The sequence below is a fragment of the Streptomyces sp. NPDC017095 genome (assembly GCF_044332325.1).
Taxonomy (GTDB): Bacteria; Actinomycetota; Actinomycetes; order Streptomycetales; family Streptomycetaceae; genus Streptomyces.
On sequence record NZ_JBIROU010000008.1, the window covers coordinates 230,687 to 288,357 of the forward strand.

At 71.2% G+C, this 57,671-nt stretch carries 48 protein-coding genes and 3 pseudogenes (2 of these 51 running past the window's edge); 22 read left to right on the forward strand and 29 right to left on the reverse strand.

The window, feature by feature from the left end:
• Together ACH4OA_RS18090 and ACH4OA_RS18095 are read right to left on the reverse strand one after the other, a co-directional pair.
• Window positions 1-839 carry the start of a GH32 C-terminal domain-containing protein gene (locus tag ACH4OA_RS18090; protein WP_397969740.1) on the reverse strand. It extends 2,047 nt beyond the left edge of the window, so only the first 839 of its 2,886 coding nucleotides appear in the window; it begins with the start codon at window positions 837-839; its stop codon lies beyond the left edge, outside the window.
• 106 nt (window positions 840-945) lie between these two features.
• Complete coding sequence (locus ACH4OA_RS18095) at window positions 946-3,879, reverse strand: GH32 C-terminal domain-containing protein (protein WP_397969742.1); 2,934 nt, start codon at window positions 3,877-3,879, stop codon at window positions 946-948.
• Window positions 3,880-4,148: 269 nt separating this feature from the next.
• On the opposite strand from ACH4OA_RS18095, the gene ACH4OA_RS18100 reads away from it, so the two are divergent.
• The 8 genes from ACH4OA_RS18100 to ACH4OA_RS18135 all read left to right on the forward strand — a co-directional run bounded on the left by ACH4OA_RS18100 (window position 4,149) and on the right by ACH4OA_RS18135 (window position 13,002).
• A complete protein-coding gene (locus ACH4OA_RS18100) occupies window positions 4,149-5,183 on the forward strand; it encodes a LacI family DNA-binding transcriptional regulator (RefSeq protein WP_397969743.1) in 1,035 nt (344 codons plus the stop codon).
• A gap of 146 nt (window positions 5,184-5,329) precedes the next feature.
• The gene (locus tag ACH4OA_RS18105) at window positions 5,330-6,634 is read left to right on the forward strand and encodes an ABC transporter substrate-binding protein (protein WP_397969745.1); all 1,305 of its coding nucleotides are present in this window, start codon (window positions 5,330-5,332) and stop codon (window positions 6,632-6,634) included.
• A 65-nt stretch (window positions 6,635-6,699) separates the two neighbouring features.
• Window positions 6,700-7,635: a carbohydrate ABC transporter permease gene (locus tag ACH4OA_RS18110; protein ID WP_397969747.1), complete on the forward strand. Its 936-nt coding sequence runs from the start codon at window positions 6,700-6,702 to the stop codon at window positions 7,633-7,635.
• Window position 7,636: 1 nt separating this feature from the next.
• Complete coding sequence (locus tag ACH4OA_RS18115) at window positions 7,637-8,509, forward strand: carbohydrate ABC transporter permease (RefSeq protein ID WP_397946267.1); 873 nt, start codon at window positions 7,637-7,639, stop codon at window positions 8,507-8,509.
• A 77-nt stretch (window positions 8,510-8,586) separates the two neighbouring features.
• Complete coding sequence (locus ACH4OA_RS18120) at window positions 8,587-10,053, forward strand: glycoside hydrolase family 32 protein (RefSeq protein ID WP_397939009.1); 1,467 nt, start codon at window positions 8,587-8,589, stop codon at window positions 10,051-10,053.
• A 205-nt stretch (window positions 10,054-10,258) separates the two neighbouring features.
• Window positions 10,259-11,305 (forward strand): carbohydrate kinase, encoded by a 1,047-nt coding sequence (locus ACH4OA_RS18125; protein WP_397969748.1) that lies wholly within the window; start codon window positions 10,259-10,261, stop codon window positions 11,303-11,305.
• 620 nt (window positions 11,306-11,925) lie between these two features.
• A complete protein-coding gene (locus ACH4OA_RS18130; protein WP_397969750.1) occupies window positions 11,926-12,474 on the forward strand; it encodes a GNAT family N-acetyltransferase in 549 nt (182 codons plus the stop codon).
• 363 nt (window positions 12,475-12,837) lie between these two features.
• The gene (locus ACH4OA_RS18135) at window positions 12,838-13,002 is read left to right on the forward strand and encodes a hypothetical protein (protein WP_397946265.1); all 165 of its coding nucleotides are present in this window, start codon (window positions 12,838-12,840) and stop codon (window positions 13,000-13,002) included.
• A 265-nt stretch (window positions 13,003-13,267) separates the two neighbouring features.
• Here ACH4OA_RS18135 and ACH4OA_RS18140 read toward each other — a convergent pair whose 3' ends face one another.
• From ACH4OA_RS18140 to ACH4OA_RS18150, 3 genes are all read right to left on the reverse strand, one after another.
• Complete coding sequence (locus tag ACH4OA_RS18140; RefSeq protein WP_397969752.1) at window positions 13,268-13,843, reverse strand: TetR/AcrR family transcriptional regulator; 576 nt, start codon at window positions 13,841-13,843, stop codon at window positions 13,268-13,270.
• 129 nt (window positions 13,844-13,972) lie between these two features.
• On the reverse strand, window positions 13,973-15,364 hold the full coding sequence (locus ACH4OA_RS18145; RefSeq protein ID WP_397969754.1) for an amidase: 1,392 nt from the start codon (window positions 15,362-15,364) through the stop codon (window positions 13,973-13,975).
• On the reverse strand, window positions 15,351-15,584 hold the full coding sequence (locus ACH4OA_RS18150) for a hypothetical protein (RefSeq protein WP_397969756.1): 234 nt from the start codon (window positions 15,582-15,584) through the stop codon (window positions 15,351-15,353). The genes ACH4OA_RS18145 and ACH4OA_RS18150 overlap by 14 nt, the downstream gene beginning before the upstream one ends.
• A gap of 126 nt (window positions 15,585-15,710) precedes the next feature.
• On the opposite strand from ACH4OA_RS18150, the gene ACH4OA_RS18155 reads away from it, so the two are divergent.
• The 3 genes from ACH4OA_RS18155 (at window position 15,711) to ACH4OA_RS18165 (ending at window position 18,807) form a co-directional block, all read left to right on the forward strand.
• A complete protein-coding gene (locus ACH4OA_RS18155; RefSeq protein WP_397969758.1) occupies window positions 15,711-16,982 on the forward strand; it encodes an MFS transporter in 1,272 nt (423 codons plus the stop codon).
• Between the two features lie 22 nt (window positions 16,983-17,004).
• Window positions 17,005-17,904, forward strand: a complete 900-nt coding sequence (locus tag ACH4OA_RS18160) for an MBL fold metallo-hydrolase (protein ID WP_397969760.1) — start codon at window positions 17,005-17,007, stop codon at window positions 17,902-17,904.
• Between the two features lie 462 nt (window positions 17,905-18,366).
• The gene (locus ACH4OA_RS18165; protein WP_397969761.1) at window positions 18,367-18,807 is read left to right on the forward strand and encodes a transposase; all 441 of its coding nucleotides are present in this window, start codon (window positions 18,367-18,369) and stop codon (window positions 18,805-18,807) included.
• Between the two features lie 382 nt (window positions 18,808-19,189).
• On the opposite strand, the gene ACH4OA_RS18170 is transcribed toward ACH4OA_RS18165, so the two are convergent.
• The 5 genes from ACH4OA_RS18170 to ACH4OA_RS18190 all read right to left on the reverse strand — a co-directional run bounded on the left by ACH4OA_RS18170 (window position 19,190) and on the right by ACH4OA_RS18190 (window position 23,255).
• Complete coding sequence (locus tag ACH4OA_RS18170; protein WP_397969763.1) at window positions 19,190-20,533, reverse strand: LGFP repeat-containing protein; 1,344 nt, start codon at window positions 20,531-20,533, stop codon at window positions 19,190-19,192.
• Between the two features lie 651 nt (window positions 20,534-21,184).
• The gene (locus ACH4OA_RS18175) at window positions 21,185-21,418 is read right to left on the reverse strand and encodes a hypothetical protein (RefSeq protein WP_397938993.1); all 234 of its coding nucleotides are present in this window, start codon (window positions 21,416-21,418) and stop codon (window positions 21,185-21,187) included.
• The gene (locus ACH4OA_RS18180) at window positions 21,418-22,641 is read right to left on the reverse strand and encodes a hypothetical protein (protein ID WP_397938991.1); all 1,224 of its coding nucleotides are present in this window, start codon (window positions 22,639-22,641) and stop codon (window positions 21,418-21,420) included. Before ACH4OA_RS18180 ends, ACH4OA_RS18175 begins: the two co-directional genes overlap by 1 nt.
• 19 nt (window positions 22,642-22,660) lie before the next feature.
• Window positions 22,661-22,957, reverse strand: coding sequence for a WXG100 family type VII secretion target (locus ACH4OA_RS18185; protein ID WP_397938989.1), 297 nt, complete (start codon window positions 22,955-22,957; stop codon window positions 22,661-22,663).
• Between the two features lie 10 nt (window positions 22,958-22,967).
• Window positions 22,968-23,255 carry a hypothetical protein gene (locus ACH4OA_RS18190; RefSeq protein ID WP_397969765.1) on the reverse strand — a complete coding sequence of 96 codons (288 nt, stop codon included), beginning with the start codon at window positions 23,253-23,255 and terminating at the stop codon, window positions 22,968-22,970.
• Between the two features lie 110 nt (window positions 23,256-23,365).
• Between ACH4OA_RS18190 and ACH4OA_RS18195 the strand changes: the two genes are divergently transcribed.
• The 4 genes and pseudogenes from ACH4OA_RS18195 (at window position 23,366) to ACH4OA_RS18210 (ending at window position 32,073) form a co-directional block, all read left to right on the forward strand.
• Entirely contained in the window at window positions 23,366-26,080 is a 2,715-nt protein-coding gene (locus tag ACH4OA_RS18195) for a protein kinase (RefSeq protein WP_397938986.1), read from the forward strand.
• Between the two features lie 92 nt (window positions 26,081-26,172).
• Entirely contained in the window at window positions 26,173-27,678 is a 1,506-nt protein-coding gene (locus ACH4OA_RS18200; protein ID WP_397969767.1) for a serine/threonine-protein kinase, read from the forward strand.
• A gap of 297 nt (window positions 27,679-27,975) precedes the next feature.
• Window positions 27,976-28,308, forward strand: a pseudogene (locus tag ACH4OA_RS18205) (FHA domain-containing protein); the annotation flags it as partial.
• Window positions 28,309-28,440: 132 nt separating this feature from the next.
• Window positions 28,441-32,073 (forward strand): FtsK/SpoIIIE domain-containing protein, encoded by a 3,633-nt coding sequence (locus tag ACH4OA_RS18210; protein ID WP_397969837.1) that lies wholly within the window; start codon window positions 28,441-28,443, stop codon window positions 32,071-32,073.
• 63 nt (window positions 32,074-32,136) lie between these two features.
• Here ACH4OA_RS18210 and ACH4OA_RS18215 read toward each other — a convergent pair.
• From ACH4OA_RS18215 to ACH4OA_RS18225, 3 genes and pseudogenes are all read right to left on the reverse strand, one after another.
• Window positions 32,137-32,468: pseudogene (locus ACH4OA_RS18215) on the reverse strand (DUF3043 domain-containing protein); the annotation flags it as partial.
• A 666-nt stretch (window positions 32,469-33,134) separates the two neighbouring features.
• Window positions 33,135-34,463, reverse strand: a complete 1,329-nt coding sequence (locus ACH4OA_RS18220; RefSeq protein ID WP_397938982.1) for a class I SAM-dependent RNA methyltransferase — start codon at window positions 34,461-34,463, stop codon at window positions 33,135-33,137.
• Between the two features lie 117 nt (window positions 34,464-34,580).
• Entirely contained in the window at window positions 34,581-36,629 is a 2,049-nt protein-coding gene (locus ACH4OA_RS18225) for an APC family permease (protein ID WP_397969769.1), read from the reverse strand.
• A gap of 371 nt (window positions 36,630-37,000) precedes the next feature.
• Between ACH4OA_RS18225 and ACH4OA_RS18230 the strand changes: the two genes are divergently transcribed.
• Both ACH4OA_RS18230 and ACH4OA_RS18235 read left to right on the forward strand, forming a co-directional pair.
• Complete coding sequence (locus ACH4OA_RS18230) at window positions 37,001-37,672, forward strand: TrkA family potassium uptake protein (RefSeq protein ID WP_365871390.1); 672 nt, start codon at window positions 37,001-37,003, stop codon at window positions 37,670-37,672.
• Complete coding sequence (locus tag ACH4OA_RS18235) at window positions 37,672-38,340, forward strand: TrkA family potassium uptake protein (protein WP_365871392.1); 669 nt, start codon at window positions 37,672-37,674, stop codon at window positions 38,338-38,340. The genes ACH4OA_RS18230 and ACH4OA_RS18235 overlap by 1 nt, the downstream gene beginning before the upstream one ends.
• Before the next feature lie 218 nt (window positions 38,341-38,558).
• On the opposite strand, the gene ACH4OA_RS18240 is transcribed toward ACH4OA_RS18235, so the two are convergent.
• The 8 genes and pseudogenes from ACH4OA_RS18240 to ACH4OA_RS18275 form a co-directional block, all read right to left on the reverse strand.
• Entirely contained in the window at window positions 38,559-39,347 is a 789-nt protein-coding gene (locus tag ACH4OA_RS18240; protein WP_397946254.1) for a DUF3159 domain-containing protein, read from the reverse strand.
• Window positions 39,348-39,350: 3 nt separating this feature from the next.
• Entirely contained in the window at window positions 39,351-39,749 is a 399-nt protein-coding gene (locus tag ACH4OA_RS18245; protein WP_078629620.1) for an OB-fold nucleic acid binding domain-containing protein, read from the reverse strand.
• A 71-nt stretch (window positions 39,750-39,820) separates the two neighbouring features.
• Window positions 39,821-40,510, reverse strand: coding sequence for a response regulator (locus ACH4OA_RS18250; RefSeq protein WP_397938977.1), 690 nt, complete (start codon window positions 40,508-40,510; stop codon window positions 39,821-39,823).
• Window positions 40,507-43,062 (reverse strand): ATP-binding protein, encoded by a 2,556-nt coding sequence (locus tag ACH4OA_RS18255; RefSeq protein ID WP_397938975.1) that lies wholly within the window; start codon window positions 43,060-43,062, stop codon window positions 40,507-40,509. The genes ACH4OA_RS18250 and ACH4OA_RS18255 overlap by 4 nt, the downstream gene beginning before the upstream one ends.
• 142 nt (window positions 43,063-43,204) lie before the next feature.
• Window positions 43,205-43,719 (reverse strand): annotated as a pseudogene (locus ACH4OA_RS18260) (ABC transporter ATP-binding protein); the annotation flags it as partial.
• 228 nt (window positions 43,720-43,947) lie between these two features.
• Window positions 43,948-44,712: a DUF3710 domain-containing protein gene (locus tag ACH4OA_RS18265; RefSeq protein WP_365871400.1), complete on the reverse strand. Its 765-nt coding sequence runs from the start codon at window positions 44,710-44,712 to the stop codon at window positions 43,948-43,950.
• Between the two features lies 1 nt (window position 44,713).
• The gene (gene dut, locus ACH4OA_RS18270; RefSeq protein WP_365871402.1) at window positions 44,714-45,265 is read right to left on the reverse strand and encodes a dUTP diphosphatase; all 552 of its coding nucleotides are present in this window, start codon (window positions 45,263-45,265) and stop codon (window positions 44,714-44,716) included.
• Window positions 45,262-45,846, reverse strand: coding sequence for a PaaI family thioesterase (locus ACH4OA_RS18275; protein ID WP_397938974.1), 585 nt, complete (start codon window positions 45,844-45,846; stop codon window positions 45,262-45,264). The genes dut and ACH4OA_RS18275 overlap by 4 nt, the downstream gene beginning before the upstream one ends.
• A gap of 166 nt (window positions 45,847-46,012) precedes the next feature.
• Here ACH4OA_RS18275 and ACH4OA_RS18280 point away from each other — a divergent pair, with 166 nt between their 5' ends.
• On the forward strand, window positions 46,013-46,477 hold the full coding sequence (locus ACH4OA_RS18280) for a DUF3093 domain-containing protein (RefSeq protein WP_365871406.1): 465 nt from the start codon (window positions 46,013-46,015) through the stop codon (window positions 46,475-46,477).
• Here ACH4OA_RS18280 and ACH4OA_RS18285 read toward each other — a convergent pair.
• From ACH4OA_RS18285 to ACH4OA_RS18300, 4 genes are all read right to left on the reverse strand, one after another.
• Window positions 46,474-47,397 (reverse strand): hypothetical protein, encoded by a 924-nt coding sequence (locus ACH4OA_RS18285; RefSeq protein ID WP_397946252.1) that lies wholly within the window; start codon window positions 47,395-47,397, stop codon window positions 46,474-46,476. The two genes, ACH4OA_RS18280 and ACH4OA_RS18285, sit on opposite strands and share 4 nt — an antisense overlap.
• Before the next feature lie 13 nt (window positions 47,398-47,410).
• Window positions 47,411-47,707: a DUF4193 domain-containing protein gene (locus tag ACH4OA_RS18290; protein WP_003997302.1), complete on the reverse strand. Its 297-nt coding sequence runs from the start codon at window positions 47,705-47,707 to the stop codon at window positions 47,411-47,413.
• Between the two features lie 394 nt (window positions 47,708-48,101).
• Entirely contained in the window at window positions 48,102-49,358 is a 1,257-nt protein-coding gene (locus tag ACH4OA_RS18295; protein WP_397969771.1) for a sensor histidine kinase, read from the reverse strand.
• A gap of 5 nt (window positions 49,359-49,363) precedes the next feature.
• Window positions 49,364-50,017 (reverse strand): response regulator transcription factor, encoded by a 654-nt coding sequence (locus ACH4OA_RS18300; protein WP_007387794.1) that lies wholly within the window; start codon window positions 50,015-50,017, stop codon window positions 49,364-49,366.
• 414 nt (window positions 50,018-50,431) lie between these two features.
• Here ACH4OA_RS18300 and ACH4OA_RS18305 point away from each other — a divergent pair, with 414 nt between their 5' ends.
• On the forward strand, window positions 50,432-50,605 hold the full coding sequence (locus ACH4OA_RS18305; protein ID WP_365871412.1) for a hypothetical protein: 174 nt from the start codon (window positions 50,432-50,434) through the stop codon (window positions 50,603-50,605).
• A gap of 85 nt (window positions 50,606-50,690) precedes the next feature.
• On the opposite strand, the gene ACH4OA_RS18310 is transcribed toward ACH4OA_RS18305, so the two are convergent.
• Both ACH4OA_RS18310 and ACH4OA_RS18315 read right to left on the reverse strand, forming a co-directional pair.
• Entirely contained in the window at window positions 50,691-51,506 is an 816-nt protein-coding gene (locus ACH4OA_RS18310) for an inositol monophosphatase family protein (RefSeq protein ID WP_397938967.1), read from the reverse strand.
• An 8-nt stretch (window positions 51,507-51,514) separates the two neighbouring features.
• Entirely contained in the window at window positions 51,515-52,642 is a 1,128-nt protein-coding gene (locus ACH4OA_RS18315) for a ferrochelatase (RefSeq protein WP_365871416.1), read from the reverse strand.
• A 129-nt stretch (window positions 52,643-52,771) separates the two neighbouring features.
• Between ACH4OA_RS18315 and ACH4OA_RS18320 the strand changes: the two genes are divergently transcribed.
• Together ACH4OA_RS18320 and ACH4OA_RS18325 are read left to right on the forward strand one after the other, a co-directional pair.
• Window positions 52,772-54,010 carry an MFS transporter gene (locus tag ACH4OA_RS18320; RefSeq protein ID WP_397969773.1) on the forward strand — a complete coding sequence of 413 codons (1,239 nt, stop codon included), beginning with the start codon at window positions 52,772-52,774 and terminating at the stop codon, window positions 54,008-54,010.
• A complete protein-coding gene (locus tag ACH4OA_RS18325) occupies window positions 53,970-55,289 on the forward strand; it encodes a D-arabinono-1,4-lactone oxidase (protein ID WP_397969775.1) in 1,320 nt (439 codons plus the stop codon). The genes ACH4OA_RS18320 and ACH4OA_RS18325 overlap by 41 nt, the downstream gene beginning before the upstream one ends.
• Here the strand turns inward: ACH4OA_RS18325 and ACH4OA_RS18330 are convergent.
• Complete coding sequence (locus tag ACH4OA_RS18330) at window positions 55,213-55,977, reverse strand: hypothetical protein (protein WP_397938960.1); 765 nt, start codon at window positions 55,975-55,977, stop codon at window positions 55,213-55,215. The genes ACH4OA_RS18325 and ACH4OA_RS18330 overlap by 77 nt on opposite strands.
• A 480-nt stretch (window positions 55,978-56,457) precedes the next feature.
• Between ACH4OA_RS18330 and sepH the strand changes: the two genes are divergently transcribed.
• Window positions 56,458-57,498: a septation protein SepH gene (gene sepH, locus ACH4OA_RS18335; RefSeq protein ID WP_365871424.1), complete on the forward strand. Its 1,041-nt coding sequence runs from the start codon at window positions 56,458-56,460 to the stop codon at window positions 57,496-57,498.
• 86 nt (window positions 57,499-57,584) lie between these two features.
• On the opposite strand, the gene ACH4OA_RS18340 is transcribed toward sepH, so the two are convergent.
• Window positions 57,585-57,671 carry the final stretch of a sulfurtransferase gene (locus ACH4OA_RS18340; protein ID WP_397969777.1) on the reverse strand. The gene runs 765 nt beyond the window's last position, so the window shows 87 of its 852 coding nt (coding positions 766-852); the start codon falls outside the window, past its right edge; it ends in the stop codon at window positions 57,585-57,587.

Genomic DNA, 57,671 nt, shown 5'->3' on the forward strand with positions numbered 1-57,671 from the left:
AGGCCGTCCGTGGGCAGTTGCGTCTGTGACGCGGCGCGGGTGACCCAGGTGGAGTAGCCGTCGAACAGCAGGGCGCCGGAGAGCACGCCGTCGGCCTCGTCCTTCGGGCGCCAGAGCGGGTCGCTGTCGGGCTTGTACTGCGCGTCGTTGAAGACGTAGCTGATGGGATCGGCGGCCTGGCTGACCTTTTCCCTGGTCGTGGTGCCCTTGCCCTCACTGAAGTCCCAGTGGGCGGCGAGTCCCCGCTGGGAGGCATCGGGTGCGGGGTCGGTGCCGACGTGGACGTCGTCGAGGTTGATGTGGCCCCAGCCGCCGGTGGCCTTGTCCACGACGGTGACGCGCAGCTGCTCGCCGAGGTGCTCGCGGGCGTCCCAGGTGACGCGCCGGTACGCCTCGTCATCGGTGCCGGTCGCCTTCTGCAGGACCGTTCCGTCGAGGGTGGTCAGGGCGGCGTAGAGGTCGCTCTCGTTGCGCCCGCCGGAGACCAGGACGCTGACCATGCCGCTACCGGTCAGGGTGAACGGCTCGGACGTCACCGTGCCGGTGGCGGCGTCGCCGCCCGCGGCGAATCCCCACAGGTGGTAGGAGCCCGCCTGGTTGAAGCAGCAGCCCCAGCCCCAGCCGGTCTTGTCCGTGACGGCCCCGGTGAAGGCGGTGCCGGTGGTGGTCCAGCCGCTGAGATCGCCGGACTCGAAGCCGGGGTTCGACAGCGCGGTTCCCGTCGCCCTGGCGGTATGCGCCATCAGGGGCGACGTCAGGCCGAGACATACGGCGAGCGCGAGCAGCAGCCGCAGCAGACTGCTTCTGGCAGCTGGTCTCGATGGTGCACGGGTTCGCATACGAACCTCCGTCGGTGTGGGATCGGTTGCTCGGGCGGAGCGGTACGCCGTCCCCGGGGCGCGGCACGGCCCGGGGACGGCGCGTGCGTGGGGCGGGGCCAGGGGTTCAGGAGCGCCGGACGGGGACGTTGACGTCGGCGACGTTGAGGTGGCCCCAGCCCCCGTCGGCCCGGTCGGCGACCTCGATGTGGATGCGGTCGCCGATGTGGGCGGAGAGGTCGAAGACGACACGGCGGTACTGCTCCGTGTTGCGGCCGGTGGCCTTGGCCAGCACCTTGCCGTCGTCGGCGCGGACGGCGGCCACGTAGAGCCGGTCGAGGTCGTCGCCGCCGGACACGAGCAGGTCGACCACGCCGTCTCCGCCGAGGACCACGGTGGTGGAGCGCAGGACGCCGGTGGCGAAGTCGCCGCCTCCGGAAGGGCTGAAGCCCCACAGATGGTGGCCGGCCGGGTCGTCTTCGGTCTCGGCCTGGTAGAAGGGACCGCCCCAGCCCCAGTCGGTGCGGGTGGTGACGCCGGCGTCGCTGAAGGTCGTGCCGGAGACGACGGTCCATCCGGTGAGGTCACCGGTGGCGAAGTCGTGGTTGGGCAGCCCGTCGACGTTCGTCGGCCGCGGCGGGTCGTACGCGGCGGGCGCGACCGGTGCGTCGTAGGCGCCGTTCATCCGCCAGACGTCCAGGGACACGACGTGGGCCGATCCGCCCTCGCTGGTCAGGCGCAGGCCGGTGGCGTCCTCGCGGGTGGGATAGACGCGGCTGGTGATGCTGTGGGTGCCGTTGACGTACGCCTCCAGCATCGAGCGGTCGAGCAGGACCCTCAGGGTGAGGAGACCGCCGTCGAGTTCCACGCTGCCGCCGTGGACTCCCTTGCGGACGTCCGGGTCGAGGCTGGAGCGGCCGCGGTCGATCAGGAAGCGGTGTTCGTCCGTGTCGTAGGTCAGCAGGGTCTGTTCGGTGCCGTCGGCGCAGGCCCGGACCGCCAGGGTGATGGTCCGGGCGCCCCGGGGCTCGATGACGGCCTGGATGTCCAGCAGGTCGCCGCAGACCCCGGCGAGCCGCCGGTTCGCTTCCGCCGCCGAGGTCTGCCGGATGCGGGCCAGCCGAGGGCCCCGCAGACCGGTGGCCTCGGCGATGGGCTCGACCCCGAGGGTGCCGTCCTGGCGCAGCGAGAGGGACACGGGCATGCCGGCGTTGTGGGCCCAGCCGGACTGGGCGTGCTGCTGCTCGGTGCGGCGGTCCTGGGTGATGCTGAAGACCACGGAGCGGCCGTCGGGGGTGACGAAGCCGGACGGGCCGGTGAAGTGCTCGCCGAAGTCGAACTCACGGGGCTTGTGGTGGTCGGGCACGAAGCGGTGCTCGCGCTTGTCGAAGGTGCCGATCCAGTAGTACGTGTGCTTGACGGCGTTCGGGTTGAACCCCTCCCACCACGGACAGATCAGCAGGATGTGCTTGCCGGTGCGCCGGCCGCGGGGGCCGGGGAGCGGGAGGAGCACCGGCAGCTCCCACACCTCACCGGGCTCGGGCAGGGTGGCGAGGTCGTTCCAGTGCAGCGGTCCCTTGCAGGTCCACGGGCCCTCGGGCCGGCGGGCGGTGTGGAGGAGAGCGGTTCCGCCGTGCTTGCGGGTGACCCGCGTGCCGTCGTAGTCGACGATGCCGCTGCCGACGAGCTGGTACCAGACGCCGTCCTCCTCCCAGACGAACGGGTCGCGGAAGTTCTCCGCCCAGGCGGTGCCCGGGCCGGCCGGCAGACCGGCCGGTGCTTCGGTGACCGGCTCGGAGCGCATCGTCCAGGTGGGCAGGTCGGTGTCGCCGTCCGCCTGGTAGGTGGACACGGCGAGCCCGGTGCGCTGGCGGTAGGGCAGCCGGTCGTCGCCGCCGGTGAAGAACAGGACCGGTCCGCGGTCGCCGTCGACACAGGCGGAGCCCGACCAGATGCCGTCCGGGCCGGCCGAGTCCGCGGCGGGGGCGAGGGCGAGGGGGAGGTCGCGCCAGTGGACCATGTCGGTGCTGACGGCGTGGCCCCAGTGGATCTGGCCCCAGAACGGTCCGAGCGGGTCGTGCTGGTAGAAGATGTGGTACTTGCCCTTGAAGTACACCGGCGCGTGCGGCTCGTTCATCCAGTGCCAGGGCGACAGCATGTGGAACTGCGGGCGGTGCCGGTCGCCGTCGTAACGGGACCGGTGGGGGGCCAGGTCGGGGCGGGGCACGCGGTGACCGGGCAGCGCGGCGACCTTCTCGGCGTGCTCGCGCCGGGCCGTCGCGTCGTCCAGGGTGCCCGGGCGGATCACGAGGCTGTCCATCAGGCCCATGTACATGTTGGCGTGGAACTCGCCGTTGAGCAGGGTCGGGCGGTTGTGCTTCCCGATGAGGAGGGGTTCGCCGGGCGCCGGTTCGGGAGCCGTGTCCGGGGTGGTGGCGGTGCCGATCAGACGGCCGTCGCGGTACAGGCGCAGTTGATGGGCGGCGGGGTCGTAGGTGGCCGCGACGTGGCTCCACCTGCCCTTCGCGGCCGGCCGGCCCGCATCCCCCTTGAGCTCGATCAGGTCGGTGCCGAAGCCCAGTTGGAAGACGATCTGCCCGAAGCGGCGCAGTCCGAGCAGGAAGCCCGTCCTGGCTCCCGGGTCATGCTGATTGACCAGGGCCTGGGGCTTGCCGTCGATGCCGTGCTCGTAGGCGTAGGGGGCGATCCACACGTCGATCGTCATGCCGTCGGCGAGGTCCAGCCCGCCTGGCCCTTCGGCGGTGACGTAGGTGGAGTAGCCGTCGAAGTACAGGGCCCGGCCGCGTACGCCACGGCGGCGTACGGGGTCGCTGTCGGGCTTGTAGCGGGCGTTGCCGAAGACGTAGCCGACGGGGGTGGCGGAGCCGGAGACCGCCTCGCGGGCGACCGTGCCGGTGCGCTCGTCGAAGTCCCAGCGGGCGGTCGGCTGTCGGGGTCCGGTCCGACTGCCCGCGGTGGCGAAAGCGGGGGCGAACGAGAGCGGCACGACGGCGCCGCCGACTGCGGCGGATACGACCCCGAGGGCGGTTCTTCTCCTCATGCTGGCTCCTGGGCTGCGTGACGGACGGCGACCTGGCGGCCTGCCAATTCGATTTAGGTGATGGATCGGCATGCTTCGGGCGCCGTCGCCGCTAAAGCAAGAGCTAACGCAGGCGAATCTCAACTCCGCCTTGTATAGCCAGGTGTAAATCACCACATACAGAGGCCGTTACGCAGGCGAGATGTCCGAGGTGTTGACAGCGCATGACGAGTGACGCACTCTCATCGCATCCTGCTAATCCGATTTAGCCGAGCGGAGTTGATCCCCCGATGTCCGAACGCCGCGTGACCATGGCCGACGTCGCCCGCGAGGCGGGCGTATCGCCGACGACCGCGTCGTTCGCCCTGTCCGGCCGCACCGACATGCGTATCTCCGACGCCTCCCGGGACCGGGTCCTGGAGGCTGCCAGGCGGCTGGGCTACCGTCCGAACGTCACCGCACGCAGCCTCCGGACGAAGTCGACGCAGACCATCGGACTCGTCTCGGACCGGATCACCACCACGCCGTTCGCCGGCGACGTCATCCGCGGCGCCATGGAGGCCGCCCGCGAGCGGGACCACCTGCTGTTCATCACGGAGGCCGACGGCGACCGCGCCGCCGAGTCGTCCCTGGTCCACGCACTGCTGGACCGCCAGGTCGACGCGGTGATCTACGCGGCCATGTTCACCCGGTACGTCACTCCCCCCAAGGAACTGTTCGGCCGCCGCGTGGTCCTGCTGAACTGCCTGGCCCCGGGGTTCGACGCCCCCTCCGTCGTCCCGGACGAGCTGGAGGCCGGCCGGGACGCGGCCCGCGCCCTGCTCGCGGCCGGCCACACCCGGGGCATCTGGGCGATCGGCGGCCACCAGGCCGTCCCGGCCACGCCCGAGGGCATCATCGCCGGCAACGAGCGCATGCGCGGCCTGGAGGAGGTGCTCCGCGAGGGCGGCGCCCACCTGGACGGCGTCATCGAATGCGACTGGGACACGCTGGACGGCTACCGGGAGGTGACCGCCCTGCTGGCGGCGGGGACCCGGCCCCGGGCCTTGGTGTGCCTGGCCGACCGGGTGTCCTTCGGCGCCTACCAGGCGCTCGGTGAGGCGGGGCTCTCGGTGCCCGGCGACGTGTCGGTGATCTCGTTCGACGACCAGGACATCGCCTCCGTGCTGCGGCCGGCGCTCACCACGCTGAAGCTGCCGCATTACCAGCTCGGACGCCTCGCCGTGGAGCTGATCCTGCGCGGCGGGCCGCTCGAACCGGTCGTCCACCGTGTGCCGATGCCGCTGCGGGAGCGCGCCTCCTTGAGCGCGCCGGCCGGGAAGTGACACCGGTCGCCCGAAGACAGTCGTCCCGCCGCCCGGACGGTGACACCGGTGCGGGCGGCGGGACGACCACCAAGAACAGCGACCGACGCAACCGGTCGCCATGGGCGGGTCCGGCAAGACCCGCCTCCGTGAGATGGAGGAACCTCGTGGTGTTCAGAACAAGGCGCCTCGCGCTGGCGAGTGTAGCCGCCGTGGCGGCGACCGCGCTCGTCGCCGGGTGCGCGTCCGGCACTGGCGGCAGCTCGTCCGGGGCCGACGGCGACACGCTGACCCTGTGGACGCACAACGCCGGCAACTCGGCCGAACTGGACGTCGTCAAGAAGATCATCAAGGATTTCAACGACTCCCAGAGCAAGTACAAGGTCGAGCTGCAGTCGTTCCCGCAGACCGACTACAACAACTCCGTCGTGGCCGCCGCCTCGGCCCGCAGACTGCCCTGCCTGCTCGACGTCGACGGACCCAACGTGGCGAACTGGGCCTGGGGCGGCTACCTGGCCCCCATCGACGTCACCGGCAGCGAGGTGCCGGTGAAAGACCAGCTCGCCAGCACCGTCGGACACTACAAGGACCAGCTCTACTCCTTCGGCTTCTACGACGTCTCCCTGGCCTTCTTCGCCCGCAAGTCCGTCCTGAACAAGCACGGCATCCGCATCCCCACCATGGCCGAGCCCTGGACCAAGGACGAGTTCGACGCCGCGCTGGCCAAGCTGAAGAAGAGCGGCGAGTTCGCCTACCCACTGGAGATGGGCACCGGCGGCAGCGGCGAGTGGTGGCCGTACGCCTACTCCCCCCAACTGCAGAGCTTCGGCGGCGACCTGATCGACCGCAACGGCTACAAGACCGCCTCGGGCGTCCTGGACGGCAAGGGCTCCGTGGAGTGGGGCGGCTGGTTCCGCTCGCTGGTGGCCAAGGGGTACATGGCGAAGAAGTCCGGGGCCGACCCCAACAAGGACTTCCTGGCCGGCAAGAGCGCCATCCAGTGGGACGGCAGCTGGAACGCGGCCAAGAACGCCCGGAAACTCGGTGACGACCTGGCGGTCATCCCGCCGGCCGACTTCGGCAAGGGGCCGAAGATCGGCGGCGCCTCCTGGCAGTGGGCCATGAGCTCCACCTGCTCCAACAAGACCGGCGCGCAGGAGTGGCTGAGGTTCTCCCGCCAGACCAAGTACTTCGTCGACTACGCCAAGGCCACCAGCACCATCCCCGCCACCGACGCAGCCGCGCAGCAGATCGTGGACTACCGGCCGGGCGGCAGGTTCGAGGTGCTCGTGCGGTTCGCGCGCACGTACGCCACGGTGCGCCCGGTCACCCCGGCCTACCCGTACATCTCCACCGAGTTCCAGAAGGCGGCCCAGGACATCCTGGCCGGCGCCGACCCCGCGGACGCCCTCGGTCAGGCCGCGAAGAACATCGACAACAACCTGAAGACGAACAACGACTACGCAGGCTGACCCGCCCCGGTCCGGTGCGGCCCCCGACCGCGCCGCCCGAACCGGACCGGCTCCCTGGAGATACCGTGACCACCAAGACCGCAGCCGCCAAGCGGCTGCACCCGGTCCGGCGAACCCCGACGACCCACGCCCGTCGCCGTGAGAGCCTCACCGCCCTCGGCATGGCCACCCCGGCCGTCGTGCTGCTGATCGTCTTTCTCGTCGTACCGGTCGCCCTCGCCTTCGCCCTGGCCTTCACCGACGCGAGGCTCATCTCGCCCACCCCGGCCCGCTTCGTGGGCCTGCGCAACTTCACCCAGCTCTTCGAAGACCCCGTCTTCTACAAGTCCCTGCGCAACACGGCGTACTTCGCCGCCGTCGTCGTCCCGCTCCAGGCCGGCCTCGCCCTGGTCCTGGCCCTGCTGGTCAACGCGAAAGTACGGGGCGTCCACTTCTTCCGCACCGTCTACTTCCTGCCGGTCGTCACCTCGATGGTCGTGGTGTCCCTGCTGTGGACCTTCCTCTACCGCAAGGACGGCCTGGTCAACCACGTCATCTCGACGCTGACCCTCGGCCACTTCCAGGGCCCGGACTGGCTGGGCGACCCCGCCACCGCGATGCCCGCCATCATCCTGATGTCGGTGTGGCAGGGCGTCGGCTTCCACGTGATCATCTGGCTCGCGGGCCTGCAGACCATCCCCGCCGAGCTGTACGAGGCCGCCGCACTCGACGGAGCCACCACCTGGCACCGCTTCTGGCACGTCACCTGGCCAGGACTGCGGAGCACCCGCACCTTCGTGCTCGTCACCATCACGATCGCGGCGTTCAGCCTCTTCACCCAGATCAGGGTGATGACACAAGGCGGCCCGCTCGACTCCACCACCACCGTCGTCTACCAGGCGGTGCGCACCGGCTACGACCAGCAGCAGACCGCCTACGCGGCGGCCATCTCGCTGGTCTTCTTCGTACTCGTCCTGACCGTGTCGCTCGTCCAGCGCTTCCTGACCCGGGAGAAGGACTGACATGACCTCCCTCCTCAAACGGCTCGGCGGTCACGCGGCCCGCGTCCTCCTCGCCCTGGTCTTCGCGCTGCCGCTCCTCTTCATGCTGGTCTCGTCCTTCAAGACGGACGACCAGATCTTCGGCGACCTCGGCTCGCCACGCGCCTTCCTGCCCGTCGGCGCCCTGTCGCCGGACAACTACACCGACATGTTCGAACGTGTCCCCGCGGCCCGGTTCCTGCTGAACTCCCTGCTGATCTCGTCGGTCACCGTGGTGCTCGGCCTCATCGTCAACAGCCTGGCCGCCTTCGCGCTGTCACGGATGCGGTGGCCCGGCCGCAAGCTGGTCCTGACCGTGGTCATCGCCACCCTCATCGTGCCGTTCGAGACCTTCGCGCTACCGCTGGTGTGGTGGGTCAACCAGCTGCCGCTGCTCCGCGTGAACGGCTTCCGCCTGGAGTGGACCACCGGCTGGATGGACACCTACCAGGTGCAGATCCTGCCGTTCGTCGCCAACGCCTTCTCGGTCTTCTTCTTCCACCAGTTCTTCCAGAGCATCCCCAGGGAACTGGACGAAGCGGCGATCATGGACGGCGCCGGCTGGCTCACCATCTACCGCCGCATCGTGATGCCCCTGTCCGGTCCCGCCGTCGCCACCGTCGCCATCCTCACCTTCCTGCCCGCCTGGAACTCCTACCTGTGGCCGCTGATGGTCGTCCAGAGCGAGGACCTGCGACCGGTGATGGTCGGCATCTCCTACTTCTTCCAGCTGAACGTGGGCTGGGGCCAGATCATGGCCTACTCCTCCATGATCACCGTGCCGATCCTCGCCCTGTTCGTGGCGTTCCAGCGGTCGTTCGTCAACAGCATCGCCTCCACCGGCGTCAAGGGCTGACCCTCCGCCCCGCGCCGACGGCTCCGCCGCGCCCTCACGACTTCCGTGTGCTCCGCACGCCCTGAGAAAGGCCCCGTGTGTCCACCTCGCCCGCCGACCCCCACCTGCCCGCCGTCCACCTGCGCCCGCCCCGCAACTGGATCAACGACCCCAACGGCCTGGTCTTCCACGACGGCCACTACCACGTCTTCTTCCAGTTCAACCCGCACGGCCCCCAGCACGCGACCATGCACTGGGGTCACTACCGCAGCCCCGACCTGCTCACCTGGGAACCCCTCCCCGTCGCCCTCGCCCCCACGCCCGGCGGCCACGACGCCGACGGCTGCTACTCGGGCAACGCCGTCTCCGTCGACGGCCGCATGGTGGCCTTCTACTCCGCACACCGCCAGGACCGCTGGTGGCAGCCGGTCACCACCGCCGAGTCGTACGACAACGGCCGCACCTGGACCAAACGCCCCCGGCTGCTCATCCCCGAGCCGCCCGCCGGCACCACCATGTACCGGGACCCCTACGTCTGGCGGCAGGACGGACGCTGGCGGATGCTGGTCGGCTCCGCCCTCGACGACGGCCGCGCAGCGGCACAGCTGTACGAGTCCGACGACCTGGAGGACTGGACGTACCGCGGTCCCTTCCACACCAGCGACGCCGCTGCCGATACGGGCCCGACCGGCTGGGAGTGTCCCCAGTACGCCACCTTCGGCGACCGCGGTGTCCTGATCCTCAGCGACTGGACCCCTCAGGGCGGCCCCAGCCACACCACCGTCCTCAGCGGCCGGGAGACGAACGGACGCTTCGCGGCGGCCACGGGCCCCGTGCCGCTGGACCACGGCCCCGACTTCTACGCCCCCGCCCTGCTGAAGGCCCCCGGAGAAGACCGCTGGCTGATGTGGGGCTGGGCCTGGGAAGCCCGGGACGACGCCTGGGCACACGAGGCGGGCTGGGCAGGCGTCCTCACCCTCCCCCGCGAGGTGACCCTCGACGCCGACGGCACGGTCGCCCAGCGCCCCGCACGCGAACTGCTGGCCCTGCGCGGCCCACGCGTCCTGCACGGCACCGGACACGTCACACGGACCGAGCCGGCCGAACTCGGCCGGCTCGGCCACACCTTCGACCTCACCGCCACCCTCGTCCCGGACACCACCGGGACCAGCGGGCTGCGCCTGATCACCTCCGCCGACGGCTCCGAGCACCTCGACATCACCCTCGACCCCACGACAGGCCGCCTCGTCGTCGACCGCACCCACGCCTCACAGGACGCACGGGCACGGGGAGGGACGTACACCGCGCCGTGCCCGGCCGCGGCACGCCCCGAGGCCCCCGTCGAACTCCGGGTGATCGTGGACCGTTCGATAGCCGAGGTCTACCTGGCCGACGAGCAGGTCCTCACCCTGAGGTTCTACCCGTCCACCGACGGACCGTGGCGGCTCCAGGTCCGTACGGCAGGAGCAGGGCGCAGCGAGTTCGCCGTCGCGGCCTGGAACCTGACCGCGAAAGACCTCCCCCGGGAAGCCCAACTGGCGGGCCGGGGAACACAGGGCGCCTGACTCCCGGGCGCACGGACTCTGAAGACCGGCCCCCCGCGCACGGCCAGGCGATGCGCCCACCGCACCATGCGCGGCGGACACGTCCACCACACCGTGTGCGGCAGCCACGTCCACCGCAGCACCCCACGCCCTCACGGCGTCCTCGGCTGCGTTCCGCGGCGCGGGGCGACAGCCCCGCGCCCTACCTGAGAGGCAGACGGACACCATGGCCCGACCCGGGTCCCCCGGCGGCGTCGACGTCCTCGGCGAGTGCGGCGCCGACATCTTCGAGGACCGCGACCGGTCCGATGCCGGCGGACTGGCCCTGCGGGCGCTGGCCGGTGGAGGCCCGGCCAACACCGCTGTCGCCCTCGCCCGGCTCGGCACCCCCACCCGCTTCCTCGGGCGTCTCTCCCACGACGCCTTCGGCACCCTTTTCCGCGCCCGTCTCAGCGCCTCCGGGGTCGACCTGACCGGCGGCGTGACCACCTCCGAGCCCAGCACGCTCGCCGTCGCCGACCCCGACGCGACCGGCCAGGCCGCCTACACCTTCCACGCCGACGGCGCCGCCGACTGGCAGTGGACCGACAGCGAACTCGCCGCGACACGGAACGACGACGCGATCTGCCTGCACACCGGCTCCCTCGCGCTGATCCGCCGGCCCGGCGGCAGCCGCATCGAGGAACACCTCGCTCAGGTCCGCGAGCGCGCCACCCTGTCCATCGACCCCAACGTCCGCCCCCTGCTCGTACCGCCCTCCGCCTACCGCGAACGGCTGCCCCACTGGTGCGCCGTCGCCGACATCCTCCGCCTCAGCGAAGACGACTGTGCCCTGCTCGCCCCGGAGGCCGGGCTCGACGAGGCGTGCGACACCTGGCACGCGGCCGGCGCCCGCCTCGTCGTCATCACCCTCGGCGGCGACGGCGCCCTCGCGTCACTCGACGGCGTGCGCGTCGCCGTCACGGCTCCCCCTGTCACCGTGGTCGACACCGTCGGCGCCGGGGACTCCTTCACCGCCGGCCTCCTCCACCGCCTCGCCACCCTCGGGCACCTGGGCGGCCGACTCGACACACTGACTCTCGACGCCGTCACGGACGCCTGCGCGTTCGCCGCCCACGTCGCCGCCCTGACATGCTCCGTCCCCGGCGCGAACCCACCCTGGGCACAGACGTTTCGGTGCGACCGCGGCTCGGTCGGTGCGGCATACACGCCGGCAGCCGCGAGAAGGCGGGCCGTGGGAGAAATACGGATCCCGAAGTCACCGCGGAGGTAGCCACTGCTGTCGAGGCGCTCATGGTGTGTGCGGCGGCGGGTGCCGACGGAGCGAGCGTGGGCACGCGCTCCAGCACTCGCCGGCTCCGGTACGCGGGCATCCACACCCGCTCCGTGTCAGCGATGCTCAACGGCCCGGGCCGGCCCCACACATCGGCGGGGACCTCGGCCCGCCCCCGGTCGTGCGGCCGAGCCGCGCAACGTAGCCCGGTGGCGATGGCAGGCCGTAGTTCTGAGAAACCTGCGACAACGCCGTCGGAGGCTGGCTGACGGTCAGCCGTGTCAACGATCCCGCGCTCAGCACACCTGGCACCCACGGCTCCCCCATCCCTACCGCTCCGGCCGCCTCCTCACGGCGCGGCGACCCGGTGGCCCGCCCCGGACCGCACACCGGAAGGAAGGCCGACTGAGCGAGGCGCCCGCGCCGTTGGACGACCGGTCAGCCGCGGAGCGTACTCGGTTGAACCGCTCCGGTCTGCGGCGCCCTGGCGGGAGCCGCGGTCGTCTGCCTCAACCTCAGCCTCTTCCTGCCGTGACCAGCGGCTCCCCGCGCGAACCGGGGCCGCGGGCCGGGCGACAGTACGCTGTATGCCCGTCGGCGACAGAACGAAGCGAGAACCCATGCGTACCGGACCCGCGACCGGGACATACAGGCCCACCGACAGGACGCGGCTGCGCCCCGCGACCGCGGCGGACGCCGGCTTCCTGGCGGAGGTGCTCCTGGAGGCGTTCAACTGGTCCCAGCCGCGGTTCACCCTGGAGGAGATCCTGCGGACGCCGAGCATCGCGCACTACGTCACCGGCTGGCCCCGGCCGGGCGACTTTGGCGTGGTGGCCGAGGACGGCGCGGGCCGCCCGGTCGGTGCCGCATGGGCACGGACCTTCCCCGCCGACGATCCCGGCTACGGCCATGTCGACCCGCGGGTACCGGAACTGACGCTCGGTGTCCTCCCCGGGTACCGCGGTCGTGGCATAGGCGGCGCCCTGCTCGACGCGCTGGTGGCGCGGGCGGCCCAGGCCCGCGTCGACCTGAGCCTCAGCGTGGAGGACGGCAATCCGGCCGTCCGCCTCTACGCCGCCCGCGGCTTCGTGACCGTCGGCCGCGAGGGGGAGTCGGACACGATGCTGCTCCGGCTCACCGGCACGCCCGCGGACAGCCCCCGGGCCTGACCGGCACCGCGCGAGTGCCACGGGCCCAGGCCGACCGGGCGCTGCGGATCATGCACGCTCTTCCGACCGAGGGGGAACGCCGCGGTGATCAGGTGGAGACCCTCACCGTCCACCGCCGCGGGGCCGTCCAGGAGATGGCCGTCGTCATCCGCGACCACGCGCTTCCGCTGGCCATCAGGGAGCGGACGACCAAGGTGCCGCACGAGCCGAGCCGGCCGCAAAGTGACGGCCGGTGGCGCTCACGGAACCTCCCTGAGTGCGCGAACGCCTCCGTCCTGTCCTTGAAGGGACAGTGCGCAGGAGTGTTTACGCGGCGATGACGAGTGGGGAGTCCAGGCGCTGCCACGCCCCGAGGACGGCCTTGTGGGCGTCGGGCCGGAGGTGGGCGAGATCCCGGCGATCGTGCGGGAGGCGGACGGCCCGGTGCGGGTCAGGGCGGTCGGCGAGCGGCTGGGGCTGGACGCCTCGGTACGCGGCAGGCTGGGACCTTCGCGGGCGAGGATGACCAGGCTCGCCGACCGGGGCTGACTGCACCTGCCCCGCTGCCTCGACCAAGACCTGCTCCTCCGGCTGTGGCCGGTGCTGCGCACTCTCGTCGGCCGCACCGTGCACACCGTATGGGAAGACGCCTTCCCTCAGCTCGCCTCCCGCACCCGGCAGCCGCGTGACGGACATGCCGGGGCTGCACACGCGGCTCCTGGCGGAATCGATCACGTCCGGATGAGGCTCGCGGTGAGACTGCGGGGCTTGGGTGCTGCAATCGCTTTCGCGGGCGACGGAGACAGTCGCCCGGTCACTGGTCGCCCTTCCCGCGTATGCCGAAGAGCATGGTCACCAGCCGGCGGGCGTACGCGGCGTCGAGCCCGGCCGGGCGGAAGAGGATGCGGTACATCATGGGGGCGACGATGCGGTCCATGACCGTCTCGACGTCGGGAGTGTTCTCCTCGCGGCCGGTCGCTCGGGCGAGAATGACGTTGATCTGTTCCGCCGCGTAGGCCGAGCACTGACCGGCGTTGCCGCCGTCCGGGTCGCCGAGCAGGGCGTCGCGGATATAGGCGCGGCCCGAGGGGGACGTCATTTCGTCGAGGAACTGTTCGGCCCATGCCGTGAGGTCGGACCGCAGGTCACCGTGGTCCTCCGGTTCGGTGTCGGGTCGCAGCCGCTCCACCGCGACGTCCGACAGCAGTTCCTGAAGGGTGCCCCAGCGCCGGTAGATGGTCGACGGGGTGACTCCGGCGCGCTGGGCGACCAGGGGAACGGTCAGTGCCTCGCGGCCCGTTTCCGCCAGGAGTTTCCGTACAGCGGTGTGCACCGACGCCTGGACGCGCGCGCTGCGCCCGCCGGGGCGGGCCCTCTGCTTGCTGCTCATCGCACCAGCCTAAAGCACATTACTTGCGTTTAACGGGACCGATATCCGGGCTCACCAAAGCTGATCCCGACGGAGCCGAGTGGCGTGTGGACCGGGCCGGGACTTTCCGGTCCGGTCCACACACCGCTCTCAGGCGAGGGGTGCGAGCGACCGGGCGGACTGCGTCCGCTCGTATGCGTGGCCCACCAGCAGCAGCGTCCGCTCGCCGAAGGGCCGCCCGAGCAACTGCATGCCGACAGGCATACCTGCCGTGTCCTGGCCGACCGGGACGGAGAGAGCGGGCACTCCTGTGATGTTGGCCGGGGAGGAGAGGCGCACATAGGCGTCCGAGACGCCCTCGACCGTGCCGTCGGGCCAGGTGACCGTCTCCTGGCCCGACGGGACCGCGGCCATCGGGACCGCGGGGGCGGCGATCACGTCAACTCCCTCCATGACGCGGGCCCATTCGTCGCGCATCAGCGTCCGGGCGCGCTGCGCCCGCAGGTAGTCGCCCGCACCCATCAGCTCGCCGGCCTCCAGGAGGATCCGGACGTCCGCCTGATACAGCTCGGGGACGGTACGCAGGGTGCTCTCGTGGTACGCGGTGGCTTCCGGCACCATCAGGCCCCACTGGACGGCCTGGATGTAGCGGGTCATCGGTATGTCGATCTCGATGAGCCGGGCGCCGAGCGCCTCCAGCTGCGCGATGGCGCGGCGGACGGCGGCCTCGACTGCGGCGTCGACGTGTGCGAAGTAGTAGTTGCGCGGCACGCCGACGCGCACTCCCGTCAGGTCCGGGTCAGGGCGCGGCCGGTAGTCGACACCGGGGACGGCCACCGAGGCGGTTTCTCCGGGGTCGTGCCCGGCGATGACCGTCAGAACCAGGGCCGCGTCGTCGACGGTGCGGGTGATCGGGCCGACGTGGTCGAGCGACCAGGACAGCGACGTGACGCCGCGACGGGGCACGAGTCCATACGTCGGCTTGAGCCCGACCACCCCGTTCAGGGCGGCGGGCACCCGGATTGAACCGCCGGTGTCGGTGCCGAGGGCGAATGTCACCGCACCGGAGGCCACGGCGACGGCGGAGCCGCCGCTGGAGCCACCGGCGACCCTGCCGCGATCCCAGGCGTTGTTGGTCTGCGGGGTGGTCAGACCGTAGGCGAACTCGTGGGTGTGCGTCTTGCCGATCAGAATCGCGCCGGCCGCCCGCAGACTCGCGGCGACCGCGCTGTCGGAGGCCGCACGGTGACCGGCCCGGGTCCTGGAGCTTGCCGTGGTGGACACGCCGGCGACATCGATCAAGTCCTTGAGCCCTACCGGGATCCCGTGCAGAGGGCCTCGGTAGGAGCCCTGTGCGGCCTCGCGCTCGGCCTCGCGGGCGGTCCGGCGGGCCTGATCAGCGTAAACCGCGACATAGGCCGCAAGGTGCGGCTCCACCTGCTCGATGCGGTCGAGGACCGAGTCGACCAGCTCGACGGGGGACAGCCGTCGCTCCCGGATCTCCTGCGCGGCGGCGGCGAGGGACAACTCATACGGCTGCATCGTGCTTCTCCTTTCCCGCACGGAAGGCACCGGCGGGTTCCGCACGGAAGGCACCGGCGGGCGGGGTGTCACCGAAGTTCAGCTCGCGCAGGACCGCGACGACGGAGTGGATGTGGTTGGCGGTGGCGGCAACCACGGAGTGGCGGTCATCGGGCAGCGGAAGCCCGCCACGGGCGGCCCAGCGGGCGGCCTCGGGCGGCGTGAGTCCGGCGGAGGACATGGATTCTCCCCTGGTCGGGTCTGAAGCGACGAGGCACCCCAGACCAAAAGCTATTGGTTTGCTTTAGCTCGACCGTAGGACCTATCGTCCCTTAAGGCAAACGCGTTGCTTTTAGGGAGGAGTCTCATGCCCGACGCCGTGTCCGGCGCACTCGCGCACTGCCCTGTCGGGGGCAGTCGCGCCCGCGGGAGAACCCGCGCCGCCTCGTTCGGCCTGGACGCGTCCATACTCGTGGCCCTCCTGGCGGCATCCAGCGCCCCGACACCGCTGTACCCGCTTTACCAGGACCGGTGGGGCCTTTCAGCGCTCGCCGTCACGGTGGTCTTCAGCGCATACTCCCTGGCGCTCCTGTCGGCCCTTCTCACCACCGGAGCGCTCTCCGACCACCTGGGACGGCGTCCCGTCCTGGCAAGCGCCCTGGGCGCGCAGGCCGTCGCCATGGTTCTCCTCGCCTCAGCGGACGGCGCAGACTCCCTGACAGCGGCCCGCCTCCTGCAAGGAGCGGCCACCGGCGTGGCCACGAGCGCCGCAGGCGCGGCTCTCCTCGACCTGGAAAACCCGCGGCATCCCGGTCGGTCCGCCCTGACCAACACCACCGCCCCGGTCGTCGGCATGGCCGCGGGCGTTCTCCTCTCCACCCTCCTCGCCCGCTTCGCCCCGGCCCCCACGGTCACCGTCTACGCACTGATGGCAGCGCTCTTCGCCGCCCAGGCGATCGCCGTCCCCTTCACCACGGAGACAGTCAACCGCCGGTCCGGCGCGCTCCGATCGCTGCGCCCGCAGCTCGGTGTACCGCCCGCTGTGCGGTCCACCCTGCTGACCACCGGCACCGCGATCGTCGCGATCTGGGCACTGGGCGGCTTCTACTCCTCCCTCGGGCCGGCCCTCGTGCGCCTGGTGGCCCCCCACGCCCCGCAGGCGGCCCTCGGCATGGTCTTCTTCGCCCTCAGCGCCGCAGCCGCACTCACCGTGTGGGTTCTGCGCCGCACCGATCCCCTCACCACCGCGATCGGCGGATGCCTCTCCGTCCTGCCCGCCGCGGTCCTGACCCTGAGCGGTCTGCACGGCCTCGGACTGCCGGCCGTCTACGGCGGCGCGGCCCTGGCCGGAGTAGCCTTCGGCGCCGTCTCCCAAGGGGTACTCCGCGTGCTCCTCGCCTCGCTCGACGAGCAGTACCGCGCCGCGACGCTGGCCGCCTACTACGTTCTGAGCTACCTCTCCATGAGCCTGCCCGCCATCGCCGCGGGGGCCGCAACCCAGTACTACGGGCTCAGGACCACCTCGCACGCCTACGCCGTCATCGCCGCACTCCTCGCTGCGGCGGCCCTCACGGCGCTCGCCGTGTCACGAACCCGGACAAGGCCCGACAGCAGGACGCGCAACCGCCCACTCCGCTGAAGAGCAAAGGAAACGACAGATCATGCAGACTCCCTCGGACACCCCCATCCCGTCCTGGGCCGTGGGCGACATCACCGTCCACCGCATCGACGAGATACCGCTGCCGCCCGCGACCGGACCCTGGCTGCTGCCCGACGCCACGCCTCAGGTAGTAGCCGGCCAGGACTGGCTGCGCCCCCACTTCGCCGGCGATGACGGCATCCTCCACATCGACAGCCACAGTTTCGCGTTCGCCGTGGACGGGCTGCGCGTACTCGTCGACACCGGCATCGGCAACGGCAAGGAACGGGCCAACCCGGCCTGGCACAACTTGCGCACCGGCTTCCCCGAGCGCCTGACCGCCGCCGGCTTCCCGCCCGACTCCGTGGACCTGGTGGTCCTCACCCACCTGCACGCCGACCACGTCGGCTGGAACACCCGAAAGGTGGACGACGAGTGGGTCCCGATGTTCCCCCGGGCGCGATACCTCACCGCACGCGCCGAAAGGGAGTTCTGGGCCGCGTACGACATGGAGGAGGCGCGCCGCCAGATGTTCCGCGACTCGGTGATCCCGGTCGAGCGGGCCGGTCTGCTCGACCTGGTCGACGTCCCGGCCGACGGCGTGCGGATCACCCCGGGCCTGCGCCTGGTCCCCACCCCCGGCCACACCCCCGGCCATGTCGCGGTCGAACTGAACAGTCAGGGTGAAACGGCGCTGATCACCGGTGACTGCGTTCACCACCCGGTCCAACTCGCCCACCCCGCCATCGGCGCCTGCGTGGACATCGACCCACAGCAGTCCGCGACCACCCGCGGTGAATTGCTCGCCTCCCTCGCCGGCACGGACACCCTCCTCCTCGGTACCCACTTCGCCCCGCCCACAGCCGGCCGTGTCGTCGCGCACGGAGGCGCCTACCGGCTGCGGCCCGTCCCGGCGACCTGACCTGCAAGCCAACCGCGCCACCGGGACCGGCAGGCTCGGCGACGCCGCAGGCCGACACCCTCGGCCGCTCCCTCACGCGCCGGCCCGAGTACGACCACGAGTTCGACGGCCGCCTCGCTCTCGGCGCGCCCTCCGGCGGTCGCGGCGGACGAGGCGGACTGGCTGCGCGACCGCTGCTGCCGGGCCAGGAGTTGACGCGGTCGGCGACGACGAACAGGTCGGCGCGGACGGCACGGACGGTGTCGCCGTCTGTGAGGCGTACGCTCCCCTGCTCGCCGACGGTCTCGTAGCCGGTGACCGTACGGCCGAAGCGCACTACGCCGCGCAGGCCGGTCAGCAGGATTTGGTGCCGCCGAGTGAGTCCTGGTTGGCCTGTCTCGTGCGGTCCTCGATTCAGCCCACGTGAGGGCTAGGAAAGGGGGGGCGAACTTGCAGGTCCGAGCCCCGTGGACCGGGTAGAGCGTGTCTCTTTGGCACGGCGGCAAGAAGGTCAACGGCCGCAAGCGGCACATCGTGGTGGACACCCTCGGACTGCTGCTGACCGTCATGGTGACGGCGGCCTCGGTCAGCGACCGGGACGCGGGACAGACACTTCTGGTCCGGCTGCGTGAGCGGCACTGGCGCGTGACACGCGTATGGGCCGACGGAGGCTATACCGGGCGCCTGGTCGACCTCTCCCGCGAACTCCTGCGCGTCGCGCTGACGGTGGTCAAACGCAGCGACGGCACCAGCGGCTTCACCGTGCTGCCGAAGAGATGGCTGGTGGAGCGCACGTTCGCCTGGCTGATGCGCTCACGCCGCCTGGCCCGCGACTACGAGACGCGCACCGGCACCTCGGAAGCGGTGATCCGGTGGTCGATGAGCATGGTCATGAGCCGCCGACTCGTGCGCCGGGCACGCTGAACAGCCCCGCACGTTCCTCCGCCAGCCAGCCCCGCGCGACCACCATGCCCTCGACCGCCGGCCCCGGGGCCTCCTAGGCCAGGCCCTCACCTGATCGCGCGGCTGGCGGCCACAAGCGCGGACGGTGGGGGCGAGGTCCTGGCGCTGGAGTGCGAGACCCGCCACGTCGGATCGGGCGAGCTCTGCGTCACCAAGAACGGCTGGACCTCCGAGCGGCCTCCCACGAAGCGGCTGCGGACGGCGGACGCCGACGTCGATGCCCGCCTGGGCTACCTGGAGTTCAGCCGGGATACGCGTCAAAGGGGCAAACAGTGGATCCTGCTGACGAAAGCCCCTCGCTGGCCTGGAGGCTGACGCGGGGCTTCGTCGTGCCGCTACAGGCTCAGCCGGTGCACGCCATGGTGGCGTCCTGGGAATCCGGATCGTTCCGGGTACAGGTGTGCTGGGGGGATTTCAGGTCACGGACGTGGGTCTGCCAGACGGAGCCCTGCCATTTGGCCTGGGGGGCGCCGGCGTTGTCGAGGCGACTGGGGTAGCGCAGGACTTCCCACGAGGGGAATTGGTCCTTCGTCGTCGTGATGTCGAAGCCGGTGAAGGACTTGTTCTTGTCGTCGTACCCGTGCGGCGTCAGGTACCACGTCGCGTTGATCCGGCCGAGGTCTCCGAACTGGTAGCCCGGGACGCCTACGAAGGAGTTGACCGCCGAGATCGATACCTTGATGCCCCCGCCGGTGGTGGGCTCGACCCAGTATTCATTCTGGGGGACCGGGTCATCCTGGACGGCTTCGGCGTGCGAGGTGCGGACGAGGGGCTTGGCGTCACGGCATCCGTTCAGCGTGGAGCTGGGGTCATGGACGCAGGAGTGTTCGACGTAGACGCCGACGCGACCCGTTTCGGTGTCCCACGCGACGGTCACCTTGGATTCGGCGGCCGGGTCGGTGCTCCACTGGCGGTGGTTGCCGATGATGTCGTTCACTGGGTTGTTGTCGGTGGCGATGTAGCCGCGTACGACGACGATTCCCCGGTCTCCTCCCAGGGGCAGCAGGTGCGCGGCCTCTTGCAGACCCCCGTCACGTTTACTGCTGCTGGGGGTCAGGTAAAGGTCGCGTGCCTGTGCGTACTGCGGGTTGGAAGTCTCCTCGGGAGACCATGCGATGGGGCCGTGCTCGAACATCTGGCTGACGCCCTTGACGCCCGGAACCTGGACTTCGTCGCTGATGGGGTAGCCGTAGCGGCCGGACTCCCACTGGGCCATCCCCCAGCGTTCGCCGATGCGGCCCCAGACAGGGTGTGCACCGGTGTCGGGGGACCAGTAGACCGAGCCGCCCTGGAAGACCTGGCGTACGCCCTTGCCGTCGGGGAGCCGGATTTCGTCGCTGGTGGGGTAACCGAGACTGCCGGCTTCCCAGCCGAGCTGTCCCCACTTGTCGCCGATGAGGCCCCAGATCGCGTGGGCCCCGCTGTTGGGGCTCCAGTAGATCGAGCCATGCTCGAAAACCTGGCGGGCGCCCCCGTCCTTGGGGACCGGGATTTCGTCGGACTTCGGACAGCCCAGGGACTCCTGTACGCCCGGCGTCTGCGTGTACTCGGTCCAGATGGCCCCGTCGACCGAGTGGCCCTCGTCGCAGAAAATCTGAGCCGATGCGGGAGTAGCCTGAACGCCCAGCAGGAGCAGGGCACTTGAGGCTGTGAGGGCGAGGAGCTGGGATGCTCTTGCTCTGATCATGTCGGACAGTCTCTACAGCTGCAGGCAGTCCGGACAGAGAAACAACGAGACGAAGAGACCAAGCACCCGAATGGGTGACGGGCCGGGCACTCAGGGCTTCAAGATCATCTCATTGCCCCTTTGGCGCCTTCCTCGCTTACACCCCTACCCGGAGGTAACCCCCGCGACTGCCGTAGAGGCCCTGGCGTTCCGCGATGTACCGGCCTGCGGTCCTGCCCTCGGGCAGGACCGCAGGCATGAGAATCCTCGAGATATCGCCCGTAACGCCCATAGCGCACATCATGCGCACCCACCGGCACCGCAGGTCAGGAGCCCTTCCCGGCAGGCTCCAGAATCGCCACGCACTCCACATGATGCGTCATCGGAAAGATGTCGGCCTAAGTGAGTCTCGGAGAGGGCCAGGTCACCGCCCGTTTTTCGGCTCGCGGTTCCGCGCGCTGGCGCCAGAGCGTCAAACGAGCGTCATAGCCAACAGTTCATCCTTGCTCTTCGGGGCGGAACAGGCTGCCGCGACAAGCCCCCCAGCACGAGTCCGCCTACGCTCACTCAGGGCGCCGGCTCGCACATCATGACCCACCACCTCTCCGGCCGCCCTACCGGTGCAGAGCCGCGTCCACAAGTCGGGTATCACGCCGACCATGAGCGAGGCTTTCAGCTGGCACTCATGCCCCGTTCCGGCCACTGGCTCCGCTCCTCGAACAGAGAGTTGATCTTCCGAGACGCCTTGAGGAACGTGTAGTCGACGTTGCCATCGTCGGCCGTCGAGTTACGGCTGGCCGTATCCATGGTGAGGGTACGGACCATTTCGTCAGGGTTCTCCCCGAATGAATAGCGAATGGAGTCCGGCTGCTCGGACAGCTTCTTAAAGTAGACCAGGGATGCCATTACCACTCGCTCTCGAAGTCTTCCCGCTTGTTGAGCGGAACCATGCTCTGCCAATTGTAGCTTTGGTTAGCGACCCGGTGCGCTTCCTGGTAGGTCGCACCTGGGTGCGTGTGCAGGTAGTTGAGCTCCGCGAGTTCGTGTTCGAGCAGCACGTGGTCCTCGGGCAGAGCATTACCAGAACGGAGGCGAATCCAGGCATCGGCGATCTCGGCGTCCGCGTCGAACTTGCGGGTGACGATCTTGCCGGTTTCGTAGTCCTCGATAGGGTGCTCGGTATCGAAGATGTGCTTCTTGATGGTGGCGATCTCCTCTTTGGTGAAACCCGTCGTTCCATTGGCACGGGACACATTCTCGGTGTTGCGGCTGATGGCGGCGATGTCGCGGGAGTCCTGACGGAAGTCGTCGTATGCGGCCTCCGCCCACTTCGTCTGCGCGGGATCGTCGAGCAGGTCACGCGGACGGCGCCGGGCACCGGTGAGCCACTCGTCGCCGCTCCGTATCCCCGTAAGGGAGGCCGTGACCTCTTCCGGCATATTGGCCAGGAGCCGGCGAGAGTCCGCGACAGCCAACATGTCACTGCCGAGGGGACTGCGCCAGCCGACACTCGAACCGGGCGCGGGTATAGCGGCGCGTATGGCCTGCGCACACCGTATCTCCGCTTCGGCCGCGACCCGGGCCGCCTGTCGCGCCGTCGTGGCGGCGGCCTGCCGTTCGCGTTCGGCCTGGGCGGCATAGGCGCCGATCCGCGCCGCGGCGGCGCGGACCTCGGGGCGTTGGTACTGAGTGCACCTGAGCGCGAACGACTCGTCGAGCTCGCGCCAGTTGCCGGTGTACGAGAACCCCGGGACCAGCGTGCAGAACTGCTGTAACGCGGCCTTGTACTGGGCGTCCGCTTGCATGCCCCGGCTCAGCGCGGCGCGGGACTGGATCTTGGCCTGCTCAAGGGTCTGCATATACGCGACGAGCGCCCTGCCGCAGCTCTCGTGAGCCGGACCCAGACCGGCGGCCTGCTGCGGGAGGCGCGCAAGCCGCTGCTGGAACAGCGGAGCGTAGTCTCCCTGCATGCGCAGGTCCGCGCTGTTGGCGGCGACCTGGCGCAGGCGGCTGGCGTGCTGCTCCGCGTACTCCGCCTCCCGCAGCAGTCGCGCCGCGAGGGTCTGGATGCGGGCGGGGTCGCCCGGGACCGGGTCCCGCGCCAGGTCGAGAACGCTCCAGTCCTCCATGGTCAGGCGCCCCGGCCGGTCAGCTGCCGGCGCCGCCCGCCAGTCGTGCGTCGAGTTCCTGGTGGCTGCGTACGACGTCGTTGAGGAACGCCGCCATCCCTTCGAGCCCCTGAATCATGTTGTGGGTGCCCGTCGTCCACTGTTGGTACGACTGCTGGAACTTGGACGACGCCATCTGGGTGCGGAACTCGCTGGCCACCAGCTGGTCGATCATGCCCTTGAGGGCCTGGAGCTTTTCGCTTATCTCGGTCTGCCCGCTGACCAGCCGTGACGCCGCCTGCTGCACACCGTCGTAGCCGACACTGACATCCGCCATCGGTCTCTCCTCACATCTCCAGGGCTTGGTCGGCGAGGACCTGGTCGAGATCGAGCGTGCCTTCCACCAGGCCCGCGAAGAGCCCTGCGGCCGTATCGACCGACGCTACGAGGCCGGTCCGGGCTGTGGTGACGGCGTCGAGGAATGCACCGAGTGCTTCCGCGACCGGGCCGGCCACCGTGCTCACGGCATCCGCCAAGGGCTGTGGTGCCGAGAGCCGGAGGCCGGAGCGCATGCGGGTCAACTCCCGCGCGACTAAGTCCGCTTCCTGCAGATCGCAGACGAATCTTTGAGCCATCGTCTCGGATCTCCCCCGTGAGACCTCAACTGCGCGTCAAGAGTGGCTAATCTGCTGTCAGGTTAGCGTACGGGGCGCCGACCGGTAAGCGATCCGACAGGAGCGCGGTGGTGGCAGGAACGGACTCCTCTCAGGGGCCGAGATTGGTCGCGGGGCGCTACCGGCTGACGGAGGTGCTCGGGCGGGGCGGCATGGGCATCGTCTGGCGGGCCACCGACGAACGGATCGGCCGCACCGTCGCGGTCAAGGAACTCCGCGTCCCGCGGGGGCTGCCCGCCCGGGAGCAGGCGGCGTTCGGTGAGCGGGCACTGCGCGAGGCCCGGACCGCCGGGCGGGTCAGACATCCCGGAGTCATCGCCATCCACGACCTCGTCCCGGGCGCGGCGCAGGACGACGCGGTCTACGTGGTCATGGAGTTGGTGGAAGCACCCTCCCTCGCGACCGTCCTGGAGGAGCAGGGCGCCCTGCCCGAGTCGCGCGTGGCCCGCTTGGGACTCCGATTACTGGAAGCGCTGGACGCCGCACACGCCATCGGCCTGGTGCACCGGGACGTCAAGCCCAGCAACATCCTGGTCCTGCCCGACGACAAGGTGAAACTGGTCGACTTCGGCATCGCCCACGCCGTGGACGACACCCGTCTCACCGGCACCGGCGTCGCCGGCTCCACCGACTACATCGCACCCGAACTGTTCGAGGGTCACTCCCCCACCCCCGCGGCCGACCTGTGGTCCCTCGGTGTCACGCTCCACCACGCGGCCACCGGCCGCAGCCCCTTCGAACGCGGCACCACCGCGGCCACCATCCGCGCCATCCTCCACGACGACCCTCCACCCCTGGACCGCCACCCCGCGCTCGCACGCGTGATCGAGAGCCTCCTCGTCCGTGAGCCGAGCGGGCGCATGGACGGCCGGGAAGGGGCGGTGCGTCTTCGCGCTGTGATCGCCGCGGCCCGGGACACGGCCGTCCCACCGGTGCGACAGAACACCCCGCCCGACGAGCCTGCCGGCCGACCGGTCACGGGGCAGAACCGGCCCATCGGTGCACACGCTCGAGCAACGGGCGCCGGCAGGCCGTCAGCTGCGACGGATACGACGGGACGGGCGCCCGCCTCGGACCGGGATGCGGCCACCGGATCCCCGGGGCAGCCCAGCCCTGATGCCGTCCTCCGTCGTCCGCAGGGACAGCCAGACGGCGGTGGCAGCCGGCCGGTGTCGTGGGACGAGCGGCCCACCTCTGTCCGGAACACGGCATCCTCGAGCAGGTCCACGGCACGGTCACGCCCGGCTGTACAGACCTCGACCACCGCGACGGATGACGGCCCCGAGCGCTACTTGGTCTTTCCTGCGAAGACCGCGGGACGGCTCAACCATTGGACGTCCTACGTCCTGTTCGGGCTCGTCGTGTGGCTCGGGTGGAGGCTCGGGCAACTCCTGGATCCGGTGCTGCTCGTTCTCGTGCTGTGCACGAGTGCGTCGGCGGTGTCGATCGTCGCGTTGGTCACCCTGTCCCCTCGGTGGTCCTTCAGCATCGGTGCCGAGGGCATCGGACTCTTCAGGGTCGGACGCGGTACGTCATCGAACCCCCACGTTGCCTTGGCATGGGAGCACATCGACGAAGTCCTCCTCATGTCCCGGCGCCCCACCAGCCGGACTGCCATCACATTGCACATGGCCGCGACCACACCGGCCGATGTCAGGAGCAGACCTCCCCTGCGCGGCGTCGTTCGCACCGGCGGCAGCGGTCTCACCTGGAGGATGGGCCAAGCCGACCAGCCGGTCGCAGACTTGTGTGCGGCGTTCCGCGCCACCGCGCCTCTCCACGTCACCATCAGCACGCCGACCGAGTCGGACGCGGTGGACCTGAGGTATCACGGAACCGGTCGTATCTGGCCGACGCTGACAGCTCTGACACTTGTGGCCATCCTCGTGGCGACATATGCCTTCACCCCCCACGACAGCGAGCCGGTTCGGCTCACGACAGCCGGAAGCGCAAGCGCTGTGGAGTTCGCTCCAAGTGGTAAGACATTCGCAAGTAGCACCGACCGTTCCATCGAGCTATGGGATGTGGCCACCCGCAAGAAGACCACCACCCTTTCCGGTATCAAGGGCCCGATCTCGGCGATGCGGTTCACTCCCGACGGAAGTCTGTTGGCCGCTGCCGACGATGACGACGACATCGACGACCACACCATCAGGGTGTGGGACGTCACTGACGGAAAAGAGCGCAGGACCCTGCGTCTGGACGAGGGCGACACGGTCGTGTCCCTGGCATTCCGTCCGGACAACCACACCCTCGCCGGCGTGATGGACGACGGCACCATCGTGATATGGGATGTCCGGTCGGGCCGGACAACCTCAATACAGGAAAATCGGTCTAGCGCCTTCCCGGTCGAATTCAGCGCGAACGGCCGGTTCCTCTACGGCGTCGACGCCGAGACCGTGCGACACCGGTGGGACGTGGCCAGCGGCCGCCCGGTGCCCACGAAAGAAAACGACGAAAACACGGCCATTGTCTACAGTCGCATGCCTGAGACCGCTTTGGTACTCGACGGTTCCGGACATACCAAAAGCTCGCTGGTCGGCCACACGGACAGGATCACCGACATTGACTGGGCAGGGGCGTCTTCCACGCTGCTGGCCACCAACAGCTTGGACGGCACCATACGCATCTGGCACACCGATACCGGCGAGACCGCACGGAAGCTGGTACTGGACGCCGACCACGGCTCCTCGGCCGACGGCATCGCCCTCAGCCCGGACGGAACGACTCTCGTCTATACGAGCGGCCGGGACTTGTGGATATGGGAGACGGGGATCGAAGCCTAGTTATTCGCTTGCCGGACGACACCAACGGATATCCCAGGTTTCACGGTGTCAGTTCGATGGCAGGCGCACTACGAGTGAGGGGGCGCTCGCGAATGACGGAGCGGCTGGTGGCAGGCCGGTATCGGCTGGCGAATGTGCTGGGGCGTGGCGGCATGGGGGTGGTGTGGCAGGCGACGGACGAGCTGATCGGCCGCCCGGTGGCGGTCAAGGAGTTACGTGTTCCGCCGGGGTTGTCGGACCGGGAGCGGGCGATGTTCAGCGAGCGGGCGTTGCGCGAGGCCCGCACGGCGGGCCGGCTCAACCACCCGGGCATCGTCGCGATCCACGACCTGGTGCCGGCGACCGCGCAGGACAATGCGGTCTACATCGTCATGGAGCTCGTGGAGGCGCCTTCGCTGGCGGAGGTACTCCAGCGTCACGGCTCCTTGCCCGAGGAACGCCTGACCGCCATAGCCGCGCAGTTGCTCGCCGCGTTGCAGGCCGCCCACTCCATCGGTCTGATCCACCGGGACGTCAAACCCAGCAACATCATGGTGCTGCCCGGCGACGAGGTGAAACTCCTCGACTTCGGCATCGCCCACGCCGTGGACGACACCCGACTGACCCGCCACGGCGTCGCCGGCTCCACCGGCTACATGGCACCGGAACTGTTCGAGGGAGCGGATCCGACAGCCGCCGCCGATGCGTGGGCCCTTGGTGCCACCCTCTTCCGTGCCACCGAGGGGCGCGATCCCTTCTCCCGCGCCACAACGGCCGCGACTCTTCGCGCGATCCTCTACGAGGACTTGCCGAGCCTCAACTGCAGCCCCCCGCTCTCCACGCTGATCACCGCGCTTCTCGTCCGTGACCCCGCCGAGCGGATCAGCGTGGAGCAAGCCGGCGCTCTCCTCCGCACGGTCTCCGCCACTCGGACACCCGCACAGGCACCCGCGCCACCCGACCGTTCGGCCCGCACATCCGCGCAGGACCGATCCATCAACGCAGGACCGACGACCCCGCCGGCGACCGATACGCAGCCGACGGTGGCACCGGCCGGCCAATCCGACTGGGAAGAGCAGCCCACCGCCATCCGGCAGGACACCGTGGAAGTGTGCTGCGAGATACAGGCGCTGGCACGGAAGGACGGCGTGACCGCCCTTGTCTGCGGCCTTGCGATGGGCCTGGTACTCGTTCTCCTCAGGCCGGCGGATGCGTTCACGGCGGCGCCCCTCGGAGGGGCCGCGCTGCTCTTCTCGTCCTTGGGGGCGTACCTGTTGTGGGTACGACGCGAAAGCGTCGTCAGGGCCAGCCAGGAGGGTCTGATGTTTCAGTTCCGCGGGAGGCCGTGGAGCGCGGACTGGGATCAAATAAAGCGCATGACCGTCAGACCCGGACGTGCTCGCCCTCGACACATGATGTGGATCGTCATCGCCGAACTCCGCGAAGGGGCGGCACCGACGGTACCCAAGCCGTTCCGGGTGAGCGGAGGAGCCGCCACCTTTCTGCTGTTCGCGACCCACGACGAAGCCCGCACCGAATTAGCCTCTCTGGACAACTTTCTGCGGTATCAGGCACCCGTCGCTTATCAGCGGCACGGTGACTTGGCGGCACTGCTGTGACTCGGGGATCGCCCGTGAGCCGGTGCCCGATCGGTGTAGGGGGTCGGCTGCGAGTCGGCGGTCCAAAATCGGACCTGCCCTGCATGCCGAAGCCACGCAGGGAGGTGGAGCGTGATTCTCCGGTTGACCGTTGAGGACGCCGACTCAGCCACGCGCCAGGACGTCGAGATGGTCGCCGGTCCCGACAGCAGCGTAGTTTCACTGCTGGCGGCCTTACCGGTGCCCGTGGGCGGCCGGCAGTGCTTCGTCGGAACCGTCCCGCTCGATCCCGAGGCCAGCCTGGCCGACAGCCCCTTGATGCCGGGAGCGGTCATCTGCGTGGGGGCGCCGGGGCCGGCTCACCGCTACCCCTCGGGGGATGGGGCCGGCGTACTGCGGGTGACGGCCGGTCCGGACGTCGGGCTGATGGTGCCGTTGGCACCAGGGAGCCATACCGTGGCCAGGAGCTCGGTGGCAGCGGTCTGTCTGCGGGATCCGGACGTCTCCCGGCGCGAGCACGCCCGGCTGGAGGTCTCGACGGACGGCCGGATCTTCGTCGTGGACCGGGGCTCCACTAATGGGACGTACGTCAACGGCCGCAGGGTCACCGGACGTACCGCGCTCGCTCCCGGCGGGACCCTCCAGGTGGGCGCCGACGAGTTGGAGTGGACACCTGCGCCTACGGGAACCCAACGAGTCAGGCGCAGTGCGGACGGGCGACTGGACTTCGACCGTGCGTTCAGCCCGGCTCCGGCAGTCCCTCGTACGGAAGTGACCTTGCCGGTGCGGCAAGACACGACGAGCACGTCGAGTCTCACGGGATGGGCGACGGCCCTCCCCATACTCGGCGCCCTCGTCCTGGCCGTGGTGATGGACCGGCCGGTGATGCTGTTCCTCGGTCTGCTGGGCGTCGTCGGCTTCATGGTGATGGACAAAGACCAGGAAAAGCAGCTTCAGCGGCGCGAAGCTGCCCACGCGGCGGCGGTGAAGGTCGCCCAGGAGAAGATCGACGCCCACGTCACCGAAGAACTGCGCGTGCATCTGCTCCGGGCACCTGACCCCGGGGAGATCGCCGACATGGCCACAGGCGCCCGCCCGGACCTCTGGTCCCGCAGAGCCGACTCGCCACACGGCCTGGTGCTGCGCGTGGGAACCGCCGATCAGCCGGCGTCCGTGGACCTGCGGGGCGAACCGTGGGAGGGCTTCGAGCCGCCGGTGCTGCGCGAGGCGCCGGTCACACTGGACCTGCGATCCACCGGCGTGCTGGGAGTGATCGGTGCTCGTCGGCAGGTGCAGGCGCTGACGGGCTGGCTGGTGATGCAGCTGGCCGCCCTGCGCGGACCGGACGATCTGCGCATCGTGGTGATCGCAGCCGACGGGCACGAGGGACTGGCCTGGACCCGGTGGCTGCCGCACGTGGACGCCGGGCCGGCGGCCGATGTTCCGTGCGCCATCGGCAACACCGGCGCGACGCGCGCCGCGCGCGTGAAGGAGTTGCGGCAGCTCGTCGGCGCGCGCCGCGAGCGGCGCACCCGTGACGCCCGTACGCCGTTCGGTGACGAGGTCGTGGTCGTCCTGGACGGAGCGCTGGCCCTGCGCGAACTGCCCGGCATGGACGAGGTGCTGCGGGACGGGCCATCGGTCGGTGTCTACGTGGTGTGCGCCGATCGGCGCGGCATGAACGAGTGCCGCGGGCTGTGCGAGATGACGACCGGGAACACGCTCCGGCTCACCCGCACGCCCGAAGAACACGCCCTCACCGTGACGCCTCACACCCTCGACGAAGCCGTCATGGAGCCGCTCGCCCGGGCACTCGCCCCCATGCGGGACCGGCTCACCCTCGGCTCGTCGAGCAACGCCGTACCCGACTACGTACGCTTCCTCGATCTGCTCAGTCTCGGCACCCCGACGGCAGACGACGTCCTCGCCCTGTGGGGGCACGGACAGGGACCGCGAACCCGGGTGGTGCTCGGCGCGGACGCCGCGGGCCCGGTGACCGTGGACCTGGCCGGTCAGGGCCCGCACACCATGCTCGGCGGCGCCACCGGAGCGGGGAAAAGCATCCTGTTGCAGACCCTGGTGACCTCGTTGCTGCTGGCCAACCGGCCCGACGAACTCAACCTGGTGCTCGTGGACTTCAAGGGAGGCAGCGCCTTCCTGCCCTTCCAGCACTGCCCCCATGTGGTCGCCCTGATCCGCTCCACCGGGGAGACCCCCGCCGACGTCTTCGACGCCGCCGCCGCGACCCGGGTGCTGGCCTCCGTACGCGCCGAGGTCAGCCGCCGCGAGTCCCTGCTCGCCCGGTACGACGGGGAAATCGACCGCTACTGGAAGAAGCGCCGCACCGACGCCACTCTGCCGCCGCTTCCGCGTCTGGTGATGGTCTTCGACGAGTTCGCCCGCGTCCTGGAGACCTCACCGGATTTCCTCAAGGAACTCGTCAACGTCGCCGCCAAGGGCCGTTCGCTCGGCATGCACCTGGTCCTGGCCACCCAGTCCCTGCAGGGGAAGCTGTCACCGGAGCTGAAGAACAACATCTCCCTGCGCGTCAGCCTGCGGCAGAACGAGGCCGCCGACAGTACCGAGGTGCTCGGTGTGCCCGACGCCGCAGCCATCCCCGGCTCGCTGCGCGGACGCGGCCTGATCCTGTGTACCACCGACGAGGCCCGCGTCCCGCAGGTCTTCCAGTCCGGATACCTGGGCTCCTCGCCGCCCTCCGGAGCGGCGCAGCCCGTCACCGTGCGCGTCCTGCGGTGGCAGCACGTCGGAGTCCCGCGCCCGGCCACGCACCCGACCCCCGTGGAGGCGCCCACCGACCAGGAGTTGGCGGTCGCCGCCATCGAGGAAGCAGCCCAGCGCCTGGGGCTCGCCGCCCCCTTCCGGCCCTTGCTGCCGCCCCTGCCCCCGGTGTTGTCGATGGCGGGACTGGCCGGCCGCCAGACCGCCGCGGTGCCTGACACGGCCGTGCCCTTCGGTCTGGCGGACGAGCCCGCGAAGCAGGCGCAGCCCGCCCAGTACCTCGATCTGGCCGGTACGGACCGGCTCATGGTCGCGGGCGGCCCCCAATCGGGCCGCACCACCTTCGCGAAGACGCTCATCACGGGCCTCGTCACCCGGTTCCGGCCCGATCAGGCCCACCTCTACCTCATCGAGCACCACCCTGCCGGTCTGACGGACTACGCCGGACTGCCGCACTGCGGCGGCGTCTTCTCACCCGCAGAACCGGACCGCATCCGGCGCTTGGTCACCTGGCTGGGCGAAGAAGTCCAACGCCGCTCCACGGCCGGCCCCGCCCAGCAGGCGGACCGGCCCCGCATCGTGCTGATCGTCGACGGCTGGGAGCACTTCGAGGACCACGGCGACCCCACCTTCACGGAGACGTCACTGCTGACCACTCTGCGCGACATCGTCGCGGCCGGCGCTCCGCTCGGCGTGCACATCGTGCCGCTCGGCGGTCACGACATGCTCAACCACAAGCTCCCCACCTATTACACCCGGCGCCTGCTGCTGCCCTTCCCCAAGGAGGAAACCCGCCGAGCCCACCTGACCTCCCGCATGGCCAGTCCCCCCGCCTTGCCCGGTCGCGCGATCGACGCCGCAACCGGGCGTCACGTGCAGATCTGCCGACCGGACGCACTCCCCGCCGATCTGTCCTCCCGCTTCACCGATCCCGACCCGGCCCGTCTACCCAGGCGATTCCCGACGCTGCCCACCCGGATCACGCTCGCCGAGCTGACGCTGCCCGAGCCGCCGCCCTCCCCCACCTGGATCCCCCTGGGTGTTGGCGGACCCGACCACAGCACAGTGGGCATCGACCTCTTCGAGACCGCCCACCTGCTGCTCCTGTCCGGACCGCCCGGCTCCGGCCGCACCACCGCGACGGCCGCATTAGCCCACTCGCTACGCCGAGCCGGCATCGGCGTGCTCGCCGTCGCCCCGCCCCGCTCACCGCTGCCCGGCCTCCTCCCCGACGACCCGGGCGTACGCGTCCTCACCGGCATCTCGCACAAGGACACCGACCTCCGCGAGGCCACCGAGGTCTTTGGCGACAACCCCTACGCCGTGGTGCTCGACGACGCGGACCACATCGTGATCGTGCCCACCCAGGAAGGGTTCACCGACGCACCCACCCTGCTCGACGACATCGCCCGCCTCTCCGCACGCGGCCGCCACGCCCTCGTCCTCAGCGCCGACGCGACGCCCGCCCTGACCGGCCTCCCCAGCCCGCTCACCCGCCTGATCAACACCGTCCTGGCGACGGGCCACCGGCTCCTGCTCACCCCGGCCGGACGCCCCGCCGCCGTGGCACACAGCATCACGCTGGAACCGGACCAGTACTTCGCCGCGCCACCCGGCCGGGGATACCTCTCCTCGGGCCGGGCCCCGATCCTCCTCCACCTGGCCACGGCCCCCTGACGCCTGCTCAGCGGTTTCGACGAGCAGCCGCAAGCCGCCCACCGCGCGAAAGCGTCTGCGTGCTCAGAGTCGCTCCCCGCGCGCGACCTGCGGCCTCGGCAGCCGGAGCGGACGCACCTGCAAGGAACGGCGACCGCTCCACGCGTGTTCTCGTGCGGGAAACGCTCCGTGAGCCGCAACCGGAGGCGGATACCGCTGACAGCCGCGTCCAGCGCCATCAACGCGATCAAGATCACCCACCCTTGCAGCAGGAAGCCCTGCACCGGGGACATCTGCACCACACTCAGTGCGAGCATCACCAGGCCGAGCGGCAGGAAGAGCTCCGCCAGGTTGAACCGCGAGTCAACCCAGTCCCGGGCGAGCCGGCGGACCGGTCCCTTGTCCCGAACCGGGAGCGAAACGCCGCACCGGCGTCCACGCGAACGGGTCGGGGCACCTCGTCTCCACAGTCGGGCGCTTCCTCCTCTTCGACCAAGGCGAGATCGCCCCGGTCACCGCGAGGTGCTGCGCGATGCGGAACCGGGCCAGGCGCCCTCGCGTCCGCACCGGCTGAGGACCGACTCGGGTGCTGGCGTCAGGGCTCCGCCAGGATGCGCGCGTACGCGTTAGGACCTCGTCAGCAGCGGTCGCCATACCGGGACGGCCGCCTAGCGTCGCCGTCATTCGACGGAGCCGACCGCAAGGCTCGGTCGGCGACCGCCACAGGCGTGGCAGCGCCCTGCTGTTCCGTACCCTAAGCCTGCTGATCGACTGGGAGGCCGGAAGCCTGACCACCCTGCGCGCTCTGCTCTGGATCGCCCTGTCTGCCGCGGTGGGCACCGTCCTGCTCCCCCAGCATGCGCAAGCTGACGCACCATCAGGTCGAGCGTCATATGAGCGTCAGGGCTGCCTTGCCAGGACCATGCGCAGACCCGGGAGCGACACGCGCCCTTGTCTTCCCTTCACTGAGAAGTCCCAGGTCAGGGGCGCTACTCCGGCATGCTGCGCCCTCCACGTCATGCACTTCAGGAAACCGGTCGAGTTGACCTGGATGCACCTGCGGGATTAGAAGAAAGCGCAGGTCAAAGCCCCTTTGTCGCAGGCTCCAGAATCGCCACGCACTCCACGTGATGCGTCATCGGGAACAGATCGAACGCCCGCAGCGTCCGTACCCGGTAGCCGCCCTCGCGGAAGTACGCCAGGTCTCGGGCCAGGGCCGCGGGGTCGCAGGCCACGTAGGCGATGCGGCGGGCGTTGAGGGTGGCGAGGTGGGCGACCGTCGCACGGCCGGCGCCCGCGCGCGGGGGGTCGAGGACGATCAGGTCGACCTCGGTGATGCCCGTGCGCGGCAGGACCGACTCGACCTTGCCCTGCTCGATGCGGACTCGCGGGAAGCCGTCCAGGTTGTGCCGCGCGTCCTCGACCGCCCGCTTGCCGGTCTCGATGCCGAGGACCGCGCCCTGGTCGCCGAGGCGGTCGGCGAGCGCGCCGGCGAAGAGGCCGACGCCGCAGTAGAGGTCGAGGGCCATGTCGCCCTTGCGGGGCAGCAAGCCCTGCATGACGGCCGTGACGAGGGTGTCGGCCGCCTTCGGGTGGACCTGCCAGAAGCCGCCGTTGCCGACCCGGTACGTCCGGCCGTCCGCGCGTTCGCGGACGAAGGGCCGGCCGTGGACGCGGTGCACGCCGCCGGAGTTCTCGTCGACCCGCTGCACCGACACCGGCCGGTCCAGTTCGACCAGCGGAAGGCGGGCGCCGGGGCGCGGGGTGAGGATCACCTGGCGGTCCTGGGAGCCGGACGCGGCGATCGCCTCGACCGACTCCATGCCGGTCCAGTCCCGCTTCTCGATGCCCAGCTCGCTGACGCCGGCCGCGGCGATCATGCAGTGGTCGATGCGCTCGACCTCGTGCGAGCGGTGCCGGCGCAGTCCGGCGTGGCCCTCGGCGTCGACGGCGTACTGGACTCGGGTGCGCCACTGCGGCACCTGGCCGGCGGGCAGCTTGTCGCCCTCGGCCGGGACCACGGTGCCGTCCCAGCCCGCCTCCTCGGGCGTGAGCCCGGCGAGCCGCTGGAGCTGTTCGGCGACGACGTCGGCCTTGAGGCGGCGCTGCGCGCCCGGCTTGGCGTGCTGCCAGTCGCAGCCGCCGCAGCGGCCGGGGCCGGCGAAGGGGCAGGGCGCCTCGATGCGGTCCTTGGACGCCTCCAGGATCCGTACGGCGTCCGCGCGCAGGAAGCGGGCGCCCTCCTCCCCCTCGGTCACCCGCGCCACCACGCGCTCGCCGGGCAGCGCGTGCCGGACGAAGAGCACCTGGCCCTCGGACGTGCGGGCGATGCAGTGGCCGCCGTGGGCGACGGGGCCGATCTCGACCTCGTACTCCTCGCCCACCACAGACGTGGTCGGTTCTGCCTGCATGGTGGGGTGACTCCAGATCGACGAGGGGGGCGGAGGCGCGGGGCCACGGGGCCGGTGACGGCCGTGAACCGGTGGATCCGACAACAGCCCACCAGTCTACGGCCTTCCCGTCGCCGCTCAGTCCTTGCCGGACGGCTCCTTGGGCCGCACCACGGCCGGGCCCCGCCGGACCGCGCCCGGCGCGCTCCACTCCTGCCGCTTGCGGGCGCGGGCCCGGGCGGCCTCGGAGGACGCCAGCTGGTAGGGGACGGAGGTGACCATGACGCCGGCCGTGAACAGCAGGCGGCCCTTCAGGCGCAGCGCGCTCTGGTTGTGCAGCAGGTGCTCGTACCAGTGGCCGACCACGTACTCCGGGATGATCACGGAGACCGCGTCGCGCGGGGACTCCTTGCGCAGGCTCTTGACGTACTCGATCACCGGGCGGGTGATCTCCCGGTACGGCGAGTCCAGGACCTTCAGCGGTACGTCGATGCCGCGCCGCTCCCACTCCTCGCGCAGCGCCTTGGTCTCGGCCGGGTCGACGTTGACGGTCAGCGCCTCCAGGGTGTCCGAGCGCATCAGCTTGGCGTAGGCCAGGGCGCGCAGCGTGGGGCGGTGGATCTTGGAGATGAGGACGACGGAGTGGACGCGCGAGGGGCGGACCATGTCGTCGCTGGGGCCCTCGGGGGCGGCGATCTCGTCGGCGACGCGGTCGTAGTGCTTCCGGATCGCGGTCATCGTCGCGTAGAAGATGCACATGCCCAGCAGGGCCACCCAGGCGCCGTGCGTGAACTTGGTGACGAGGACGACGACGAGCACCAGGCCGGTGAAGAAGGCGCCGAACGCGTTGATCGCGCGGGAGCGGATCATGTGGCTGCGCTTGGCCGGGTCCCGCTCGGCGGCGAGGTGGCGGTTCCAGTGCCGGACCATGCCGGTCTGGCTGAGCGTGAAGGACACGAACACGCCGACGATGTAGAGCTGGATCAGGCGGGTGGAGTCGGCGCCGTAGATGAACACCAGCAGCATCGCCGCGCCGGCGAGCAGCACGATGCCGTTGGAGAAGGCGAGCCGGTCGCCGCGGGTGTGCAGCTGGCGCGGCAGGTAGCGGTCCTGGGCGAGGATCGAGCCGAGCAGCGGGAAGCCGTTGTAGGCGGTGTTGGCGGCCAGGAACAGCACCAGGGCGGTGGCGGCGGCGAGCAGCACGAACAGGAAGCTGCCCTTGCCGAAGACCGCCTCGGCGACCTGGGAGATCACCGGGTTCTGGACGTAGCCGGTCCCGAGCGGCACGCTGCCGTGGAACAGGTCGGTGGCCGGGTGCTCGGCCATGCGGACCTTCGTGACCATGGCGAGGGCGATGATGCCGCAGAACATGGTGACGGCGAGCAGGCCCATCATCGCCAGCGTGGTGGCGGCGTTCTTGGACTTGGGCTTGCGGAAGGCGGGGACGCCGTTGGAGATCGCCTCGACGCCGGTGAGGGCCGCGCAGCCGGAGGAGAAGGCGCGCAGCAGCAGGAAGACGAGCGCGAAGCCGGCGAGGCCCTGGTGTTCGGCCTTGATGTGGTAGGCGGCCGTGGGGGCTCGCATGGTGTCGCCGAGGACCAGGCCCCGGAACGCGCCCCACAGGATCATGATGAAGACGCCGCCGACGAAGACGTACGTCGGGATCGCGAAGAGCTTGCCCGACTCCTTCACGCCGCGCAGGTTCATCAGCGTCAGCAGCACGATCACGGCGGCCGCGCAGAGCACCTTGTGCTCGACCACGAAGGGAACCGCCGAGCCGAGGTTCTCGATGCCGGAGGAGATGGAGACGGCGACGGTCAGGACGTAGTCCACCAGCAGGGCGCTGGCCACGGTGAGGCCGGCCTTGGGGCCGAGGTTGGTGTTGGCGACCTCGTAGTCGCCGCCGCCGCTCGGGTAGGCGTGCACGTTCTGCCGGTAGGAGGCGACCACGGTGAACATCAGCACGACGACCGCGACCGCGATCCAGGGGCTGAAGTGGTACGCCGACACGCCCACGATGGACAGGACCAGCAGGACCTCCCCCGGCGCGTAGGCGACGGAGGACAGCGGGTCGGAGGCGAAGACGGGGAGTGCGATGCGCTTCGGCAGGAGCGTCTCGCCCAGCCGGTCACTGCGCAGTGCGCGCCCGATCAGGATCCGTTTGGGCACGTCGGTCAGTTTGGACACGAGAGAGGATCGTAAGCCTTCGAACTGGCACCCGCCCACCCGGCGTGCTGCATCTGCCTCACGAGTGAAATCGGGGGCACGCGGAACTTCGGAATCCGTGGTGCGGGTGCCCGCCGTGCCGAGTCGGCAAACCCCGTCTGTCAGCGCACTTCGGAGGTCGCGTGCGGCCGCCGCGGAGCTGATCGGGACGCTGTGCGCCCCGGCCGGCCTCGGAATCCTGACCCGGTGCGGCGTGCGCAGCATCACTCGGCCGGCGGCCGCCGCCGGCCGAGTCACGGGGGTGCCCACCGCATGGCGCCCGTGTGTAGCTTTGGGCCGCGGTCTGAGACCCTGATGCCCAGCAGTAACTTTTGGACACCGGAAGGACGGTCGTGCACATCGTCATCATGGGTTGCGGGAGAGTGGGTTCCGCTCTCGCCCAGACCCTGGAGCAACAGGGCCACACGGTCGCCGTGATCGACCAGGACCCCACCGCCTTCCGCCGGCTGGGCCCGGGCTTCGGGGGCCGCCGGGTCACCGGGGTCGGCTTCGACCAGGACACCCTGCGCGAGGCGGGCATCGAGGAGGCCGGCGCCTTCGCCGCCGTCTCCAGCGGTGACAACTCCAACATCATCTCCGCGCGCGTGGCCCGCGAGATGTTCGGCGTGGAGAACGTGGCGGCCCGCATCTACGACCCCCGCCGTGCCGAGGTCTACCAGCGTCTGGGCATCCCGACCGTGGCCACGGTCCGCTGGACCGCCGACCAGATGCTGCGCCGGCTGCTGCCGTCCGGGGCCGAGCCGCTGTGGCGCGATCCCACCGGCGGGGTGCAGCTCGCCGAGGTGCACGCCTCGCCGAAGTGGGTCGGTCACAAGATCAGCAAGCTGCAGGACGAGACGGGCGTCCGGGTGGCGTTCCTGACCCGGCTGGGCGAGGCGGTCCTGCCCACCTCCCAGACGGTGTTGCAGGAGGGTGACCTCGTGCACGTGATGATGCGGACGGACGACGTGGAGAAGGTCGAGGCGGCGTTCGCCGGTGGCCCGGAAGAGGAGGGCGGTCACTGATGAGGGTCGCCATTGCCGGGGCCGGCGCCGTCGGCCGCTCGATCGCGGGCGAGCTGCTGGAGAACGGCCACGAGGTCCTGCTGATCGACAAGGCGCCGACCGCCATCTCGGTCGAGCGCGTCCCGCAGGCGGAGTGGCTGCTCGCCGACGCCTGTGAGATCACCTCCCTGGACGAGGCGGCGCTCCAGCGCTGCAACGTCGTGATCGCCGCGACCGGCGACGACAAGGTGAACCTGGTCGTCTCGCTGCTCGCCAAGACGGAGTACGGCGTGCCGCGCGTCGTCGCCCGGGTGAACAACCCCAAGAACGAGTGGCTGTTCACCGAGGCCTGGGGCGTGGACGTGGCCGTCTCCACCCCGCGGCTGATGTCCGCCCTGGTCGAGGAGGCGGTGAGCGTCGGCGACCTGGTCCGGCTGCTGCGCTTCAGCCACGGTGACGCCAACCTCGTGGAGCTGACCCTGCCGGAGGAGTCGGCGCTGGCCGGCACGCAGGTGGGGGACGTGGAGTGGCCGCAGGACACCTCCCTGGTCACCATCATCCGCGGTACCCGGGTGCTGACGCCCTCCAAGGAGGACTCCCTGGAGCCGGGCGACGAGCTGCTGTTCGTGGCGGCGCAGGCCCGGGAGGAGCAGCTGGAGGAGCTGCTGTCGGTGCGCCGGGAGAGCTGAGCCCGGACGGACGGAAGGGCGCCCTTGGTGACAAGGGCGCCCTTCGGCGTCGTAGGAGAGCGTCGAGCGGGAAGGCCGGCGGCGGTACGGCGGCCGCTCGGGGCTCGGCCCCTCAAGGCTCGGCCCCTCAAGGCTCGGCCCCTCAAGGCTCGGCCGCTCGGGGCTCGGCCGCTCGGGGCTCGGCCCCTCAACGCTCGGTCGCTCAGGGGCTCGGCCCCTCAGGGATCCCTGCGGTGCCGGCCGCCGTTGTTCGGCTCGCCGCTCTCCGCGGCCTGGCGCTCCCGCTCCGCCTTCTCGGCCTTCGCCGCCTTTTCGGCCTTCTCCTCGGCCTCCATCTCCGCGAACACGTCGATGGGCGCGGGCGCCTTCGCCAGGAAGACCCAGGTGAGCCAGACCGCGAGCAGGAACGGCGGGATCTTCAGGGCGATCAGGACCCAGCCGAGCTGGGTGGTGTCGGCCCACCAGTACAGCGGGAAGAGGATCGCGCACTTGGCCAGCAGGATCAGGCCCCAGGCCCAGCTGGCTTTGGCGTACGCCTTCTTGCGGCCCGGGTTGCGGGTGCGCCAGGAGAGGTTCTCCTTGAACACCGGGCCCAGGATGAGGCCCATCAGGGGCACGCCGGCGAGGGTCGTGACGATGTACGCCAGCGCCAGGCCCAGCGTGTACAGCATGCCCGGCAGGTAGAAGTTCTTGGCGTTGCCGGTGAACATGGCGAACGCCACGCCGAAGGCCACGCCGAAGACGCCACTGAAGGCGTGCTTGACGGTGTCCTTCATGACCAGCCGGACCACGACCAGCACCAGCGAGACCGCCAGCGCGGCGATCGCGGAGAGGTGCAGGTTCTTGTCGATGGTGAAGATCGCGACGAAGAGCAGGCCCGGCACGACCGTCTCGACCATGCCGCGGACCCCGCCGAAGGCCTCGAACAGCGCCGCCTCGGTCACCGCACGGGCGTCGTCGGGCTGGATCTGTTCGGTGTCTTCGGTCGGCTTGTCGAGGGACGTCACCGGCTACTCCCGTCCGAGGGGTCGCAGTTCGTATTTCGGGTTGAACAGCACCCGGCGGCCCCGGCTCATGGAGATCCGGCCCGATGCGATCAGCTTGCGCCCCGGTTCTATGCCCACGATGGAGCGCCTGCCGAGCCACACCACGTCCAGCGCGGCGGAGCCGTCGAACAGCTCCGCCTCCAGGGCCGGGACTCCGGCGCGCGGACGCAGGGTGACCGTGCGCAAGGTACCAGTTACGGTGACGATCTGCCGGTCGTGGCAGTCGCCGATCTTGGTGCAGCCTGCCGTCTCGGCGTCTTCGCGCAGCTCCTCCGACTCCAGGTCCTCCTGGGACGAGGAGAGCCGGTCGAGCATGCGCCGGAACCGGCCGGCCGGCTTCTCGGAACGAGGAACAGCAGTCATGACTGAAGCCTACCGGGGACCCCCGACAGGGCGGATAAGGCCGCCCGCCCGCCGGGCCTCTGGCCTCCGGCTCACTTCTCGAACCGGTAGCCCATCCCCGGCTCCGTGATGAAGTGCCGCGGATGCGACGGGTCCGTCTCCAGCTTGCGCCGCAGCTGCGCCATGTAGACCCGCAGGTAGTTGGTCTCGGTGCCGTAGGAGGGCCCCCACACCTCCTGGAGGAGCTGCTTCTGGCTGACGAGGCGGCCGGTGTTGCGGACGAGCACCTCCAGCAGATGCCACTCGGTCGGGGTGAGCCGGACGTCCTTGCCGTCGCGGTTGACCTTCTTCGCGGCCAGGTCGACGGTGAAGCCCTCGGTCTCCACGGTGGTCGGCTCGTCCTCGCCCGGTCCGGCCGGCTCGGCCCGGCGGACCGCCGCCCGCAGCCGGGCCAGCAGCTCGTCCATGCCGAACGGCTTGGTCACGTAGTCGTCGGCGCCCGCGTCCAGCGCCTCGACCTTCTCGTCGGAGGAGTGCCGGGCGGACAGTACCAGGATCGGCACCCGGGTCCAGCCGCGCAGGCCCCGGATCACCTCGACGCCGTCCATGTCGGGCAGTCCGAGGTCGAGGACGACCACGTCGGGGTGGCGGGAGGCGGCGAGTTCGAGCGCGGTCCTGCCGTCGCCGGCCGCGTCGACCTCGTACCTGCGTGCCTTGAGGTTGATCACGAGCGCGCGCACGATCTGCGGCTCGTCGTCGACCACGAGCACCCGGGTCGTCATAGGACCTGCCTTTCCGGTTCTGCGATGTCCGTGTCCGCGCGCGGGGTCACGGGAGGCGGCGCCGCCGCGCGCAGGCTCAGCACCATGGTGAGCCCGCCGCCCGGGGTGTCCTCCGCGTGCAGGGTGCCGCCCATGGCCTCGGCGAAGCCCCGGGCGACCGCGAGGCCGAGTCCGACGCCGGCTCCGCGCGGAGCGTCACCGTACCGCTGGAAGGGCTCGAAGATCCGTTCCTTGGCCTCGTCCGGCACGCCCGGGCCGCGGTCCACCACGCGCACCTCGACCCGGTCGGCGATGGCGCTCGCGGCGACCAGGACGCGCCGTCCGCGCGGACTGTACTTGACGGCGTTCTCCACCAGGTTGGCCACCGACCGCTCCAGCAGCCCGGGGTCGACGGCGACCATCGGCAGCGTCTCGGGCACGTCCAGCGCGACGCTGTCCTCCGGTACGCCCCCGAGGGCCATCGGTACGACCTCGTCCACGTCGATCTCGCGGATCAGCGGCGTGACGGTGCCGGTCTGGAGCCGGGACATGTCGAGCAGGTTGCCCACCAGGTGGTCGAGCCGGTCGGCGCCCTCCTCGATGCCCGCCAGCAGCTCCGCCTGGTCCTCCTCGGACCAGGCCACGTCGTCGGAGCGCAGCGAGGAGACCGCGGCCTTGATGGCGGCCAGCGGGGTGCGCAGGTCGTGGCTGACGGCGGCCAGCAGGGCGGTGCGGATGCGGTTGCCCTCGGCGAGCGCGCGGGCCTGGTCGGCCTCCTCCTGGAGGCGCCGGCGCTCCAGGACGACGGCGGCCTGCGCGGCGAAGGCGGCCAGGACCCGGCGGTCCGCCGCGGGCAGCACCCGGCCGGTGAGCGCGAGCGCCATGCGGTCGCCGACGGGCAGGTCGACGTCGGCGTCCTCGGGGCGCTCCAGCGGCGGTCCGGTGCCGGCCCGGCCCGCGCAGGTCCAGGGCGCCACCTCGCTCTCGCGTTCCAGCAGGGCGGCCGACTCCAGGGCGAAGGTCTCCCGGAGCCGTTCCAGCAGCTCCTCCAGTCTGGTCTCGCCGCGCAGCACGTTCCCGGCGAGGAAGGAGAGGATCTCGGCCTCGGCGCGCAGCCGGGCCGCCTGGTGGGTGCGCCGGGCGGCGAGGTCCACCACCGAGGCGACCGACATGCCGACCCCGAAGAAGATCGCGATGGCGACGATGTTCTTCGGGTCGGCGACGGTCAGCCGGTGCAGCGGCGGGGTGTAGAAGTAGTTCAGCAGCAGCGAGCCGAAGGCGGCCGAGGCCAGCGCGGGCAGCAGGCCGCCGAGCAGGGCCGCGGCGACGGTGACGGCCAGGAACAGCAGCATGTCGTTGGCGAGGCCGAGGTCGACGGTGTTCAGCAGCACCGCGAGGACCGCGGGGCCGGCCAGTCCGACCAGCCAGCCCCACAGGAGCCGGGCCCGTCCCAGCCGGCCGCCGCGGGCCACGGGCAGGCCGCGGCCCTTGGCGACCTCCTCGTGGGTGACGATGTGCACGTCCAGGTCGGGTCCGGAGTCCCGGGCGACGGTGGCGCCCACGCCGGGCCCGAAGACGTACTGCCAGGTCTTGCGGCGCGAGGAGCCCAGCACGATCTGGGTGGCGTTCACCCCGCGCGCGAAGTCGAGCAGGGCCGCCGGGATGTCGTCGCCGAGCACGTGGTGGAAGGTGCCGCCCAGGTCCTCCACCAGGGTGCGCTGGACGGCCAGCTCCTTCGGGGAGGCGGAGGTCAGTCCGTCGCTGCGGGCGATGTAGACGGCCATCACCTCGCCGCCGGCGCCCTTCTCGGCGAGCCGGGCGGCCCGGCGGATCAGGGTGCGTCCCTCGGGGCCGCCGGTCAGGCCCACCACGATCCGCTCCCGGGAGCCCCATATCGCCGAGACCCGGTGCGCGCTGCGGTACTCGGTCAGGTACGCGTCGACGCGGTCGGCCACCCAGAGCAGCGCCAGTTCGCGCAGGGCGGTGAGGTTGCCGGGCCGGAAGTAGTTGGACAGGGCCGCGTCGACCTTGTCGGGCTGGTAGATGTTGCCGTGGGCCATCCGCCGGCGCAGGGCCTGCGGGTCCATGTCGACGAGTTCGATCTGGTCGGCCCGGCGCACGAGTTCGTCCGGGACGGTCTCGCGCTGGCGCACCCCGGTGATCGACTCCACGACGTCACCGAGTGACTCCAGGTGCTGGATGTTGACGGTGGAGACGACGTCGATGCCGGCGTCCAGCAGTTGCCGTACGTCCTGCCAGCGCTTGGGGTGGCGCGAGCCGGGGACGTTGGTGTGGGCCAGCTCGTCCACGAGGGCGACGGCGGGGGCCCGGCGCAGTACGGCGTCGACGTCCATCTCCTCGAAGGCGGCGCCCTGGTGCTCCAGCCGGCGGCGCTCCACCCGCTCCAGGCCGTGCAGCATCGCCTCGGTGCGCGGCCGGCCGTGGTGCTCGACGAACGCGACCACGCAGTCGGTGCCCCGCTCGACGCGGCGGTGCGCCTCGGCGAGCATGGCGTAGGTCTTGCCCACGCCCGGTGCCGCGCCGAGGTAGATCCGGAGCGTGCCGCGTGCCATGGCCCTCCTCGTCTTCCCGTGCCGGTCGCCTACGCAGCGTCGACCCTACGGCCAAGGATCGCGGTACACGGGGCAGGGGCGCGAGCGGCGGGCAACTTTGACGCATCCCTGATGAGCGGCTCGCCACGCGGCGGGCCCAGGGCTCGGTGATCTCGCCGTCGCGCAGATCCAGCACCCGGTCGGCCAGGTCCAGCAGCGTCGCGTCGTGCGTGGCGACCAGAGCGGTGACCCGCTCACCGCGGACGACGGCCCGCAACAGCGCCATGACGGCGTGCCCGGTCTCGGCGTCGAGCCGGCCGGTCGGCTCGTCGGCGATGAGCAGGGCGGGGCGGTTGGCGAGGGCCCGGGCGACGGCGACCCGCTGCTGCCGGCCGCCGGACAGCTCGCCGGGCCGCTGTGCCGCGTGTCCGGCGGGCCCGACCAGCGACAGCAGCAGCGCCACCCGCTCCTCGCGCTCGCGCGGGCCGGCGCGGCGCAGCCGCAGCCGCTCGTTCTCGCCGAGCCCGGCGAGGTCCCGGCCCTCGACCCGGACGCGGCCCCGGTCGGGCACGTCGAGCCGACCCCGCGCAGCGCGTGCACCGCGACGGCCCCCGACCCGTACGCCTTGTGGACGCCCTCGACCCGCACCATGGTCTCGGTGACCAGCGGACCGCCCATGCCGCCTCCCTCAGTCGACGGGGCGCCCGTATCACCGGTCGGGGCAGCGCCCCGGAAGGGTGCGGGGAACCGCGCGGCCACGCGACGGCGGGCCCCCGCCCGGCGGGATGCGGGCACCGCCGGCAGCGGGCACCGCGGGAAGCGGGCACCGCAGGCGGCGCACCCCGCGAAAAACGGGCCGCACCCCTCGGGGCGCGGCCCGTACCTTCCGCTGAACCCGCGGAGCGTCTAGCGGACTTCCGTGATCTCCGGTCCCCGCTGGAGCTGTCCCATGCCGCCGGAGAAGCGCGAGCCCTCCTCCTGCTGGACGCCCTCGGGGACCATCTGCGCGTCGTTCGGCAGCTTGAGGACGATCGGGTCGCGCGGGGCCATCGGGCCCTCGCCGCGCACCACGACCGTCTCGCGGAAGATCTGCTCCAGCAGGCCGGCGGCCTGCGGCTGCACCGCGCCCTGGCCGGAGATCACTCCGCGCAGGAACCAGCGCGGGCCGTCCACGCCGACGAAACGGACCACCTGGAAGCCGCCGGTGCCGTCCGGCAGCTGCACCGGCACCTGGGCGCGCAGCTCCCAGCCGAGCGGGCCTTCGACCTCGTCGATGATGCCACCCTGCTGGGTGATGCCGGACGCGATCTCCTCGCGTACCTCACCCCAGATGCCCTCGCGCTTGGGCGCGGCGAACGCCTGGAGCTGGATGGCGCTGTCGCGCAGCACGACCGTCGCGGCGACGATCGCGTCCCCGGCGACCTCCACGCGCAGTTCCATGCCGTCGACGCCCGGCACGAACAGACCACCGAGGTCGACGCGGCCCTCGGCCGGGTCGCGGACCTCGCTGCTGTCCCACGGCCCGTCCGGCCGCGGCCCGGGCTCCAGCCGGACGCGCTCGCGCTCGGCCTCCTCCGTCTCGTCCGCCTCGGTGTCGACGCTGTCGACGACCTGCTCGGCCTCGCCGGCCGCGTCCTCGGCGGCACCCTTCTTCTTGCGACGTCCGAACACGTCACTGTCCTTCCCGGTCGGATACGACCGAAGCGTATCGATTCCCACCCGTCGGACCGCCCTCGGCGGCCTGACCGCTTGTGCCGCTCTCGCCGCCCACCGCGGCATGGCCACCGGTGGACCCGAAGCCCCCTTCGGCCCGCGCCGAGCCGGGAAGTTCCGCGACCTCCCGGAAGCGGACCCTCTCGACTTGCTGGACGACCAGTTGGGCAATCCGGTCGAAGCGCTCGAACCGCACGCTCGCGCGCGGGTCGAGATTCACCACGATCACCTTGATCTCCCCACGGTACCCGGCGTCAACCGTCCCGGGGGCATTCACGAGGGCGACGCCGCAGCGGGCGGCGAGGCCGGAACGCGGATGCACGAACGCCGCGTACCCCTCCGGGAGGGCGATCGACACACCCGTGGGCAGAACGGCCCGCTCGCCCGGCGCCAGCTCGCACGGCTCGGTGGTGCGCAGGTCGGCGCCGGCGTCGCCCGGGTGCTCGTACGCCGGCAGCGGGACGTCGGGGTCGACCCGCCGGATCTGTACGTCGAGAGGGCCTCGGCTCACGGGTTCACCTCGAAGGCTCGGGCGCGACGCAGCTGGTCCGGGTCGTTCATGGCGGCCTGGATCTCCTCGCCGCGGCCGTGGTCGATGAAGTGGTCCACCTTCACCTCGACGAAGAGGGCGTCGGCGCGGACGGCGACCGGTCCGCCGGGGCCGCCGATGCGCCCGGTGGCGGTGGAGTAGATCTTGCGGCCGGCGACGGCGGTGACCCGGGCCTCCAGGTACAGCGTGGTGCCGACGGGCACGGGCCGTACGAAGTCGGTCTCCAGCCGTCCCGTCACGGCGATGGTCCGCAGCAGCCAGTTCAGCGCGCCCAGGGCCTCGTCCAGGGCCGTGGCGAGCACGCCGCCGTGCGCGAGGCCGGGGGCGCCCTGATGGGCGGGGCGCACGGTGAACTCGGCGGTCAGCGAGACGCCCTCGCCGGCCCGGGCCGCCAGGTGCAGTCCGTGGGACTGTCCGGGGCCGCAGCCGAAACAGTGGGCGTAATGGGCGCCGAGGAGTTCCCCGGGCGCGGGCGCGTCGGGGTGCCGTACCGGCTCCGCCGCGTCGGCGGGAGGCTGAAGAGCTGCGGAACTACCACTCACAGGCGCAGACCTTACCCGGCCTCCCCCCACACGCCACTGCCCTGTTCGACACCGCTCCGCGCCGACCCCGGCCCCTTCCCGTCACCCGCCACGGCCCTTCACGACACCGCCCGGCGCCGGCTCCCCGGCATCGGTGCGCTGCGGATCCCGTGCCAAGCTAGGTTCCATGCAGCTCTCCGCCACCCCCTACGAAGAACGTCTCACGGCTCCCCGCTCGTGGTGGGTGATCAGCCTCCTGGTGGGCGTCTCCTGTGCCCTGATCCTGCTGCCGTTCGGCACCCTGCCGCTGCTCGGCGGTCTGGTCGGCGGTACGGCGGCCGCGGCGGTGGTGGCGAGCGCGTACGGCTCCCCGCGCATCCGGGTGGTGGGGGACTCGCTGATCGCGGGCGAGGCGAAGATCCCGGTGGCGGCGCTGGGCGCGGCCGAGGTCCTGGACGCCGAGGAGGCCCGCGCCTGGCGGACGTACAAGGCCGACACCCGTGCGTTCCTGCTGCTGCGCGCCTACATCCCGACGGCGCTGCGCGTGGAGGTCACGGACCCCGCGGACCCGACGCCGTACCTGTACCTGTCGACGCGGGAGCCGGAGAAGCTGGCCGCGGCGATCGACGCGGCGCGGACGGCGAACGCCTAGCCCTCGCTACCGGTCCCGGGCGGCTCGGGCAGGTCCAGCGGATCCGCCGGCTCCTCCAGCGGCGGCAGCTCGCGCAGTTCCTCCCACGGCACCTGGGTCTTGCGCAGGTCGGCCCGGACGCGGGCCGCCAGCTTCTTGGTGTCCCGGCGGTTCACGACCGCGCCGACCGCGGCGCCGACCATGAACGGCATCAGGTGGGGCAGGTCGCGGACCATCCGCTTCATGATCTGCTGGCGCAGTCCGCGCTTCATCCGGCCGCCGAGGGCGGTGTCGTACGTCGACGGTTTCAACACGTCGATGCCGCGCTCCCCCGACCAGGAGGACAGATACGCGGCGCTGCGGGCCTTGCGGCCGCCCGGCGGGCGTGCGCCGTAGACCTCGTGCAGTTCGGCGATCAGCTTCAGTTCGATCGCGGCGACGCCGGTGATCTCCGCGGCCAGTTCGGTCGGCATGGCCGGGGGCACCGGCAGCATCGCCGCCGCCCCGATGCCGGCTCCGACCGTCGAGGTGCCGGCCGCCGCGCCCGCCACCAGCTTGTCGGCCAGCTCCTCGGGCCCTAGGCCGGGGAACTGCCGGCGCAGGGTCGCGAGGTCGCGTACGGGGATACGCGGGGCGATCTCGATGAGGCGGTCCGCGAGGTACGACAGGCCCGCACGGGCGCGGCTGCCGCCCTTGCGGGCCCCTTCCCGGGCCATCTCCCGGGCCTTGTCCCCGACCACCTTCGCCCGGCGACGGGCGAGAGGCGCGGGGTGGTGCACCGGCGCCGGCAGACCGTCCTGGTCCGCCGCCGGTCCGGGCCGGGCTCCCGCTCCGGGAGAGCCCCGCCCGTCGTCACGCGTGCCGTGCGGGCCGCCGATCGGCCCTTGGTCCGCTTTCCGCAGGGAGAAGCGGCGCTTCCGGGGAGGGGTCGAGCCAGTCACGGCCGACCCGTCCTCAGTCGCAGTCGCGGCAGATCGGCTGGCCGTTCTTCTCCCGGGCCAGCTGGCTGCGGTGGTGCACCAGGAAGCAGCTCATGCAGGTGAACTCGTCCTGCTGCTTGGGCAGCACCCGGACGGCCAGCTCCTCGTTCGAGAGGTCGGCTCCGGGCAGTTCGAGACCCTCGGCGGCCTCGAACTCGTCGACGTCCACCGACGAGGTGGACTTGTCGTTCCGCCGCGCCTTCAGCTCTTCAAGGCTGTCCGAGTCGACGTCGTCGTCGGTCTTGCGTGGAGTGTCGTAATCGGTTGCCATATCGCTCTCCCCCTCTGGGTGTCTGCGGTGTCTCCAGCGCACGTAACGCGTGAGAGGCCGGACTTGTGCCCGACCTGAGGCGGAGATTTTGCCTCACATCAAGGTCTGTTACTCAATCGACACCCAACCCGACCCCTCAGGAGTGATCGGCTTGGATGGCGGTGTGGACCGTACACGGTTCTGATGCCGCACCTCAAAGGCGCCTCCACGTGTACTTCCCGTGATCAGGAGCCCTGAAAACCCGGACTTTCCCGGCTTTCCACCTTCTCTCATGATCACCCTGCGTACATGACCGGAAATCTGTTCATGTGATCGATCACACAGGAAGACGTCCGTTCGGCGGCTGGAAAATTCCGCGTAGAGCGAACACGGTTCGCGTGTGTCCCGCGCCCGCTCACATCGGCAGGGTGACCCGCATCTCCAGGCCGCCTCCCTCACGGGGCCGGGCCTGGATGTGCCCGCCGTGCGCCCGGGCCACCGACCGCACGATGGAGAGGCCGAGGCCCACGCCCTTGTCGCTGCCCGTGCGCTCGGTGCGCAGCCGCCGGAAGGGCTCGAAGAGGTTGTCGATCTCGTACGCCGGCACCACCGGTCCGGTGTTGGTGACCGTGAGCACCGCCTGTCCGTGCCGGACCTCGGTGTCCACCTGGACCCAGCCCTCCTCGGACACGTTATAGCGCACCGCGTTCTGGACGAGGTTCAGCGCGATCCGCTCCAGCAGGACGCCGTTGCCCTGCACCACCGCCGACCTGCGCTCGCCCCGGACGGTCACGCCCTTGGCCTCCGCCTCGGCGTGCACCTGGTCGATGGCCTGGGTGGCGACCTCGGCCAGGTCGACCGGTTTGCGCTCGACGATCTGGTTGTCGCTGCGGGCCAGCAGCAGCAGACCCTCGACCAGCTGTTCGCTGCGCTCGTTGGTGGCGAGCAGCGTCTTGCCGAGCTGCTGGAGCTCCACCGGCGCGTCCGGGTCCGACAGGTGCACCTCCAGGAGGGTGCGGTTGATCGCGAGCGGGGTGCGCAGCTCGTGCGAGGCGTTCCCGACGAAGCGCTGCTGGGCGGTGAAGGCGCGCTGCAGCCGCTCCAGCATGTCGTCGAAGGTGTCCGCCAGCTCCTTCAGCTCGTCGTCCGGGCCGTCCAGCTCGATCCGGCGGGACAGGTCCGAGCCGGCCACCTGACGGGCGGTGCGGGTGATCCGGCCGAGCGGGGACAGCACGCGGCCGGCCATCGCGTACCCGAACGCGAAGGCGATCACGGCGAGGCCCAGCAGTGCCAGCAGGGAGCGGCTGAGCAGGTTGTCCAGGGCCGTCTGGCGCTGCTGGTCCACGCAGTGGGCGATCATGTCGTTGAAGTCCGACAGCGGCAGGCTGGTGGTGTTGATCGCGGTGATCGCCGGGCAGTTGTCGCTGGTGACCCGGATCGCCGTACCGCTCACGATCTTGAACAGCGGCTGGTTGCCGGTGCTGATCGCCTGCGCGGCGAGCAGGTAGATGATCGACAGCAGCAGGATGCCGGCGATCAGGAACATGCCGCCGTACAGCAGCGTCAGCCGTATGCGGATGGTCGGACGCAGCCACGGGAAGGGCGGCTGCGGCCTCCTGGGGTCCCAGGTGGGCTTCGGCGGCGCCTGGGGCGGCGCGGGCGTCGCGGCCACGGCGATCAGATCCGGTAGCCGGAGCCGGGGACGGTGACGATGACGGGCGGTTCGCCCAGCTTGCGGCGCAGCGTCATCACCGTCACGCGCACCACGTTGGTGAACGGGTCGGTGTTCTCGTCCCAGGCCTTCTCCAGCAGCTGCTCCGCCGAGACCACGGCGCCCTCGCTGCGCATCAGCACCTCCAGCACCGCGAACTCCTTGGGCGCGAGCTGGACCTCCTTGCCGTCGCGGAAGACCTCGCGGCGGTTGGGGTCCAGCTTGATGCCGGCGCGCTCCAGGACCGGCGGCAGCGGCACGCTGGTGCGCCGGCCGAGGGCGCGGACGCGGGCGATCAGCTCGCTGAAGGCGAACGGCTTGGGCAGATAGTCGTCGGCGCCGATCTCCAGGCCCTCGACCCGGTCGCTGACGTCGCCGGAGGCGGTGAGCATCAGCACGCGCGTGGGCATGCCCAGCTCGACGATCCTGCGGCAGACGTCGTCGCCGTGCACGAGCGGGAGGTCGCGGTCGAGGACGACCACGTCGTAGTCGTTGACGCCGATGCGCTCCAGGGCGGCCGCACCGTCGTACACGACGTCGACGGCCATGGCCTCCCGGCGCAGTCCGGTGGCCACCGCATCGGCGAGCAGCTGCTCGTCCTCGACGACGAGTACGCGCACGTCGCTTGTCCTTCCTGTGTCCACCCGCGTAGCGCGCCGTGGGCGCGTGCGGGCAGGGGGCTGCGTTGGGGTGTGGCCCCCATCCTGCCCTTTTCGGCCATAAGTCGGCTGTAAGGCGGGGTCGGGGCCGGAGGGATCAAGGTCCGCGGTGGGGAATACGCGAATTTCTCCTCCAGTTGAGGTTTCCGCGAAGGGGAGCGGGGGGAGGACGGCTGTACACCCCGCGATCACGCTCTGCATGTGCCGCGGCACCATGCGGTACCCCGGCATCGGCTTCGCAGAACGGGCGTGGGTGTCCGGCACCGTCGCCGCCCGGCCGGGCAGCGCTGGGCACCCGCGACAGAAGTGATCGCCCCTTCCATACGGCACACCCCCGTGCCACCCGACCCACGACCCAGGACGAGGGGGCGCAGCATGGACGCTTTCACCGCAGGACTTCTGCAGCGCATACAGACGACCGAGTCCGATCTGTCGCGGGCGCGTGACGACGGCGACGACTTCCTCGTCGAGGTGGAGCAGGCGGAGCTGGACGACCTGCGCCGCCTCGCCGCCGAACACGGTGTGGAGGTCGGCGTGTCACACGTCTGATCGACAGCGCACGCGGAGGGGCCCCGGCGAATCCAGCGCCGGGGCCCCTTCGCGCGCGGCCGGGGGTGCCCCGGCGCGACCGGGGTCAGTCGTGCCAGGCGCCGAAGTCCTCCAGCAGCCGCTGGAGCGGCTCGAAGACGCCCGGCGTGCCCGCGACCGCCAGCTCCCGCGACGGCCGCTCACCGGGCCGTCCACCGGTCAGCGCGCCCGCCTCCCGGGCGATGAGGTCGCCGGCCGCGTAGTCCCACGCGTGCAGGCCCCGCTCGTAGTACCCGTCGAGCCGGCCGCAGGCCACGTCGCACAGGTCGACGGCGGCCGAGCCGCCGCGCCGGATGTCCCGCAGCAGCGGGATCAGCCGGGCGGCCACCCCGGCCTGATGGCCGCGGACCTCGGTGACGTAGTTGAAACCGGTGGAGACCAGCGCCTGGTCCAGCGGGGGCGCGGGCCGGCAGGCGAGCGCCCGCTCGCCCTCCCAGGCGCCGGTGGCCCACGCGCCGCCGCCCCGCACGGCGTGGTACGTCTCGCCGCGCATCGGTGCCGCGACGACCCCGACGACGGTCTCGCCGTCCTGTTCGGCCGCGATGGACACCGCCCAGGTCGGCAGCCCGTACAGGTAGTTCACGGTGCCGTCCAGCGGGTCGATCACCCAGCGGACGCCGCTCGTGCCCTCGGCCGAGGCCCCCTCCTCGCCGAGGAAGCCGTCGTCGGGGCGGCGGCCGGAGATCAGGCCGGTGATCAGTTTCTCGGCCGCGATGTCCATCTCGGTGACGACGTCGATGGGGCTGGACTTGGTCCGGGCCACGGCCAGGTCGGCGGGGCGGCCGTCGCGCAGCAGCTCGCCGGCGCGGGAGGCGGCCTCCCGGGCGAGTGCCAGCAGGTCCCGGTGCAGGGCGTCGGTCACGGGTCTCCTCACGCGTAGGGGCTGTCGGCGCCCGCGGCGGCGGGGCGGGGCGTGCGGGCCGGGCAGCAGCCGACCGGGCACACGTCGTGGCTCGGGCCGAGCGCGCCCAGGGCGCACGGGGTGACCCGCTGGCCGCGCTCGGCGGCGGCCCGCTCCAGGATCAGTTCGCGGACGGCCGCGGCGAACCGCGGGTCGGCGCCCACGGTGGCCGAGCGGCGCACCGGCAGGCCCAGTTCCTCGGCCTTGGCCCTGGCCTCGGTGTCGAGGTCGTACAGGACCTCCATGTGGTCGGAGACGAAGCCGATCGGGGCCATCACCACGGCCGGGACGCCGGCCGCGTGCCGCTCCTCGAGGTGGTCGCAGATGTCGGGCTCCAGCCACGGGATGTGCGGGGCGCCGGAGCGGGACTGGTAGACGAGCTGCCAGGGGTGGTCGACGCCGGTGCGCTCGCGGACGGCGTCGGCGATCAGCCGGGCCACGTCCAGGTGCTGCGCGACGTAGGCGCCGCCGTCGCCGTGGGCCTCCGCGGGGCCGGAGGTGTCGGCGGCGGAGGTCGGGATGGAGTGGGTGGTGAAGGCGATGTGGGCGCCCGCGCGGACGTCCTCGGGGAGGTCCGCCAGGGAGCGGAGCACACCGTCGATCATGGGCTCGACGAAGCCGGGGTGGTTGAAGTAGTGCCGCAGCTTGTCGGTCCTCGGCGGCTCCAGGCCCTCGGCCTCCAGGGCGGCCAGCGCGTCGGCCAGGTTCTCCCGGTACTGCCGGCAGCCCGAGTAGGAGGCGTAGGCGCTGGTGGCGAGGACCAGGATGCGGCGGTGGCCGTCGGCGGCCATCTTCCGCAGGGTGTCCGTCAGGTACGGCGCCCAGTTCCGGTTGCCCCAGTAGACCGGCAGGTCCAGGCCGTGGGCGGCGAAGTCCTCGCGCAGGGCCTCCAGCAGGGCGCGGTTCTGGTCGTTGATGGGGCTGACCCCGCCGAAGAGGAAGTAGTGCTGTCCGACTTCCTTGAGGCGTTCCTTGGGGATGCCGCGCCCGCGGGTGACGTTCTCCAGGAACGGGACCACGTCGTCCGGGCCTTCGGGGCCGCCGAAGGAGAGCAGGAGCAGGGCGTCGTACGGGGTGGCATCGAGCGCGTCTGGCATGTCTCGATCCTGCCACCCGGCTCGGACAGCGGGAAAACGGCGGGGCCGCCCGGGAGCTATTAGGGTTGCCTAACTTGTAAGCTGTATCCGCTGTACTCGCGCCTTACCGAGCCGCTTACCGGAGATCCCGTGCCCAGCCCCTACAGAGCCCTGTTCGCCGCGCCCGGCACCAAGGCCTTCTCCGCCGCGGGTTTCCTCGGCCGGATGCCGCTGTCGATGATGGGCGTCGGCGTGGTCACGATGGTCTCCCGGATCACCGGGCGGTACGGCCTCGCGGGCGCCCTGTCGGCCACCCTCGCGCTGTCCGCCGCCGCGATCGGGCCGCGGATCTCCCGGCTGGTGGACCGGCACGGGCAGCGCCGGGTGCTGCGCCCCGCGACCCTGGTGGCGCTGACCGCGGCGACCGGGCTGCTGCTCGCGGCCCGGTTCCGGTGGCCGGACTGGGTGCTGTTCGTCTGCGCCGCCGGGACCGGCTCGGTGCCGAGCCTGGGCGCGATGATCCGGGCCCGCTGGGCGGTGCTGTACCGGGGCACGCCGAAGCTGCACACCGCCTACTCGTTCGAGTCGGTGGTGGACGAGGTCTGCTTCATCTTCGGGCCGATCATCTCCATCGGCCTGTCCACGGCCTGGTTCCCGGAGGCGGGCCCGCTGCTGGCCGCCTGCTTCCTGGCGGCCGGCGTCCTCTGGCTGACCGCCCAGCGCGCCACCGAGCCGGTGGTGGACCCGGGCGAGCGGCACGACGGCGGCAGCGCCCTGCGCTCGGTGGGGCTCCGGGTGCTGGTGGCCACCTTCGTGGCGACCGGCGCGATCTTCGGCGCCGTCGACGTGGTCACCGTCGCCTTCGCCGACGAGCGCGGCCACCAGGGCGCCGCGAGCCTGGTCCTGGCGCTGTACGCGGCCGGCTCCTGCGTGGCCGGCGTGGTCTTCGGGCTGCTGCGCGTCGGCGGTTCCCCGGAGCGCCGCTGGTTGCTGGGCGTGGCGGCGATGGGCGTGAGTATGATCCCCCTCCTACTGGTCGGAAACCTGCCGCTTCTGGCCGTGGCGCTGTTCGTTGCGGGACTGTCCATCGCGCCGACGATGATCACCACGATGTCCCTCGTCGAAGAGCACGTACCTCGCGCACGGCTCACCGAGGGCATGACCTGGGTGAGCACCGGCCTCGCGGTCGGCGTCGCGCTCGGCTCCTCCGCGGCCGGCTGGGTGATCGACGCGGCCGGGGCACGGGCCGGGTACGGGGTTCCGGTGGTGTCCGGGGCCGTCGCGGTCGTGGTCGGTTTCCTCGGGTACCGCCGGCTGCGCAGGCCGGCCGCGGGGCGGGGAGGCACCGTTGAGCAGCACGGCGAACGGGAAGAGCGGCACCTGGCGTAACTGGGGCGGCAACGTCTCCGCCCGGCCCGCCCGGCAGGTCGCGCCGGCCTCCGTCGAGGAACTGGCCGCGGCGGTGCGCCGGGCACGGGAGGACGGCCTGAGGGTGAAGGCGGTCGGGACCGGGCACTCCTTCACCTCGATAGCCGCCACCGACGGCGTGTTGATACGCCCTCAACTGTTGACCGGGATACGCGGCATCGACCGGGAATCCATGACGGTCACGGTGGAGGCGGGCACCCCGCTCAAGAGACTCAATGCCGCGCTCGCCCGCGAGGGTCTGTCGCTCACCAACATGGGCGACATCATGGAGCAGACCGTCTCCGGGGCCACCAGCACCGGCACGCACGGCACGGGCCGCACCTCCGCCTCGATCGCCGCGCAGGTCAAGGGCCTGGAACTCGTCACAGCCGACGGTTCGGTCCTCACCTGCTCCGCGCGGGAGAACCCCGACGTCTTCGCCGCGGCCCGGATCGGGCTCGGCGCGCTCGGCGTCGTCACCGCGCTCACCTTCGCCGTGGAACCCCTCTTCCTGCTCACCGCGCGCGAGGAGCCGATGCCCCTCGACCGGGTCCTCGCCGAGTTCGACCGGCTGTGGGCCGAGAACGAGCACTTCGAGTTCTACTGGTTCCCGCACACCGGCAACACCACCACCAAGCGCAACAACCGCAGCGCCGGCCCCGAGCGGCCGGTGGGCCGGCTGGCCGGCTGGTTCGAGGACGAGTTCCTCTCCAACGGGGTGTTCCAGGCGGTCCAGTGGGCCGGCCGCGCCGTCCCGGCCGCGATCCCCGCCATCGCGCGGGCCTCCAGCACGGCCCTGTCCGCGCGGACGTACACCGACATCCCCTACAAGGTGTTCACCTCGCCGCGCCGGGTGCGCTTCGTGGAGATGGAGTACGCCGTCCCGCGCGCGGCGCTGGTGGAGACCCTGCGCGAGCTGCGGACCGTGATCGAGCGCTCAGGGCTGCGGATCAGCTTCCCGGTCGAGGTGCGCACCGCCCCGGCCGACGACATCACCCTGTCCACCGCCTCGGGCCGGGACAGCGCCTACATCGCCGTGCACATGTTCCGCGGCACGCCGTACCAGGCGTACTTCACCGCCGCCGAGCGCGTCTTCACCGCGCACGGGGGACGGCCGCACTGGGGCAAGGTGCACACGCGCGACGCGGAGTACTTCTCCCGGGTGTACCCGCGTTTCGGCGAGTTCACCGCGCTGCGGGACCGTCTGGACCCGGAACGCCTGTTCCAGAACGACTACTTGCGGAGGGTTCTGGGAGCGTAGGCGCCGGGACGGACGTACCGGGCGCACTGGGCGTGGGGACGGGGGTGACCGGGGTGGCCGGACTGCCGCTCGGGGTCCCGGACGACGGTTCCCCGTCCGGCTGCTCGTCCGGCTGTCCGGACGGGGAGCCGCCGGGCGTCGGGGAGTCACCGGAAGCCGTGCCGCCGGGGGCCGGGGTGTGCTCCGGCGACGGGGTGCCGGCGGGAGCGGGGGTCTCGCCGGTCTTCGGTCCGGAGGAGTCCCGGCCGGTGACGGCGTGGCCGACCGTCGTGCCCGTACCGCCGCTGAAGCTGTTGCCGGACGCCAGCTCGTACACCGTGATGCCCGTCATGGTGACCCCGAAGACCAGGGCGGCGGCGATCAGCGGGCGGCGCAGGCCGCGCGCCCGCGCGCGGTAGACCGTGCCCGCGGTGAACTCGCCCGAGGGCGGCGGGGGTGCCTGGTCCCGCGGCCGGACCGTCGCCGCGGTCCTCTCCCGCAACTGCTCCCCGGTGCGCTTGAAGAAGTGCTGGAAGACCGTGCCGCCGCAGGTGGCGACGGCACTGACGACACCGGCGCCCAGGATCGTGCCGTACACCCCGAAGTACGAAGCCAGTTTGGCCGCCACGACCGCCGCCAGGGCGCTGGCCGCGACCTGGGGGACGCTCAGATCGATCCGCTTGCGCACCGTATCGGGTGTTTCACGCATACCCGGAACTTGCCCGCCTTTCCCGTACTTGATCGACATTGACCGGCTGACTGCACGAGAAGGGGACGTACGGACGAAACCATTAGTTCCGTTTCTGGCGATTGCGTGAACTTCGCCACGTTCATGATCGGCAAAAGCGGTTGCGGACGGTCAAGTCACACGCCTTGCCGCAAGTTGAGCAGCGCGCCCATCCACGCACGTGGCCCGAATGGAGTACTGTTGCCAGCCCTGGGTCCGGCCTCCCGTCAGGGTGCCCGCGACCTTGCCGGACCGCCGGGAGGGGGCTAGTTGCACAGGGTGACCAAGTCGGTCACTCAGCGTTGCCAACAGGTAACCGTGCCATAACGGCGGTTCCGGGCTCGCGCCCGACACGCCGGGCAACTCGGCAAGGTTGTGGCAGGCTGCACCCGGGCAGGCCACACTCGACTAGCGGAAGCAGCGACGCACGTGACGTCGGCAGGCACCACCCGGGAGGTCCCCATGCCCGAACTGCGTGTCGTGGCCGTCTCGAATGACGGCACACGGCTGGTGCTGAAGGCTGCCGACTCCACGGAGTACACACTTCCGATCGACGAGCGGCTGCGCGCCGCCGTGCGCGGCGACCGGCCTCGCCTCGGCCAGATCGAGATCGAGGTCGAGAGCCATCTGCGCCCGCGTGACATCCAGGCGCGGATACGTGCCGGTGCCACCGCGGAAGAGGTCGCCCAGCTCGCCGGCATCCCCGTCGACCGGGTGCGGCGCTTCGAGGGGCCCGTGCTGGCCGAGCGCGCCTTCATGGCCGAGCGCGCCCGCAAGACCCCGGTCCGCCGCCCCGGCGAGAACTCCGGGCCGCCGCTCGGCGAGGCCGTGCAGGAGCGGCTGCTGCTGCGCGGCGCCGAGAAGGACACCGTGCAGTGGGACTCCTGGCGCCGCGACGACGGCACCTGGGAGGTGCTGCTGGTCTACCGGGTCGCGGGCGAACCGCACTCGGCGAGCTGGACGTACGACCCGCCCCGGCGGCTCGTCCAGGCCGTCGACGACGAGGCGCGCTCGCTGATCGGGGAGTCCGACGACCTCGCGGTGCCCGAGCCCAGCTTCCCGTTCGTCCCGCGCATCGCCCGGCTGCCGCGCGAGCGTTCGATGGACCGCGCGCTCGAACGGCTGGACCGGGACCGGCCCGGCCTGCCCGCGGCGTCCGCCGAACCGGCCGAGGAGGGCGCGGGCGAGCGCGACTCGCTGACCAGCCTGCTGGAGGCCGTGCCCAGCTTCCGGGGCGACCTGGTGGTCCCGGAGCGCTCGTCGGAACCGGCGGAGGAGACCGACGACGAGCCCGCCGCCGAGGAGCCGCCGGCGCCCGCCGCCTCGGCCGGCTCCGCCTACGCGGACGTCCTCATGCCGCGCTCCGTGGGCAGCCACCGCGACCGGCTGGTCGGCGCGACCGACCGGCAGGCCGAGGCCGACGGCGTCCGTCCCGGCCGCCGCGCCGCCGTCCCGAGCTGGGACGAGATCGTGTTCGGTACCCGTCGCAAGAAGCAGGAGTAGGCCCTCGCGGCAGCCGGAGGAGGGCACGCGCGCGTGCCCTCCTCCGGCTGTCCCGTCACCCGCGCCCGTCCTTCCGGTCCGGTGCGTTACCGCGGGTCCGCGCCCGTCGCCACCGGCCGGGACGGGTCCGCGGACCACTCCGACCAGGAACCGACGTACAGGGCCGCCGGGAT

Excerpts from the sequence above, each read along its gene's own strand:
- ACH4OA_RS18185 (WP_397938989.1), bottom strand. The coding sequence starts at position 22,957 with ATGGCGGATGTCAGTGTCGGCTACGACGGTGTGCAGCAGGCGGCGTCA.
- ACH4OA_RS18125 (WP_397969748.1), top strand. The coding sequence starts at position 10,259 with ATGGCCCGACCCGGGTCCCCCGGCGGCGTCGACGTCCTCGGCGAGTGC.
- sepH (WP_365871424.1), top strand. The coding sequence starts at position 56,458 with ATGCCCGAACTGCGTGTCGTGGCCGTCTCGAATGACGGCACACGGCTG.
- ACH4OA_RS18190 (WP_397969765.1), bottom strand. The coding sequence starts at position 23,255 with ATGGCTCAAAGATTCGTCTGCGATCTGCAGGAAGCGGACTTAGTCGCG.
- ACH4OA_RS18235 (WP_365871392.1), top strand. The coding sequence starts at position 37,672 with ATGAGGGTCGCCATTGCCGGGGCCGGCGCCGTCGGCCGCTCGATCGCG.
- ACH4OA_RS18130 (WP_397969750.1), top strand. The coding sequence starts at position 11,926 with ATGCGTACCGGACCCGCGACCGGGACATACAGGCCCACCGACAGGACG.
- ACH4OA_RS18200 (WP_397969767.1), top strand. The coding sequence starts at position 26,173 with ATGACGGAGCGGCTGGTGGCAGGCCGGTATCGGCTGGCGAATGTGCTG.
- ACH4OA_RS18160 (WP_397969760.1), top strand. The coding sequence starts at position 17,005 with ATGCAGACTCCCTCGGACACCCCCATCCCGTCCTGGGCCGTGGGCGAC.
- ACH4OA_RS18175 (WP_397938993.1), bottom strand. The coding sequence starts at position 21,418 with ATGGCATCCCTGGTCTACTTTAAGAAGCTGTCCGAGCAGCCGGACTCC.
- ACH4OA_RS18305 (WP_365871412.1), top strand. The coding sequence starts at position 50,432 with ATGGACGCTTTCACCGCAGGACTTCTGCAGCGCATACAGACGACCGAG.
- ACH4OA_RS18115 (WP_397946267.1), top strand. The coding sequence starts at position 7,637 with ATGACCTCCCTCCTCAAACGGCTCGGCGGTCACGCGGCCCGCGTCCTC.
- ACH4OA_RS18100 (WP_397969743.1), top strand. The coding sequence starts at position 4,149 with ATGTCCGAACGCCGCGTGACCATGGCCGACGTCGCCCGCGAGGCGGGC.
- ACH4OA_RS18330 (WP_397938960.1), bottom strand. The coding sequence starts at position 55,977 with ATGCGTGAAACACCCGATACGGTGCGCAAGCGGATCGATCTGAGCGTC.
- ACH4OA_RS18255 (WP_397938975.1), bottom strand. The coding sequence starts at position 43,062 with ATGGCACGCGGCACGCTCCGGATCTACCTCGGCGCGGCACCGGGCGTG.
- ACH4OA_RS18245 (WP_078629620.1), bottom strand. The coding sequence starts at position 39,749 with ATGACTGCTGTTCCTCGTTCCGAGAAGCCGGCCGGCCGGTTCCGGCGC.
- ACH4OA_RS18140 (WP_397969752.1), bottom strand. The coding sequence starts at position 13,843 with ATGAGCAGCAAGCAGAGGGCCCGCCCCGGCGGGCGCAGCGCGCGCGTC.
- ACH4OA_RS18315 (WP_365871416.1), bottom strand. The coding sequence starts at position 52,642 with ATGCCAGACGCGCTCGATGCCACCCCGTACGACGCCCTGCTCCTGCTC.
- ACH4OA_RS18180 (WP_397938991.1), bottom strand. The coding sequence starts at position 22,641 with ATGGAGGACTGGAGCGTTCTCGACCTGGCGCGGGACCCGGTCCCGGGC.
- ACH4OA_RS18150 (WP_397969756.1), bottom strand. The coding sequence starts at position 15,584 with ATGTCCTCCGCCGGACTCACGCCGCCCGAGGCCGCCCGCTGGGCCGCC.
- ACH4OA_RS18155 (WP_397969758.1), top strand. The coding sequence starts at position 15,711 with ATGCCCGACGCCGTGTCCGGCGCACTCGCGCACTGCCCTGTCGGGGGC.
- ACH4OA_RS18280 (WP_365871406.1), top strand. The coding sequence starts at position 46,013 with ATGCAGCTCTCCGCCACCCCCTACGAAGAACGTCTCACGGCTCCCCGC.
- ACH4OA_RS18145 (WP_397969754.1), bottom strand. The coding sequence starts at position 15,364 with ATGCAGCCGTATGAGTTGTCCCTCGCCGCCGCCGCGCAGGAGATCCGG.
- ACH4OA_RS18250 (WP_397938977.1), bottom strand. The coding sequence starts at position 40,510 with ATGACGACCCGGGTGCTCGTGGTCGACGACGAGCCGCAGATCGTGCGC.
- ACH4OA_RS18220 (WP_397938982.1), bottom strand. The coding sequence starts at position 34,463 with ATGCAGGCAGAACCGACCACGTCTGTGGTGGGCGAGGAGTACGAGGTC.
- ACH4OA_RS18290 (WP_003997302.1), bottom strand. The coding sequence starts at position 47,707 with ATGGCAACCGATTACGACACTCCACGCAAGACCGACGACGACGTCGAC.
- ACH4OA_RS18095 (WP_397969742.1), bottom strand. The coding sequence starts at position 3,879 with ATGAGGAGAAGAACCGCCCTCGGGGTCGTATCCGCCGCAGTCGGCGGC.
- ACH4OA_RS18170 (WP_397969763.1), bottom strand. The coding sequence starts at position 20,533 with ATGATCAGAGCAAGAGCATCCCAGCTCCTCGCCCTCACAGCCTCAAGT.